The sequence below is a fragment of the Microbacterium sp. MDV22-iso44 genome, from assembly GCF_058629135.1.
The window spans coordinates 671,603-713,985 of record NZ_JBZVWS010000002.1 but is presented as its reverse complement, the minus strand read 5'-3'; the positions used below and the strand labels follow the sequence as shown (position 1 = coordinate 713,985).

Genomic DNA, 42,383 nt, shown 5'->3' with positions numbered 1-42,383 from the left:
CGGCCCGGCCTGCGGCGGGGTCGGGTGCGGCGGACCGGCGGGCGGCTGTCCGGCGGGGTCGCCGGGCGGCGCGACCGGCGGAACCGGCGGCACGGCCGGCGGACCGCCCTGCGGACCGCCCTGCGGGGGAGGAGTCGGGTCGGCGTCCTCGGGACGATCAGGTTCGGGGGACATCGGCGGCCATCCTTCCGATCGGCGGGGTTTCACTCAGGCGCAACCGCCCGCGCGCGGCCATCCAGGCGAGGCGGGCGAGCAGCAGGGGGATCGTCACGGCGAGGAACAGCTGCGGCCGGGTGAGCCCCATCCAGGCGACGTCGTTGCCGCGGACGAACTCGACCGCGAAGCGGAACACGGCGTACGCCGCGATGTACAGCGTCAGGGTCTCGCCCGGCGCGATGGGCCGGTGTCGCAGCCAGAACCAGAGCACCGCGAACGCGGCCGCATGGAAGAGGATCTCGTAGACGAAGCTCGGGTGCAGGGGCACACCCGCGGGCGCCCCGACCCGCGCGGCCGCGGCCGGGTCGAGGACGATGCCCCACCCGCCGCCGGTCGGGGTTCCGGGTTGCTCGGTCAGGAGGCATCCGATCCGCCCGATCGCCATGGCGAGTGCGACGGCGGGGGCGAAGAGATCGCCGGAACGATCCGGGTACCGCGCGATCCGCTTCGCGACGTGGACGCCGAGCCACGCGCCCACGAGCGCCGACAGCATCGACGCGTTGCCGTAGGCGAGCTGATCGATGAGCGACAGGTTCTTCGACGGATCCAGGTGCTGGGCCCAGGTGCCGAGCCGCGAGAGCACGGCCGCGCCCATGAGCGCTCCAAGCACGAGATAGGCGATCCGCGGGTCGGTGACGCCGCGGCGACGCTTCTCGACGAGGAAGACGACTCCCGCGGCGAGCAGCCCGAGACCCACGAACACGGCGTGCGTGTCGATCGGCGGCAGCCAGGGCGCGAGGTCGCTCAGCAGGGGGAACACAGGTCAGCCCAGCAGCCGCATCCAGAGCAGGATCCACAGCGGAATCGCCGCCAGGGCGAGCACCTCGAGCACGCACAGGTAGACCAGGACGAGGCGGGTGTCGCCGAGTCTGCAGCGCGACTGGAGCAGCCCCGCCCGACGTGCGCGAGCGTACCCCGCGATCGCGACACCGGCGAAGACGGCGACCGCGAGCGGACCGGCGACGGCGGCGATGGCGGCGATCGTCGCGAAGACGCACAGCCGGAGCGGGTCGAACGGGGCGACCGGATCGGCGACGCTCTCGTCGCGCTGATTGAGGTGACCGAATCCCGCGGCGCTCACGACGCGCTCACCGGGATCTGGCGTCGACCACCCGTCGCGGTCGACAGGCGGGTGCGGCCGAGCGGCGCCCACGCCTGCACGGCGCAGAACGGGGCGCACTGGTGCGCGTCCGTCGTCTCGTTCACCGTCGCGACGTGCACGCAGCACTGGGTGAGGCGCTCCTCGATCATCGTGTTGATGTCCATGAACGGCTTCACCGTCACGCGCAGGACCCGCTCGCCCATCATCTTGCGCAGCCGGGCATGCTGGCCCGGAAGTTTCGACGCGGCGAGGGTCGCGAGCGTCCCGATGCCGAGGTCGCAGTTCTGACAGATGTCGCGCCAGATCGAGCTCATCGACGGATGCGACAACGACGACTGCTCGCTCAGCAGGTCGAGCAGAGACCCCTTGACGACCTCGCGGATCGCCTTGTTCACGTTGCTGTCGGCGATGCGGTTGGCGAGGATGTCGGGTTGCAAGTCGAGGAAGTCCTTCAGTCGCTCGTGCCCGATGAGGCCGACGAGCGACTTCCACTCGCCGGCGTCGTCCTTCAGCAGATAGCCGACCGAGCAGCAGTGCGGGTGGCTGCACGGCAGGGCGGTCAGGTCGCGCCACGTGACCTCGCCGTCCGTCTGCGGGCCGAGCCGGTTCAGCACACCGGTGTGGGTGAGGCGGTCGTTCGGGTCGATGCCCGACGAGCGTCCCGAGCCGAACACGGGCTGGATCGTCACGCCGCCGACGAAGGGCGTCGCCATCGCGCGGCGGATGACCGCGCCGATCTCGCCGTCGTTGACCCCGAGGGTCGCCGTCATCGTCAGCGTGGTGAACACGCCGGCATCCGACAACCGCTCGATCGCGCGTTCCTTGAACCGGCGGATGTCGGCGCCGCGGTGGAAGGCGGATGCCTGTGCCGACTCGCCGTCGTACTGCAGGTAGACCTCGACCCGCTCGCGGTGCTTCTTGAGCACCTCGACGAAGGCGTCGTCCTGCGCGATGCGGAGGCCGTTGGAGTTGAGGAGGATGCGCACGATCGGACGGGCGACGAGGTGCTCGAGCAGCTGCTCGAGCCAGGGGTAGAGCGTCGGTTCGCCGCCCGAGAGCATCAGCACGTCGATGCGGTCGTTCTCCTTCGCGAGGCGCGCGTCGACCGAGGCGAGCACCTCGGCGAGCGGGGCGATCGCAGAGGCGGCAGGGCTCGACTCCGCGAAGCAGGTCGGGCACTTCAGATTGCAGTGGTCGAGCAGGTCCTCGAGCAGGATGCAGGTGTGCTGCGTCTGCATCTGCGGCAGCCCGTCCTCGTAGGCCGAGGGCACGGGCTTGAAGTTGCCCATCGTGTCGGGTCCGTGCACCTTCGTCGGCGCGGTCCACTGCTCGAGGTAGGTGAGGATCTCGGCGGACTCGTCGTACAGCGTGCGCACGAGCCCGTGGTCGGGGCATCCGCGTTCGAGCCAGATCGTGCCGTCGCGGTCGGCGAGCCACCCCGACAATCGTCGCACCTCGCTGAGCGGCCGGTCGGGGTCCTCCTCGTGGCACGTCGGGCAGAACGCGTTCACGTAGCGGTGGATGCGATAGTCGCGCAGGGGCATCCCCGCTCCGGCATGGCTCATGCCCACACCCTAGCCCCGGGGTCGGCGGGGTCCAGGGGTGGCCGCGTCCACCGATGCGACGGATGCCGGGCGACACCCGGCATCCGCGTCGCCGTCACCGGCGTGTCGCACAGGATCCGTTGCATCCGCGGACGCCGGCGGCAGCGGGCGCGTGCTGCAGGATGGGGCCATGCTCATCGTCATGGCAGGGCTCCCGGCAACGGGGAAGAGCGCCCTCGCGGCGCGGGTGGCCGTCGAGCTGCGGTGTACCGTCCTGCCTGTCGATCCCATCGAGGCCGCGCTGTGGCGCGCGGGCGTCGACCGGGATCAGCCTACCGGGCTCGCGGCGTACGTCGTCGCCGAGGACCTCGCGCGCGAGCAGCTCCGCATCGGCGGTGACGTCATCCTCGACGCGGTCAACGACGCCGGACTCGCTCGCCGGCAGTGGCGCTCACTCGCGGACGAGCAACGGGTCGAGGTCGCGTTCGTCGAGGTGGTCTGCGCGGACCCGGAGGAGCACCGACGCCGCCTGGAGAACAGACGGCGCGAGCTGAAGGGGTTCCCGGAACCCACCTGGGAGGAGGTCCGGGCGCGCACGCCGGGCTTCGACGGATGGGACGACGAACGGATCACCGTCGACTCGATGCGGAGCCTCGACGAGAACGTGACCCGGACGGTCGATTACCTCCGCGGGTGCAGGGGCCGCTGAGCCCGTCAGCGGATGCAACGGGATGCCGGGCGACACCCGGCATCCGCGTCGCCGTCACCGGCGTGTCGCGCACGATCCGTTGCATCCGCGAACAGGGCCGCACGTGCGAACGGGCCGGGTGCGCCCTCAGCAGCACCCGGCCCGTCCGGGTCGATCAGGAGCGCGTGTCTCCGAAGACGTCCTTCTCCATGGCGTCGTAGCCCTCGCGCTGCGGGTCTCCGTGCAGGCCGCCCGAGAGCGCGTACTCCTCCTCTGGCGAGAGGATGAGGCGCTTGCGGCCGTAGACGGCGAAGCCGATGAAGATCACGACGTAGACGATGATGATCGCGACGATCGCCAGGAGGAACGCCTCGTTGAACAGCAGCCCGATGAACACGATCGCGGCGATGATGCCCGCTGAATAAGCGCCGAACAACCCCCACGGGCTCTTGTAGGGCCGCGCGGCGTTCGGGAACTTCTTCCGCAGGATGATGAACGACACCATCTGCAGGAAGTACGCGACCACGGCGCCCCACACCGCGATGTTCAGCACGATCGCGCCGGCCGGGCTCGCGTCGCCGCCCGCGGCCTGCAGGATCACGAGGGCGATGAAGCCGAGCACGGCACCGAACGTGAGCGCGACCCACGGGGTCTGACGCTTGCCGGTCAGTGACAGCCAGCGCGGGTAGTACCCGGCCCGCGAGAGGGAGTACATGTTGCGTCCGTAGGCGAACATGATGCCCATCAGCGAGGCGAACAGGCCGATGAGGGCCAACAATGACAGGATCGCGGCGGCCTGATCGGGCAGGAACGCCTGGAACCCTTCGAGCAGGGGCTCCGTAGACGGCGCCGTGGCCTCGGCGCCGAGGACGCCTGTGTTGAGGAACAGGACGATGAGGCCCGTCACGATCAGCGTGCCACGGGCCCAGAGGCCGGCGCGGGGGATGTCGCGGGCGGGGTTGTGCGACTCTTCGGCAGCCAGCGGGAGCTCCTCGATACCGAGGAAGAACCACATCGCGAACGGCAGCGCGAGCAGCACCGCACCGATGCCGTGCGGCAGGAACTCCGAGGAACCGAATGCCGCAGGATCGGGGGTGATGTTCCAGAGCGAGTTCCAGTCGAACGTGTTCGACGCGAGGGCCATCACGCCGAAGACGACGATGATGCCGATCGAGATGACCGAGACGACGATTGCGAAGCCGAACGAGACGGCCGCGCCGGCGGCATTGAGGCCGATGAACAGCGCGTACAGGATGACCCACCACAGCCACGGCGGCAGGCTCACCCCCGTGAGCAGATTCAGCGCCTTGTCGGCGTAGGAGCCGGAGAAGTACACGACCACCGCGGTCGTCGCGACGTACTCGATCGTCTCCGCGAGACCGGTCGCGAGCCCTCCCCACGGCCCCATCGCGGAACGCGAGAACGAGTAGGCGCCGCCGGTGTGCGGCATCGCGGCGGCCATCTCGCCGATCGAGAAGGTGAGTCCGTAATACATGAGCACGAGCACGGCGAAGGCGATCAGCATGCCGCCGAAACCGGCGAAGCCGATGCCGAAGTTCCACCCCGAGAAGTCCCCCGAGATGACGGCGGCGACGGCGAGGCCCCAGAGCCCCCAGACTCCAGCGGAGCGCTTCAGGGTGCGTTTCTCGAAGTAGCCCTCTTCGGCTCGGGCGTAGCGCACGCCGCCGGTCGCGGGGGGAGTGGTGCTCGGATTCGTCATGAGACCTCCTGGCTGCGGGTCGGCGCGAGGCGCGCCGTCGGGTCGGCGCGCTGGCTCACGCCTTGCGGAAGAGTGTGGCGTCTATTGGTATGCCATGTCTACCTTTGGGATGTAGCGTTCTCGTTACAGCCCCACGACGATCCCGCACAGTGCACGACGGAAGGACCACGGATGCCCGGAAACCTGACGGTGGACGAACTCGCCGATGCGATCGCTGCCGACGAGATCGACACGGTGATCGTCGCCTTCCCCGACGCGCAGGGACGCCTCGTCGGCAAGCGCGTCGCGGGCCGCTTCTGGCTCGACGAGGTCGCCGGGCACGGCGCCGAGGTCTGCGACTACCTCCTCTCGGTCGACGTCGACGTCAACACGATCGACGGCTACGAGATGTCGGGCTGGGACAAGGGCTACGGCGACCTCGTGCTCCGCCCCGACATGGCGACGCTCCGCCGCATCCCCTGGCAGCCGGCGACCGCGCTCGTCATGGCGGATCTGGACTACGTGCGCGGCGGTGCGGTCATCCAGTCGCCCCGCGGCATCCTGAACGCGCAGCGTCAGCGGCTCGCCGACCGCGGTCTCGTCGCCTACTCGGGTACGGAACTCGAGTTCATCGTCTTCGACGACTCGTTCCGGGATGCCTGGGCCAAGCGTTACGTCGGACTTCAGGCATCCACCGACTACAACGTCGACTACAACCTGCTCGCCACGACCCGTCTCGAGCCGCTGCTGCGCGACATCCGCCGTGGCATGGAGGGTGCCGGTCTCTACTGCGAGGGCGTGAAGGGCGAGTGCCACGACGGGCAGCAGGAGATCGCGTTCCGCTTCGCCGAGGTGCTCGAGACCGCCGACCAGCACACGATCTACAAGAACGGGGCGAAGGAGATCGCCGACGCCCACGGCAAATCGCTGACCTTCATGGCGAAGTTCGATCAGCGCGAGGGCAACAGCTGCCACATCCACCTGTCGGTCCGCGGCGAGGACGGCGAAGCGGTCATGGCGGGCGACGGCGAGCACGGGTTCAGCCCGCTCATGGAGCACTGGATCGCCGGCATCCTCGCGACGCTGAAGGAGTTCACGCTGCTCTACGCGCCGACGATCAACTCGTACAAGCGCTTCGCGAAGGGCTCCTTCGCCCCCACGGGCATCGCGTGGGGCGTCGACAACCGCACGTGCGCGCTCCGGGTCGTCGGGAAGGGGCCGTCGCTGCGAGTCGAGAACCGCGTGCCGGGCGGCGACGTCAACCCCTACCTCGCCATCTCGGCGATCATCGCGGGCGGTCTGCACGGCATCGAGCACGAGCTCGAGCTGCCCGCACCGCTCACCGGCAACGCCTACGACTCCGACGTCGATCACCTGCCGACGACGCTGCGGGAGGCGGCGGACCTGTTCGAGGCCTCCGAGATCGCCCGCGCCGCGTTCGGCGACGAGGTCGTGGCCCACTACCTGCACCAGGCGCGAGTCGAGGTCCTCGCCTACGACGCCGCCGTGACCGACTGGGAGCGCATCCGTGGCTTCGAACGTCTCTGATCCCGCGGGCGGTCGCCTCCCCGTCATCGGACTCACCACCTACCTCGAGCGCGCGGTGCAGGGGGTGTGGGACGTCCGTGCGAGCTTCCTGCCGCAGCAGTACTTCGACGCCGTGACCGCCTCGGGCGGCGTCGCCGTGCTGCTTCCGCCGCAGCCGTCGGCCCAGGCCGCGGCGGCGGTCGTGCTCGACGGACTCGACGGACTCATCCTGACCGGCGGACTCGACGTGCAGCCCGAGCTGTACGGTGCGCCCCGGCATCCGCTCACCGACCCTGCCCGCGCGGACCGCGACGAGTGGGAGCTCGCCCTGCTCGCCGGCGCGCGGGAGCGCGGCATCCCGGTCTTCGGCATCTGCCGCGGACTGCAACTCATCAACGTCGCCTACGGCGGCACGCTGCATCAGCACCTTCCCGAAGCCGTCGGGACCGAGCGCTACAAGATCGGCGGCGGGGTCTTCGCCGAGAACACCGTCGAGGTGGATGCCGACACGAAGCTCGCGGGCCTCATCGGCGCCGGTCCCTACGGCGTCCACAGCTACCACCACCAGGGCGTCGACCGCCTCGCCGAGGGGCTCGTCGTCACCGCCCGTACCGACGACGGGCTCGTGCAGGCGTTCGAGACACCGGGCGACGACTACCTCGTCGCGGTGCAGTGGCACCCCGAGGAGAACTCCGCCGATCGGCGCCTCTTCCTCGGCCTGGTCGCCGCCGCCGACGCCTACGCCGCCTCGCACCGGGGAGTCTCCGCATGAGCGCCTTCACCGTCCTCAACCCCGCGACCGGCGCCGCCGTCCGCGACGTCGCGCTCGCCTCGGTGGAGGAGACGGATGCCGCGGTCGCCCGCGCCGTCCGCGCGCAGCGCGCGTGGGCCGAGCTGGCCCCCGTCGCCCGCGCCGATGCGCTCCGGAACTTCGCGCGCGTGGTCGAGGACCACGTCGAGGAACTCGCCCAGCTCGAGGTGCTCGAGGCGGGGCATCCGATCTCGTCCGCCCGGTGGGAGGCCTCGCACGTCGCGCAGGTGCTCAACTACTACGCCGGTGCGCCGGAACGCCTGATCGGAAGCCAGATCCCCGTCGCCGGCGGGCTCGACGTGACCTACCACGAGCCGTACGGGGTCGTCGGGATCATCGTGCCGTGGAACTTCCCCATGACGATCGCGGCGTGGGGATTCGCCCCCGCGCTCGCGGCCGGGAACGCCGTCGTGCTGAAGCCCGCCGAGATGACCCCGCTGACCGCGATGCGTCTCGGCGACCTGGCACTCGAGGCGGGGCTGCCGGACGGCGTCTTCACCGTCATCCCCGGTGCCGGCCCTGTCGTCGGCGAGCGGCTCGTGACGCATCCCGACGTCCGCAAAGTCGTGTTCACCGGGTCGACCCGCGTCGGCACCGAGGTCGCCGCGGGCTGCGCGCGCCAGCTCAAGCCCGTGACGCTCGAGCTCGGCGGCAAGAGCGCTAACATCGTGTTCGCCGACGCCGACCTCGAGGCGGCCGCCGCGGCCGTCCCCGGCTCGGTCTTCGACAACGCCGGGCAGGACTGCTGCGCCCGCAGCCGCCTGCTCGTCGAGCGCTCGGTGTTCGACCGGTTCCTCGAGCTCGTCGAGCCCGGCGTCGCCGCATGGCGCGTCGGCGACCCGAACGACGAGTCGACCGAGATGGGCCCGCTCATCTCCGCCGCACAGCGCGATCGCGTCGCCGGGTACGTCGACGGTGCCGACGTCGCCTTCCGCGGCGCCGCCCCCGAGGGTGACGGGTTCTGGTTCGCTCCGACCGTCGTGCTCGCCGACCGCGGCGATCGCATCGCGACCGAGGAGGTCTTCGGACCCGTCGTCGCGGTGCTGCCGTTCGACGACGAGGCCGACGCGATCGCCCTCGCGAACGACACCGTCTACGGGCTCGCCGGATCGGTCTGGACACGCGACCTTGGCCGCGGCATCCGCGTGTCCCGCGGCGTGCAGAGCGGCGTGCTGTCCGTGAACTCGCACTCGTCGGTCCGCTACACGACCCCCTTCGGCGGCATGAAGGCCTCGGGCCTCGGCCGCGAGCTCGGACCCGACGCGGCCGAGCACTTCACCCAGACCAAGAACGTCTTCTACGCCACCTCCTGACCCGGAAGGACTTCCCCGAATGGACCTCACCCAGCGCCTGCGCGACCGCGTCGCCATCATCACCGGCGGTGCCAGCGGCATCGGCCTCGCGACCGCCCGCCGGTTCGCCGCCGAGGGGGCCCGCGTCGTCATCGCCGACCTCGACCCCGTGACCGGCCAGAAGGCCGCCGACGAGGTGGACGGCGTCTTCCGCCAGGTGAACGTCGCAGACCAGGCATCCGTCGACGCGCTCTTCGACGGGGTCGCCGCCGACCTCGGCTCGGTCGACATCGCCTTCAACAACGCCGGCATCTCTCCCGCCGATGACGACTCGATCGAGACCACCGAGCTGCCCGCGTGGGACAAGGTGCAGGACGTCAACCTCAAGAGCGTCTACCTCTGCTCGCGCGCCGCGCTGCGCCATATGGTGCCGGCGGGCAAGGGCTCCATCATCAACACGGCATCGTTCGTCGCACTGCTGGGCTCGGCCACCTCGCAGATCTCGTACACCGCCTCCAAGGGCGGCGTCCTCGCGATGACCCGCGAGCTCGGCGTGCAGTTCGCCCGGCAGGGCATCCGCGTCAACGCGCTCTGCCCCGGACCGGTGAACACGCCGCTGCTGCAGGAGCTGTTCGCGAAGGACCCCGAGCGTGCGCAGCGACGGCTCGTGCACGTGCCGATGGGCCGCTTCGCCGAGCCCGAAGAACTCGCCGCCGCCGTCGCCTTTCTCGCCTCGGACGACGCCTCGTTCATCACCGCGAACGCGTTCGTCGTCGACGGCGGCATCACCAACGCCTACGTGACGCCGCTGTGATCCCGGCCGCGTCGTCGCCGGATCTCGGCAGCACCGTCTACCGACCGGTGCGCGGCGGCAACGCGCTCGAGGACACCGTCGCACGGCTCGTGCAGACCGTGCGGCTCGGCGTGGTCGCGCCGGGGGAGTCCCTCCCCTCGGAGCGCGAGCTCGCCGAGCGCTACGGCGTGAGCCGTGACACCGTGCGGCAGGCGATCGGCGAGCTCGCCGACGCCGGTTACGTGGTGCGGCGGCGGGGGCGATACGGCGGCACGTTCGTGGCCGATCCCCTCCCCGTGCCCGCGGGCCCGGTCGACGCGGCCGAACTCGAAGACATCCTGGGCCTGCGCCGCGTGCTCGAGGCGGGCGCCGCCCGGGCCGCTGCATCGCAGGAGTTGACGGATGCCGCCCGCTCCGCGCTCGAGCAGCATCACCGCGCGACCGTCGGAGCCGCAGAGGGGGAGTACCGCCGGCTCGACTCGCTGCTGCACCTGGCCATCGCGGAGGCCAGCGGCATCCCGTCGCTGCTGCCGCTGGTCGTCGAGAACCGGGCGCGCATCAACGCCTGGCTCGACACGTTCCCGCTGCTGCCGCGCAACATCGAGCATTCCGACGCGCAGCACGAGCGGATCGTCGCGGCGATCCTGGCGGGGCGGGCGGACGCGGCCGAGGCCGCCGTGCTCGAGCACCTCGCCGGGTCGGAGGCGCTGCTGCGAGGGTTCTTGGGCTGAGGTCGCGGCCCGCACGGTGACGGATGTCCGGCCGCTGGGGGCGATGTGGCGTTCGGGGCCGCGTCTTGTCACATCTGTACCGGCCGCCGTGCATCCGTCACGCTCCGACTGGTGCCGCCGGGGCGAATCTGGTGTGCTGAGCGGTGATGATGCGGCCCGGGATGATGCAGCGGCGTGCCGCCGAGGCGGCCGGATGGGGTGCGGCGCTGGCTCTCGCGCTCATCGCCGTGGCCGTCGTCGCCTCGACGAGTTCGTGGCTGCTGTACCGCGATGGGGATTCGGTCGTCGTCGCGCTCATGGCGGATTCACTGCGCCGCGGGGATCCGCAGGACTGGGCGCTGTCGCCGGTGCTCTTCCTGCCCGAGACCACGGTCTACGCGGCGCTGTCGTTCCTGGGGCTCGGCACGACGGGGACGCTCACGCTCAACGCCGTGGTCAACCTCCTCGCCGTGTACGGCGGGATCCGCCTGGTCGCCGGGCGCTCCCGGCCGGGCTCGCGGCCCGTGACGGGGAGCATTCTCGCGTTCGCGGCGTTCGTCGCGCTGGTCCTCCTCGAAGGGCCCGACGGGATGCCGGGGTTCCACCTCGCGCTGCTGACGGCGACGACGACCTACTACTCCGCGACGGTCGTCGGCACTCTTGTCACCGTGGGTCTGTTCCGGCGGCTGCTGGACGGCGCGCCGGCCGTTCGTGTCGTGCCCGTCATGGTGGGCGTCGTCGCGATCTCGACCCTCACGAATCCCCTCTTCGTCGTGTGGTGCGTCGGACCGGTCGCGGTGACCGTCGGCATCCTGCTTGTCGGGCGCAGGATCGTCCCGCGTCTCGCCTTCGTGACGCTGCTCGCGGTCGCGGGCGCGGCGGCGGTCGGGTACCTGCTGCGGGGGTTCTTCGCCGCGAACATCGTCGCCGCCGGCGGTAACTACCTGCGCCCCGACCAGGCGGGTGACGCGCTCGCCCGTCTCGCCGGTGTGCTCGGCGACACGGTGGTCTCCGTGAACGGACTCCTCTGGCTCGCCGTGGTGCTCGCCCTGTTCGCGGCGAGCGTCGTCGTCGCGGTGCGGTCGTGGCGTCGGCGTGACGGCGTCGTCGCGGCCGTCTGCGTCCTCGCGGTCGTCGCGCCGCTCGCGGCGACCGCCCTCGTCGTCGTGGCCGGCACCGACGCCGATCGCTATCTGCAGCCGTGGGTGTTCCTGCCGGTGGTGGTGCTCGCGGTGGCGCCACCCGTCCGGTCGGTCCCTCGCGCCCTGAGCGCGAGTCTTGCCGGCGCGCTCGCCGTCGCCGCCATCGCCGCGGTTCCCGTGACCGTCGCCGCCGCGAGCCGCCCGGACGCCGATCTCGCGTGCGTCACCCGCTGGGTCGAGGCATCCGGCCGCACCGGTGCGGGGCAGTTCTGGACCGTGCGCGCGCCGAAACTCGCCCTCACCGACCCGTCGCGCCTGGTGCAGGTCGACAACACGATGCGCCCCTACGACTGGCTCGTCAACCGCGCCGAACGTCGCGGACCGGTGACGTTCCTGATCCAGGATCCCGCGACCGTCCCCTTCGCCGGTGTCTCGACGTTCGACGCGACGCCCGTCCGCTGTGGTCGCTACACGATCCTCGACTTCGGCTCGCGCGTGCTGCCGCTGGGCGACCCCCGCAACTGAGCCCGGCGTCGGCGGTGCCCGGTGCATCGACGAACGCGCGGCGCGCTAGCCGAGCGGTGCGACGTCGACCTGCACGCGCAGGGTCGAGGTCTTCGCCTCGGTGAAGATGATGCCCGTCACCGGTGAGACGTCGCCGTAGTCGCGGCCCCACGCGACGGTGACGTACCGATCGTTCGCCCACTGATTGTTCGTCGGGTCGATCGCGAGCCACTGGTCGGTGCCGGGCAGCCACACCGCGAGCCACGCGTGCGAGGCATCCGCCCCGAAGACGCGCTCCCTGCCGGGCGGCGGCTGCGTCGCGAGGTACCCCGAGACGTATCGCGCCGCGATGCCGTGACCGCGCAGGCAGGCGAGGGCGACGTGAGCGAAGTCCTGGCAGACGCCCGCCCGCTTCGTCATCGCATCGCCCACGGTGCTCGTCACGGTCGTCGCGGTCTTGTCGTAGTCGAAGTCGCGGAAGATCCGCTGCATCAGGTCGGTCGCGGCTTCACCGATCGGCCTCCCCGGTGTCAGCGACTCGGCCCCGTAGGCGAGGGCTGCCTCGTGGTGCGCGACCCGGGCGGACTCGAGCGCATACTCGGTGGCCTCGACGGCGCCGTCGAGTTCGGGATGCCGCAGCGGCCGCGCGAGCTCCCATGACTGCGCGAGCGCCTCGGCGTCGTACTCGGGCACCGCGACCGTCACCTCGCTCGACGCCTCGATTGTCAGCGCCTCGTGCGGATCGGTCACGTGGAAGTACGTCGACGAGTTGCCGAACCAGTCGGTGCGGGGTGAGATGTCGCCCGGGAGGGGGTCGACCGTCACCTCGGAACCGGCGATCCGCTGCCACGGCAGGTCGCGCGGGCGCAGGTGGAACTGGCCGATGCTGTCCTGCACGGCGTCGCTGTAGGTGTACGCCGTGCGATGCCGCACGCGGTACCGGGTCATGCGCGCGCACCCATCAGCTCGACGAGCGACAGCTCGGTCATCGACACCGCCGGCGGGCCGGCCTCGAAGTGCAGGTCGCCGATCGCGTCCGAGAGCTGCTCCAGCTGAGCGCGGACGCCCTCGAGCCCGTCGACGAGCCGCTCGCGGCGTCCCCCGACGACCGCCGTCATCTCGAGCACCTCGATCTCGGCGAGCTCGGTCTCGAGCTGGTCGAGCAGACGCTCCGCACGCGACGAGCCGGTCGAGGCGGGCATGGCCGCCAGGTGGCCGCGCAGGGTCTGCAGCGAGAACGCGAGCGAACGAGGGTTGCCGCGGTCGAGCAGCAGCAGCTCGGCGACATCGGCCGCTCGCATCGCACCGCGGTAGCGGCGGCGGTGCGTCACGACGCTCTCGGCCGTCAGCAGCAGCGATTCGAGCACTTCGCGGTCGGTTCGCGGACTGCGACTGGCCGACAACGCCGACGACAGCAGGGTCGTCAGTTGCAGGCCGCGCTCCAGGTAGCGACCGGCCTCCATCATGTGCCAGCCGGGGTCGCGGATCATGTTGGCCGTCACGCCGTAGAGAGACAGCATCGAGGCGAGCATCCGTCCCGCGGATTCCGCCGTCCGGTGCGGATGCGGCGCGGTCCGGAGCGCGCGCACCGCACGTTCGATGTTCGAGAAGACGCGCCACGTGTCGCCCGAGAGCTGATCGCGCACCCCCTCCATGGCGTCGCGGAGGCGCGCGATCGAGTGCGCCGCCGATCCGGGACGCGCGGCATCCAGCAACAGCGACCGGAACTCCGCCTCTGGTTCGCTCGCCCGCGTGCCGGCGAGGGTGTGTATCGCTGCGAGCAGCACCCGCACGCTCTCGCCCGCCTGGCCAGCCCGGTGGGCGCCGGGCTGGTCGAGCGCCGCCTGAGTCGAGATCACGAGACGCAGGAGGTCCTCGGCGCGCTCGGCGTAGCGGCCCGTCCAGAACAGGTCCGACAGTGCGCGCGGCGCGAGGGTCGGGTCGCTTCTGGTCGTCGGCAGGGATGCCACGTCGACGATCCCCTGGTCGGCTTCCGCCTCGTCCGACTTCAACACCCACACGTCCTTCGTGACGGGGGCCGACTCGGGTGCGGTCCGCACCGTCGCCAGGCCGCCCACGAGCGGACGGTACGTCGACCCGAAGCGGATCGCGAAACCCCGCAGGGTGACGGGCAGAGCGGATGCCGCGCCCCGGGCATCCCACACCGGGACCTGCGACAGGGCCAGCTGCTCGACCGCGGCGAACCGGTGCGGCTCGCGCACCAGGCGGGCGCGCAGCTCGGGATCGGCCGCGTCGAGGCGGCCACGGGGGTCGTCGATGTGGCGCAGTTCGAGCGTCGGGTCGCCGGCGATCAGGCGCGGGAGGGCGTCGGCACGGGCGTCGGGGTCGCCGAGCCACCAGGCGGGGACGGACGGCAGACGCAGCTGCTCGCCGAGGAGCCGTTCGCAGACGGCGGGCAGGTAGGGGAGGAGCGCGGGGTTCTCGAGCACCCCGGCGCCGAGTCCGTTGACGACGCGCACGTGCCCGCGGCGCACCGCCTCGGCGAGGCCCGCGACGCCGAGCCGCGATCCCGAGCGGAGTTCGAGCGGATCGCACCACTCGGCATCCACCCGTCGGAGGATGACGTCGACGCGCTCGCGCGGGGCGCGCTGCGGCCAGCCGGCGGGCTTCATCCACACTGCGCCGTCACGGACGACGAGGTCGCTGCCCTGTACGAGAGGGAAGCCGAGCGCGTTGGCGAGGAAGGCCTGATCGAACGCGGTCTCGGACAGCGGGCCGGGGGAGAGGACGACGATCCGGGGACTGCTCGCCCCCTCGGGGGCCGCAGCGATGAGCGCGGCACGGAGGGCGGCGAAGTAAGGGTCCATGCGGTGCAGGGTGCCCTCGTCGAGCAGGTCGGGCAGCACCTGCGAGATGACGCGCCGGTTCTCGGCGGCGTACCCGAGGCCCGACGGCGCCTGCACGCGGTCGGCGAGCACGTGCCAGTCGCCGGCGGCGTCGCGACCGAGGTCGGTCGCCGAGAGCAGCAGGTCGGGCGGCGGGTTCTCGTCGCCGGCGCGCGCCATCGCGCGGAGGAACCCGGCGTGACCGAGGATGACCGCGGCCGGCACGATCCGCTCGTGCAGCACGACCTGCGGTCCGTAGAGGTCGGCGAGGAGGGCGTTCAGCAGCTCGGCGCGCTGCGCGAGGCCGACGTCGAGGCGTGCCCAGCCCGCGGCATCCAGGACGAAGGGCATCGGGTCGAGTTGCCACGGTCGCAGGTCGTCTCCCGCACGTGCGTACGAGACGCCGTCGTCGGCGAGGAACCGCGAGATCTCTCCGTCGACGCGTTCGAGCTCTTCGCGGGTGAGGCCCAGGGCGAGCGAGGCGAGCCCCTGCCAGGCGGGACGCAGTGCGCCGTCGCCGTCGACGACCTCGTCGTAGCGTGGCGCTGTCGACGCGAGCGACAGCGTCGGTTGCGACACGGCCGCGGCATAGTCACGGAGCACACTCACGGGGTCACCTTCCTGGGTCAAGCGTAGGGGCACGCGACCGGTCGATCCGCGCGTGCGACCGGTCGCACGCGAATACAGTGGGACGCATGACGGGACCGGACTCCACCTTCGCCGTCCGCCCCGCGCGGACATCCGACGTCCCCCGCATCCAAGAGCTCCTCGAGCCGTGGGTTCAGCGGCGCATCCTGCTCGGCAAGGAGCGCGTCACCCTCTACGAGACCGTCCAGGAGTTCGTCGTCGCCGAGGCAGGCGACCGTCTCGTGGGATGCGGCGCCCTCCACGTGATGTGGGAGGACCTCGGCGAGATCCGCACGCTCATCGTGGCCGACGACTGGCTGCACCGCGGGGTCGGCGGGGCCGTCGTCGACCTGCTCGAGGAGAACGCGCGGGCGCTCGGTCTCAGCCGGCTGTTCTGCCTCACCTTCGAGGTGCCCTTCTTCTCACGCCGCGGGTTCGCGGAGATCGGCGAACAGGTCGTCGACCCCGATGTCTATTCGCAGCTGCTCCGCAGCGCCGACGAGGGCGTCGCCGAGTTCCTCGACCTCGCGCACGTGAAGCCCAACACCCTGGGCAACACCCGCATGCTCAAGCAGTTGTAGGCGCGCCGGACGGTCCACCGCCGAGGCCGCGCTTACCCTGGGACGCGTGAGCAGCCAGACCCCTCGTCGTCGGCCGTCGCCGGCCGTGTACCGACGACGTCGGCTCGCCGTGCTGCTGCTCGCCGTGCTCATCGTCGGCGGCATCGTCGCGCTCGTCGTGGGTCAGCCCTGGCGGGCGATGACGGATGCCGCATCGCGGCCCTCCGGCGCAGGGGCGGCATCCGCCGGCCCGACCGCGTCGTCCGACGCGCCGCTGCCGACGGCGACGGGTATCACCCCCGTGCCGTCGGGCACGCCGAGCCCGCGCGTCACCTCGTCGGCGGACGGCGACACCGGTGCGCCCGGTGACGACGACGGCGGGAGTGCGAGTGACGTGCCCGCCTGCACGACCGGCGATGTGACGGTCACCGCCACCACCGACAAGACGTCCTACGGCACGGGTGAGCTGCCGAAGCTCTCGATCACGCTCGTCAACGACACGGACCAGCCCTGTCTCATCAACGTGGGGACGGCCGCTCAGACGTTCGAGATCACCAGCGGCACCGATACCTGGTGGCGATCGACGGACTGCCAGACCGAGCCGAGTGATCAGATCGTGCAGCTCGACGCGGGCAAGACCGTGAAGAGCTCGGCTCCCATCGTCTGGGACCGCACACGATCGGCCGTCGACACCTGCGACGGCGACCGGCAGAAGGCCCTGCCCGGCTGGTACAACCTGGCCGTGACGATCGGGGGGATCGGCTCCGCCGAGCCGGCCTCGTTCACCCTCCGCTGAGCAGGGGATCCGGCACAGCTTTTTCTGAGAAATTTCTCATGAGACATGGGCTGTCCCGCGGCGCTCGAGTGTGCGTACCCTGGGGTTCAGCTCACGGCGGCTCTCCTCCACTGGTCCCCAGCAGCGGAGTCCCGCTACCCCCCCCAGGCGGGACGTCGGATCCCCCGGGTCGCCGGCGAGCGATGGGCCCTCTCGACTTCTCCAGTCCCCAATGGGGAGTTCGAGAGGGCCCCCTTCTTTTTATGCTCGCCGGTGTCCACGATGCGCGGATCGGCGACGCGCGGCATCCCGCTTAGGCTGAGGGGATGGCCGGGAAGAAGCGCGAGAAGAAGCCGCTCGAGTTCCGCAACACCGCACTCGCGGACGCGCTCCAGACGCAGGACATGGCTGCCCTCGCGTTCGCCCTTCGACACGGACCGACGGTCGTGCCGCTGCTGCGCCCCGGCGCCCGCGACGACCCCCGTGATTCGGGTGAGGTCTGGACGTACCGCGATCCGGCCACCGGCGACGTCGCGCTCCTCCTGTTCAGCGATGCCGCGAACAAGCCCGCATCGCTGCCGCCCGGTGTCGGGCTGCAGTCTCCGGCGTGGCTGCGGGCGTTCCTCGGCACATACGGTGACGAGATCACGACCGTGTTCTTCGACATCGCCGGTCCGCACGCGATGCAGGCGTCGCCGGCCGACCTGATCGCGGCGCTCGACGCCTGATCCGCCTCGGAAGCCCGACCTGGCTCAGAAGCCCGACCCGCCTCAGAAGTCGGGCCGGTCGTCCCGCGTCGGTGCGTGGTGCCGTGCTCGCTGATTGAGGGCGTCCCGGAGCGTGCCGGCGCTCGCGTCGATGACCGCTTTGTACCCCAGTCGTGCCGCCTCGGACCGTCGCTGGTCGTGCTGGGTGACGCGGCGGATCTCGCCCGACAGGCTCAGTTCGCCGATCGCCGCGAGCTTCGCGGGGTTCGGCCGCTCGGCTGCGGCGCTCGCGATGGCGAGGGCGATGGCCAGGTCCGCGGCCGGTTCGGTGAGACGCACCCCGCCGACCGTGGAGACGTAGACGTCCTGGTCCGACAGCTTGATGCCGGCGCGCTTCTCGAGCACGGCGAGCACCATCGCGACACGGGCGCCGTCGACACCGCTCACGATCCGGCGCGGGTTCGGAGCCGACGTGTGGAGAGTCAGGGCCTGCACCTCGACGGGCAGCGCACGACGACCCTCGAGGGCCACGGTCACGCACGTGCCGGGCTCGCTGGGACGCGTGCTGAGGAAGAGTGCGCTGGGATCGGGGACCTCGGCGATGCCGTCGCCGGCCATGTCGAAGCAGCCGACCTCGTCGGTGGCGCCGAAACGGTTCTTGAGCGCCCGCACGAAGCGCAGCGACGTCTGCCGGTCGCCTTCGAAGTGGCAGACGACGTCGACGAGGTGTTCGAGGATGCGCGGCCCCGCGACCTGACCGTCCTTCGTGACGTGTCCGACGATCACGACCGGCAGGTCGCGCTCTTTCGCGACGCGGATGAGGGTGGATGCCACCTCCCGCACCTGACTCGGCTGCCCTGCCGCCCCGTCGATGAGCCCTGACGAGACGGTCTGCACCGAGTCGACGATCAGCAGGTCTGGTCGCACGTCGTCGATGTGCCCGAGCGTCGTGGCCAGGTCGGTCTCGCTGGCGAGGTAGAGCTCGTCGTGCAGCGCGCCGGTGCGTTCGGCGCGCAGGCGCACCTGGCCGAGGGACTCCTCGGCGCTGACGTAGAGGACGCGCCGCCCGGCGCGCGCGCTCTGCGCGGCGACCTCGAGCAGGAGGGTCGATTTGCCGACCCCCGGCTCGCCGGAGAGCAGGATCGCCGCGCCGGGGACGATGCCGCCGCCCAGGACGCGGTCGAACTCCCCGACGCCGCTCGAGCGGCGCGGCGTCTCACGCGTGTCGATCTCGGTGATGCGACGCGCGCTCCGCCTCGGGGCGATCGGAGTGACGGATGCCGTGATCCCCGTCTGCGTGGCGGCTTCGACGACGGTGCCCCACTGCTGGCACTCGCCACAGCGGCCGACCCATTTCGCGGTCGTCCAGCCGCACTCGGTGCAGCGGAAGGCCGCGGTCGGTGCGGGTCGTCGTGAAGCCATGTCCTCAGGCTAATCGCGGCATCCGACATCGCCGGCGGGCACCTCAGCGCAGCGAGGCGGCGACCGCCTTCAGAGCGTCGGCGGAGCGGTGGAAGAGCGCCAGCTCGTCGTCCGAGAACGAGGTCTCGAGGATCGGGCGGGCTCCCGCGCTGCTGACGACGGAGGGAACCGAGAGTGCGACACCGTCGACGCCCTGGAAGTCGCTCAGGACGGTCGACACGGGCATGACGGCGTGCTGGTCGCCGAGGATCGCCTCGACGATGCGTGCGCTCGACAGGCCGATCGCGTAGTTCGTCGCTCCCTTGCCGCGGATGACCGTGTAGGCGGCGTCCCGCACATCGACGGCGATGCGGTCGAGCTCCTCGACTGTGAAGGGCGGCTGGCCGTTCAGTGGCTGCCAGTCCAGGATCGGGACGGTGCCGATCGTCGCGCGCGACCAGTGCGGGAACTCGGTGTCGCCGTGCTCGCCGACGATGTACGCGTGGACGCTCGAGGTCGACACCCCTGCGCGCTGCGCGAGCTTCCACCGCAGGCGCGACGTGTCGAGCACGGTGCCCGACGCGAAGATCCGCTCGGGCGGCAGCGCCGTGACCTCCTGGCCGATGACGGTGAGCACGTCGCACGGGTTCGTGACGATGACGTACACGGCGTTCGGGGCGACCTCGAGCAGCTCGGGCAGCATCCGCTTCAGGATGCCGGCGTTCACCCCGGCGAGCTCGGTGCGGGTCTGCCCGGGGTTCTGCTTCGCCCCGGCGGTGATGACGACGACGTGGGAACCCGCGGCGACCGAGACGTCGGACCCGCCGGAGATGTCGCTCGACCCGGTGAACTGCGCGCCGTGGGCGAGGTCGAGGACCTCCGCCTCGACCTTCTCGGCGGCGATGTCGTAAAGGGCGACGTGTCGGGCCGATCCGCGGATGAGCGCGGCGTAGGCGACGCTCGATCCGACGGCGCCCGCGCCGACGACGGTCAGTTTCGAGTTCTCGATGACGCTCATACCGTCAGTGTGGCAGTCGACGGATGCCGGCGGCCCGGATCCAGCCGTGCAAATCAGATGGCCTGCGCGTCCGCCGCCGCGGGCCGGCGGATCCCGAGGAACGAGACGAGCGCGCCCGCCACCATGAGGATCGCGGTGATCACCGCGGCGCGGTGGAAGCCGTCGAGATCCAGCGATCCGCCGATGATGACGGCGAGCAGCGCGATGACGACGAGTCCGGCGATGCGTGAGACGGCGTTGTTCGTTGCCGAGGCGATGCCGGAGCGCTCGCCGCCGATCGCGCCCAGGATCGTCGAGGTCAGCGGCGACACCGTGACGCCGAGCCCCAGGCCGAAGACGATCAGGCCGGGCAGGACCTGCGTCCAGTAATCGAAGTCCTTCTGCACGGCGAGGAGCATCAGCGCACCCACCGCCATCACGAGAGGGCCGACGGTCATGAACAGGCGCGGACCGAACCGGTTCACCCATCCGCCCACGACCGAGCTGAGCGCGATCAGGGCGAGCGTCGTCGGCAGGCTCGACAGTCCGGCGAGCGTTGCACTGAGCCCCGCGCCCTGCTGCAGGTAGACCCCGACGACGAAGCCGTTGAGCGAGAGGGCCGCGTAGATGAAGAAGGTCGCCAGGTTGCCGGTCCAGAAGTTCCGGACGCGGAAGATCCCGAGCGGCAGGATGGGCGAGCGCACGGTGCGCTGACGCAGCAGGAACGCCGCGAACAGCAGGATGCCGGCGGTCAGCGGCATCCAGATCGCCGGATGCCCCCACCCCAGGTTCGGCTGTTCGATGAGCGCGAAGACGATGCCGCCGAGGCCGAGTGTGCAGAGGGCCGCGCTGACGAGGTCGATGTGCGCGTCGTCGCGCCGTCGGTCGACGTCGCCGAGGCGCGTCAGCAGGACGAAGGTCACGGCGATCGGGAGGATGTTGACGAGGAAGGCGAAGCGCCACGACAGCAGGTCGACGAACAGGCCGCCGATGAGGGGTCCCGCGAGGTTCGCGCCCGTTGTCCACGCCGTCCACTGGCCGATCGCCCGCGCCTGCGCCTGGCCGTTCAACAGCGACGTGATGAGGGCGAGCGAACTCGGTACGAGGAACGCACCCGCCGCGCCCTGCAGCGCGCGGGCGATGATGAGGACGACCGGGTCGGGAGCGAGGCCCACACCGATCGACGCGATCCCGAAGCCGATGAGGCCGATGCGGAGGACGAGCACGCGACCGAACGCGTCGCTCACCGACCCCGCGAAGAGGATGAGCGAGCTCAGGGTGAGGAGGTAGGCATCCACCGCCCACTGCTGCGTGGACAAGCCGCCGCCCAGCTCGTCCCGGATGGCGGGGAGAGCGACGTTCACAACCGTGCCGTCGAGGAACGCGACAGCCGACGCGAGCGCTGCGATTGCGACGATCAGCCCGAACCGGGGGGATGTCGTCGGAGCGCTCACAGGCTCACGTTACGCCCGGGGAGGAGGTCAGCGGGGGCTCGAGCCGACGGGAACGGTCGTCATTCGGTCGGGGAAGCGGCAGGTCGCGTCGGGTCGAGGCCATCGAGAGGAGTGGAGGGGAGGGCGATCCATCCTTCCCGGCGGGCGCGGTCGTGCGCGGCGGGCGGGACGGGGTGCGTTGCGCCCAGCGCGTGTGCGCGGGCGATGAGTGCGGCGACGACGGCGTCGAACGCGTCGTCGGAGGATTCCATCAGTGCGCGCTGGCGGGGGGTGACGGCGAGCCACGGCGCTGCGGCGAGGAGGTTGGCCGTCGCCGTCTGGCGGGCCGCGGCATCCGTCTTGTATCCGGACACCGCGACACCCCAGATGCGGAGGGATGCCGCGGGGTAGACCTCGACGAGTCGTCCCGTCGCGCCGGACCGGTCGACGACGTCACCGGCGTCGGCAAATGCGGCGAGCAGGTCGGCGCACCGCATCGCGGTGAGTCCCAGGCGATCGGTCGAGACGCTGAGGGGGAGGCGCCCCGTGATCCGGTGGGTGGCTCGGTCGGTCTCGCGGTAGGCGAGCAGGCGACGTCCCTCGATGCCGCGGAGGTCCGGGGCGGGTGCCTCGCCCCGCGCGTTCGCCGCGATGTAGGCGACGAAGTCGTCGGGCCAGCCGAACGCGCAGTCGACGCCGACGTGCGTCGACCCGGCGGCGAACCCGACGATGTCGTCATCCGTGTTGTCGAGGCGGAGCGTCGTGAGTTCGGCGCCCCCATCGCGCCAGTCGATGACGGCGACCGCCGTCCGCGCCGGCTGCGCCGCGAGGTCGACTCCGGTGGTGATCACACCGCGACGCTACCCGTCCGCCGGTGCGTCGAGACGTCGCAGATGGTCGCCGTTCCGGGCGGAGAACGACCATCCGCGACGCTTCGGCGATGCAGGATGAGGCTCGGTTCGCGGCATCCGCTCTCGTGTCGTAAGCTGGACGACGGTGACGTGTCCGAGCGGCCGAAGGTGCAACTCTCGAAAAGTTGTGTAGGGTAACCCCCTACCGTGGGTTCAAATCCCACCGTCACCGCCATGAAAACCCCTGCTGATGCGGGGGTTTTCTGTTTCTCTCGGCGGACGTCAGCCTTCCAGCAGCGACACGCTCTGGACGGTGGCGATCCGATCGACCAGGTCGCCTGCCGCGCGATCGATCGCGGCGGCCGACCAGGAGATGACGAGCGCCGCGACGAGAAGGGCACCCGCAGTGGCGGCCCAATCGACGCCGCGGCGGATCGTCAGGACGACGAAGGCGAGCGCGCTGAGGATCGCGACGGTCTGGCCCGCGACCTGGGCGAAGGCCATGCGCACGGCGGACTCCTCCGTCAGTGGGCCCCAGCTGTTGAAGACGAGCATCAGCGCGAGCGGGACGACCACCACGCCGGCGACGAGCACGGTCCACCGGGTCGGTCGGTAGCGACGGCGTGCGACGGGACGGGCCTCGGACGCGGTGACGGCGGTCATAGCCCCGACCCTAGCGGCGTGCTCCCGGCCGGGACCAGGGCGAGCCGACGCGAACGGCATCCATCCGCGCACGGTCAGCGCATATCGCGTCGGGTCGAGACCCGGCACGCCGCCCTAGAGTGAGTCGGATGCCACGACGGGGGAGGCGACGATGCTCGCGACGGTGACCTATGCGCCGACGGACGGTCAGGATGCGACCGCGCTCGGCTTCCTGGTGCACAAGCACCCCGCCAAGGTGCAGACCTTCTCGGCCCCGGTCGGCGACATCCACGTCTTCTATCCCGAGGCGACCCCCGAGCGCACCACGGTAGCGGTCATGCTCGAGGTCGATCCGATCGCGCTCGTGCGAAACAAGCGGTTCCGGGGGGATGCCGGGGCTCTCGGCCATTACGTCAACGACCGCCCGTACGTCGCCTCGAGCATGCTCGCCGTTGCGCTCGGGACGGTGTTCCGCACCGCGATGACCGGTCGCAGCGACTCGTACCCCGAGCTGGCGGCATCCGCTCTGCCGCTGCGGATCGAGATCCCCGTGGTCTCCGCCCGCGGCGACGACGACCTCGTGCGTCGGCTGTTCGAGCCGTGCGGATGGTCCGTCGAACAGACCCGCATCGCGCTCGACGGCGACCACCCCGAGTGGGGCGACTCGCGGTACAGCTCGGTCGTCCTGACCGGCGAGGTCCGACTGGCCGAGGCGCTTCGCCAGCTCTACGTCCTGCTGCCCGTCCTCGACGACGCGAAGCACTACTGGGTCGGCGACGACGAGATCGGCAAGCTCGAGCGCGCCGGCGAGGGATGGCTCGCAGGCCATCCTGAGCGCGACCTCATCACGCGGCGCTACCTCGTGCACCAGCGCGCGCTGCTCGCCGATCCCGCCGAGGGCGAGGACCGCCCGACACCGCTCCGCCAGCACCGCGCCGACGCTGTCCTCGCCGCGCTCGCGGACGTCGGCGCGCACCGCGTCGTCGACATGGGCTGCGGCCCCGGAGCGCTCCTCGCCCGCCTCGCGAAGGACCGCTCCTTCACCAAGATCGTCGGCGTCGACGTCTCTGCCCGCTCACTCGACCAGGCCGCACGGATGCTGCGGCTCGCCGAGGCATCCGATGCCGAGCGAGAGCGCATCGAGCTGCTCCACGGCTCGGTCGTCTACCGCGACGAGCGGCTGCGCGGTTTCGACGCGATGGTGCTCATGGAGGTCGTCGAACACGTCGACCCGTCGCGGCTCGGCGCGCTCGAGGACGCCGTCTTCGCCTCGGCCGCACCCGACGCGGTCGTCGTCACGACGCCCAACGCGGACTACAACGTCCTCTACCCAGACCTGCCCGCGGGCGCGTTCCGTCACGACGACCACCGCTTCGAGTGGACGCGCGACGAGTTCCGCGACTGGACCGAGGGGGTCGCCGCCCGTCACGGCTACACCGTTTCGTACCGTCCCGTCGGTGAGGCGGATGCCGACCACGGCGCCCCCACGCAGCTCGCCCTGTTCCGGAAGGAGGTCGCGGCATGACGGTCCTCGACATCCCCGCCCTGTCGCTCGTCGTCCTTGTCGGGGCATCCGGATCGGGCAAGTCGACGTTCGCGCGGGAGCACTTCGGCGCTTACGAGACGCTCTCGAGCGACGCCTTCCGCGGACTGGTCGGCAACGACGAGTCCGACCAGTCGGTGACCGCCGCCGCCTTCGACGCGCTGCAGTACGTCGCCGGCAAGCGTCTCGACGCGGGCCTGCTCACCGTCGTCGATGCGACGAGCGTGCAGCCCGAGGCGAGGCGCAAGCTCGTCGAACTCGCGAAGGCGCACGACGTGCTGCCGGTCGCGATCGTCTTCGACGTGCCCGAGGCGGTCTCGGTCGAACGCAACGCGGCACGCACCGATCGCCACATCCCCGCGGGCGTCGTGAAGCGGCAGAACGACCAGCTGCGCCGTGGGCTCCGCCACCTCGGGCGCGAGGGCTTCCGCAAGGTGCACGTGCTCCGCACCCCCGCTGAGGTCGCGGACGCCACCATCGAACGCACGCGCCTTCTCACCGACCGCACGGACGAGCGCGGCCCGTTCGACGTCATCGGCGACGTGCACGGATGCCGCAGCGAGCTCGAGACGCTGCTCGGGCGCCTCGGCTACGAGCTCGTGCGCGACGAGCAGGGCCGGGCGGTCGACGCGCGGCATCCCGAGCGGCGTCGCGTCGTCTTCGTCGGCGACCTCGTCGACCGCGGGCCCGACGTCGTCGGCGTGCTGCGCCTCGCGATGGGGATGGTCGCCTCGGGGAGCGCGCTCGCCGTGCCGGGAAACCACGAAGCCAAGCTCGTGCGCGCGCTCCGCGGCGCGAAGGTCACCGTCTCGCACGGTCTCGAGGAGACGCTCGCGCAGCTGGCCGGCGAGAGCGCGGAGTTCCGTGAGCAGGTGGAGGCGTTCTGCTACGGCCTCGTGTCGCACCTGATCCTCGACGAGGGGCGGCTCGTCGTCGCGCACGCCGGCCTCAAGGAGCAGTACCACGGGCGCGCGTCCGGGCGGGTGCGCGCGTTCGCCCTGTACGGCGAGACGACCGGCGAGACCGACGAGTACGGGCTGCCCGTGCGCCACCCCTGGGCGCAGGATTACCGCGGTAAGGCCGTCGTCCTCTACGGGCACACGCCGGTGCCGACGGTGGAGTGGGTCAACAACACCGCGTGCCTCGACACCGGGTGCGTCTTCGGCGGGGCGCTCTCGGCGATGCGCTACCCCGAGCGCGAGGTCGTCTCGGTGCCGGCCGAGCAGGTCTGGTACGAGCCGATCCGTCCGCTCGCGCCCGCCGCCCCCGTGCGCGCCCCCGGTGTGCTCGACCTCGCCGACGTGCAGGGCAGGCTCATCGTCCAGACGAGCCTGCATGGCCGCGTCGGCATCCAGGAGGAGCAGTCCGCCGGAGGTCTCGAGACGATCAGCCGGTGGGCGACCGATCCGCGCTGGCTCATCCACCTGCCGCCGACGATGTCGCCGCCGAACACGTCGGCACGCGACGGCTACCTCGAGCACCCCGACGAGGCCTTCGCGACGTACCGGGCGAACGGCGTCACCGATCTCATCGCCGAGGAGAAGCACATGGGCTCGCGCGCCCTCGTGCTCGTTGCGCGCGATCCCGCGCGGTTCTCGGCGCCCGAGGGATGGCGCGGCGCGATCCACACCCGGACCGGTCGCCCGTTCTTCTCGCCCGACATCGAGGCCGACATGCTCGCGCGTCTCGGCGCGGCGATCGAGCGCGCCGGCCTCTGGGACGAGCTGGGCTCGTCGTGGATCCTCCTCGACGCCGAGATCCTGCCTTGGTCGCTCAAGGCCGGCGACCTCATCCGCGACCTCTACGCCTCGGTGGCCGCGGCGGCGGAGACCGCGACGGATGCCGCCGGTGCCGTGCTGGCCCGGGCCGCGGCATCCGGGATCGATGTCAGCGCCCTCGCCTCGCGGAACCGGGCACGCGGCGAGGGTGCGCGCGGATTCCGTGCGGCCTACCGCCGGTACGTCGGTGACGAGTCCACCGCGCGCGTCGCGCCGTTCCAGGTGCTGGCCGCAGGGGATGCCACGTTCGAGACACGCGACCACGGGTGGCACCTCGGGGTGGCCGACCGGCTCGTCGAAGCCGCGCCCGACCTCGTGGCGTCGACGCGGCGACGACGGATCGATCTCGGGGACGAGGCATCCGTCACCGCGGCGGTCGCGTGGTGGGAGGAGCTGACCGGCGCGGGCGGGGAGGGCATGGTCGTGAAGCCGTTCGCCAACCTCACGCGCACCGAGAAGGGTCTCGTGCAGCCGGGCATCAAGGTGCGCGGCCGTGAATACCTGCGGATCATCTACGGGCCCGACTACACCGACCCCGCGAATCTCTCGCGCCTGCGCGACCGCAACGTCGGGCACAAGCGCTCGCTCGCCGCCCGCGAGTACGCGCTGGGGATCGAGTCGCTCCACCGCTTCACCGCCGGAGAGCCGCTCTGGCGCGTGCACGAGGCGGTGTTCGGCGTCCTCGCCCTGGAGTCCGACCCGATCGACCCCCGCTTGTAACCCCCCCCATAACGGCGTCGAGACGTCTCAGATGGTCGCCTTTCGGTGAGGAGAACGACCATCTGCGACGTCTCGACGCAGGCACACGGGTGTCAGGGCATCACGAGGACGGCCTTGACGGCCTTACCGGACTGCGTGTCGGCGATCGCCTGCTCGATGTCGGCGAACGCGTACTTGGTGATGAGCTCGTCGAACGGGAAGCGGCCCGCGGCGTGGAGGGCGAGCATCTCGGGGATGAAGGTCTGCGGAACGGCGTCGCCCTCGATGGCGCCGATGTAGCTCTTGCCCGCACCCGAGATCGAGCCGAGCGGGATCGTGACACCCGGCTTCGGAACGCCGACGAGGGCGATCTTCGCGCCGAAGGCGGTCGCGGCGGCGAGCATCTCGACGACGGCCGGTACCGCGGTCGTGTCGACGGCGTAGTCCGCGCCGATGCCGCCGGTGATCTCGTGGATGCGGGCGACCGCGTCCTCGTCCTCGCTGTTGACCGTGTGGGTCGCGCCGAGCTTCTCTGCGAAGGCGAGACGCTCGGGCAGGATGTCGACCGCGATGATCGTCGTCGCGCCGGCGACCTTCGCGCCCATGATGGCCGAGAGGCCCACGGCACCCGTCCCGCTGACGACGATCGAGGCGCCGGCGGGGACGTCGAGCGAGTTCAGGACTGTGCCCGCACCGGTCTGGACGCCGCAGCCGAGGGGGCCGGCGATCTCGACGTCGGCGTCCTCGGGCAGCTTGACGGCGTTGCGAGCCTCGACGATGAGGTGGCTCGCGAAGGACGACTGTCCGAAGAACGAGCCGTGGACGGCCGAGCCGTCGGCTGCGGTGATCGTCGACGACCCGTCCTCGCGCGCACCGGCGAAGTTGAGGGCCATGAAGTTGCGGCAGTAGGCCTCCTGGCCGCTCACGCACTTGGCGCAGTGGCCGCACGAGGCGAAGGAGACGGCCACCTTGTCGCCGACGGCGTAACCGGTGACGGCGTCGCCGACCTGCTCGACGATCCCGGCGCCCTCGTGGCCGAGGACGTAGGGGAAGGGAGCGGGGATGTCGCCGTGCTGGACCGCGAGGTCGGTGTGGCAGAGGCCGGTCGCGGCGACCTTGACGAGCATCTCGCTCGGGCGGATGTCGTCGAGGGTGACGTCCTCGAAGGTGAACGGAGCGTCCTGGTCGTGGAGGACGGCGGCGTGGGCGGTCGTGGTCATGGGTGATGGTCCTTTCGATACGCGCCCGTGCGGCGATGTGGCCGTAGGGATGTCTCCAGCCTATGCACGTGAATCCATCCCGGGGCCGCGGGTTGACGCGCATCCGATGGCGTGGCAATGCGGCATCCCATAACGCTTAGAGAATCTGGGCACCACCCCTTCCTGCCGGGCGTGCGGAGTTCGTAGCGTGGACTCCATGGCGCGTGACGACGATCGACCCGAAGATCTCTACACCGGACCCATCGACCTCGCTGCGCTCGCCGCAGCCGAGGACGGGGACCTCGAGATGCCCGAGATCAGCTACGACGAGCAGCGCTACCCGGCACGTCCGCGGCGTCTGCGCCCGCGCGACAATCTGCGCGGCAGCAGCGTGCGCCGCATCCGCACCGACCCGCGCACCGCGAACGGCACGAACCCGTCGTACGTCGAGTGGCTGGTGCGGCAGTCGATGTTGAAGGATGCCGACGTCCTGGCCCGTCAGCTGTCGGGCCAGCCGACGATGTGGCGGAACGCGTACGCGCGTCCCGATGCCCGTCGCGCCATCGCGACCAGCGACGTGTGGTTCACCGCGTACCCGATCTCGCTCATCACGCGGCCGGGGCAGTCCTTCCTCTCGGCCCTCGGCGACGAGGAGCTGTGGTCGGTGTTCGAGCGCATCGGCATCACCGCCGTCCACACCGGCCCCGTCAAGCGGGCCGGCGGCATCGAAGGGTGGGGCGAGACCCCCAGCGTCGACGGTCACTTCGACCGCATCAGCACCGCGATCGATGCGACCTTCGGCACGGAGGACGAGTTCCGCGCCCTGTGCGACGTCGCCGATTCACACGGCGGCAGCATCATCGACGACATCGTGCCCGGCCACACCGGCAAGGGAGCGGACTTCCGCCTCGCCGAGATGGGCTTCAAGGACTACCCCGGGATCTACCACATGGTGGCGATCCCGCCCGAGGACTGGCACCTGCTGCCCGACGTCCCCGAGGGCTACGACAGTGTCAACCTCGACCCGGCGACCGAGCACACCCTCGCTGAGCACGGCTACATCATCGGCGCCCTGCAGCGCGTCATCTTCTACACGCCGGGCGTGAAGGAGACGAACTGGAGCGCGACGGCGCCGTCGATCGGCCCCGACGGCGTGACCCGCCGCTGGGTGTACCTGCACTACTTCAAGCAGGGCCAGCCCTCGATCAACTGGCTCGACCCGACGTTCGCGGGCATGCGCCTCGTCATCGGCGACGCGCTGCACTCGCTCGGCGAGCTCGGCACGAGCGCGCTGCGCCTCGACGCGAACGGCTTCCTCGGGGTGGAGAAGAGCGCCGAGGGCCTGCCGGCGTGGTCGGAGGGGCATCCGCTCTCGCACGCGGCCAACCACATCATCGCCGGGATGGTGCGCAAGGTCGGCGGGTTCACGTTCCAGGAGCTGAACCTCACGATGGAGGACATCCGCGACACCGGTGCCGTCGGCGCCGACCTGTCGTACGACTTCATCGGGCGCCCCGGCTACCACCACGCCCTCGCCACTGGACAGACCGAGTTCCTGCGTCTCGCGCTCACGTCGTCGCTCGCGCTCGGGGTCGCGCCGGTACAGCTCGTGCACGGTCTGCAGAACCACGACGAGCTCACCTACGAGCTCGTCCACTGGGCGACCCGGCACGCCGACGAGGAGTACGGCTTCCGCGGTGACACCATCACGGGTGCTGAGCTCGCCGAGGTCGTCCGCGCGGAGCTGACCGAGAAGCTGGTGGATGCCGGTGACTACAACCGCGTCTTCACGCAGAACGGCATCGCCTGCACGACGACCTCGCTCATCGCGGCGACCCGCGGCATCCCGACCCTCGACGACATCACCGACGCCGAGATCCCGACGATCCGCGACGCGCACCTGCTGCTGTGCGCCTACAACGCCTGGCAGCCGGGGGTGTTCGCCCTCTCGGGGTGGGACCTCGTCGGCATGCTGACGCTCCCCGGCGACGAGGTGGCCGACCTCATCCGCGTCGGCGACACGCGCTGGATCGAGCGCGGCGCGCACGACCTGCTCGACGTCGATCCCGCCGCCACGCGTTCGATCTCGGGCATGCCGCGCGGCCGCGCCCTGTACGGCCCGCTCCCCGCCCAGCTCGACGACCCCGAGTCGTTCGCCTCGAGGCTGTCGGCGATCCTCGACCTCCGCCGCGAGTACGGGATCGCGACGGCGTCGGCGGTCGACATCCCCGAGGTCGCCCATGCCGGCATGCTCGTGCTCGTCCACCGCCTCGACGAGGGGATGCCGGAGGTCGACGCGCCGCTCCAGGTCACCGTCCTGAACTTCTCGGCCGAGCCGATCGAGGGCACGGTGCGCTCCGAGCACCTCACTCCGCAGAGCGACGTCCTCGACGCCGCTCAGGGCGAGGTCGTCGGCCGCGTCGACGACCTGCAGAGCTTCTCGGTGTCGCTGCCGGCCTACGGTGCGCGATTCCTCGTCCTGCAGCCGCAGGCCGAGGAGGACTGATCGGGGCGAACGCAAGCCCCCGCGCGATGTCGGGTGCCGCGCGTACGGTCCTGGCATGACCGATCAGAGCAACGTCCCCGAGAACGATTCCGCACCCGACACCGATGCGCCCGAGATGCTGGGCGGCCCGAGCGGCGACACGGCGGTGAAGGACCCGGAGCAGTGGGTCACCGGCGATGAGCCGATGACGGGCGCGCAGCGCAGCTACCTCGACACCCTCGCGCGCGAGGCCGGCGAGGAGATCCCCGCGAACATCACGAAGGCCGAGGCGTCCGAGCACATCGACCGCCTGCAGCAGGCGACGGGTCGGGGCGCCTCGAACTGACCGCGCAGACGCCGCGCTCGCCGGTCAGGCGAGGGCGGCGTCGATGCCGGCGAGCGGCACCGGCAGCCAGTCCGGACGGTTCCGCGCCTCGTAGATCGACTCGTAGACCGCCTTGTCGAGGACGAGGGCTCGCAGCAGGGCAGGATCCAGGTCGATCGCACCGGGAGCCGTCGCGTAGGCGTCGAAGAAAGCCGCCCGGCATGCCGCCGCCCAGGCCGCGGCATCCGGTCCCGCTCCCACGGCGCCCGCGTAGTCGAACGAGCGCAGCATGCCGGCCACGTCGCGCGGCGGCAGGTCGGGGATCGCGCGCTCGGCCATCGGCCGGAGCGGCTCGCCCTCGAAGTCGACGATGCGCCAGCCGCCGTTCGGCACGGCGAGCACCTGACCGAGGTGCAGGTCGCCATGGATCCGCTGCAGCCGCGGCCACGGGCGCTCGAGGGCCTCCGCGTACACGGCGTCGATCGCGGCGAGCCGGTCAGCGACGGCGGGGACCTCCGCCGAGGCGATCGCCAGTCGGCGGCGCCACGCGCGCCCCACGGCCTCGGCCTGGTCGGGTGTGGCATCGGCTGATTCGAGGGCGTCGCCGAGGGCCCCGTGCACGCCCGCGACCGCGACCCCGAGGTCGCGCGCCGCGTCGGTGAAGTCGCGTCCTTCGCGGGCGGCATCGAGCGCGATCGCCCAGCCGTCGCGGACACCGGGCAGGAACTCCTGCGCGAACCCGAGCGTGCCCTGCGCGGTGCCGGACTTGCGGCCGACGTCGGGCCACTCGGCATCCGCACTGCCGTAGAACGTCGGCACGTACGGGGACCCCGCGTCGCTGAGGACGCGCTGGACGGTCACGTCGGGGTTCTCGCCGTGGTGAAGCGTCCGGAAGAGCTTGAGGATGATCGTCGGCGATCCGTCGACGTCGTAGACGATCGAGGTGTTCGACTGCTCGCCGGTCAGCACGCGCGACCCGGTGACACGGCTCGTGTCGACGCCCATCTCGGCCAGGAGGCCGACCGTGAACCCGGGATGCCGCGTCGCATCGACCAGGGGACGTCCGTCCTCGGTCGTGGTGACGACCTCTTCGGCCTGGGCGTCGGTCGCGTCGGCGAGGGGGACGTTGTAGAGCGTCGGCAGGGCGCCGGCGTCGTCCATGAGCAGGTAACGCGTGGCACCACCGGGCGCCGGTTCCGCGTCGAGGATGCGGAACCGCGGGTCGTGACTCTTGCCCGCGTACCAGCGCTGTCGCGCCACCCAGGCGCCGAGGTCGTCGTCGAATCGCACACGATCACTGTGACGTGCCGGTACTCGATCGCGGAAGGGGTGGACGGGGATTCGTGCGGACGGTAGGGCGTGCGAATCAGTTCGCGGGCAGGCGCACGGTGAACGCGGTGCGGCCGGGCTCGCTCCGAACATCGATCGCACCGTCGTGGGCGACCACGATCGCCTGCGCGATCGAGAGCCCGAGGCCGGTGCTCCCGGCATCCCGGTTGCGTGACACATCACCGCGGGCGAAACGCTCGAAGAGCCGGTCGCGGATCTCGGGGACGATGCCGGGGCCGTCGTCGACGACCTCGACGACGGCGACGTCGCCCTCTCGCCGGAGCGTGAGGGTGACGGTGGTCGCCGTGGGTGTGTGGGTGCGCGCATTCCGCATCAGGTTGGCGACCACCTGTCGCAGGCGGTTCTCGTCGCCGAGCACGTCGACCGCGTCGTCCTCCTGCAGGTCGAGCAGCCACGTGCGCGAGGGGTCGGACGCATGCGCGTCGCTCACGGCGTCGATCGCGAGCATCGTCAGGTCGACGGGCTCACGCCGCAGCTGCTGGCCCGCGTCGAGGCGCGCGAGGAGCAGCAGGTCCTCGACGAGGTCGGCCATGCGCGTGGACTCCGACGCGATCCGGTCGAAGGCGCGCTCCTGCGTGGGCGTCATCGGGGCGTTCTCACCGAGGGAGAGCTGCGCGTACCCGCGGATGGACGCGAGGGGCGTGCGGAGCTCGTGGCTCGCGTCGGCGATGAAGCGCCGCAGCTGGTCCTCGCTGTGCTGTCGGGATGACAACGCCGACTCGATGTGCGCGAGGAGGACGTTGAGCGAATGTCCGACGCGGCCGACCTCGGTCGTGGGATCGGTGTCGGAGGCGTCCACCCGCTCGGGGATCTCCACCTCCCCGGTGGAGAGGGGGCGCGCGGCGACGCGGTCGGCGACGACGGCGACGCGCTCGAGCGGGCGGAGCGACCGCCGCACGAAGAACGACAGCCCCAGCAGGACGAGGGCGAGGGCGGTGCCGGCGACGCTCACGAGGATGACGGTGAGGGCCGAGGTCGTGGCCGTCACCTCTTCGACGGACATCCCGGCGACGACCTTCTGACCGTTCTGCTCGCGTGCGGCGAGGCGGAACTCGCCGAGCCCGCCGCCGACGTCCACGGTGACGGGCGTCCGCGCCGACAGATCCGCCTGCGTCACCGCGGCGAGCTGCCCGGCGTCGAGGGACCGTTCCTCTCCGTCGTCGCCGGTGTAGCTCGAGACGACCGTGCCGTCGCCGTCGAACAGGACGAACAGCGAACCGACCCGCGGCGCAGGACCGTCGCCCCGGTCGCCGCCCGTCGGATTGGGCGCGGTCTGCATGCCGCTGCCGAGACGGGCCATCTGCAACGACTCGACGACCTGCGCATCGAGGCGCTCGTACACGAAGGTGCGGAGGGCCAGCGACGTCGCGAGGCCCGTCACGAGCAGGGCGATCGCGACGAGGGCGCCGAGGCCGACGACGAGCGTCCGGCGCAGCGTCCAACGGCGGGCGGTCATTCTGCGGACTTGATCGTGTAGCCGACGCCGCGCACCGTGTGGATGAGGGGTTCGCCGAGACTGTCGATCTTCTTGCGGAGGTACGAGATGTAGATCTCGACGACGCTCGATGTCCCGCCGAAGTCGTAGCTCCACACCTGGTCGAGGATCTGCGAGCGGGTCAGCACGCGGCGCTGGTTCTGCATGAGGTAGCGCAGCAGGTCGAACTCCTTCGCGGTCAGCTTGATCGGGCTGCCGCCCCGCACGACCTCGTACGTCTCCTCATCCAGCGTGAGATCGCCCACGCGCAGTCGCGTCTCGGCCGCTGCGGCCGCCGCGACGTGTCGACGGGCCATCCCGCGCAGCCGTACGACGACCTCCTCGAGGTTGAACGGCTTGGTGAGGTAGTCGTCACCGCCGGCGCTGATGCCGGCGATGCGATCCTCGACGGCGTCCTTCGCGGTCAGGAACAGCACGGGAACGTCGTTGCCTGCACCCCGGAGGCGCCGGAGGACCTCCATACCGTCGATCCCCGGCATCATGATGTCGAGCACGACGAGGTCGGGGGCGAACTCCCGCACCAGGTTCAAGGCTTCCTGCCCGTTTGCCGCTGTGCGTGCGTCCCACCCCTCGTTCTGCAGCGCCATCCGCAGCAGATCGCTCAGGTTCGCTTCGTCGTCGACGACGAGCACGCGGACGGGGGAACCGTCTACGCGGGTGAGGGGCGCGGGACGGGAAGGGTTCATGGTGTCAGCTTTCCTGGTTCGGAGAGGGAATGCGACCGTGCGGCGTCCACGGGGACGCCGCACGGTCGAGGGCGTCAGGAGTTCTCGCCGCCGTCGGACGGGGCGCCGCTCCGGTCGCCGGGCTGACCCATCTCACCGGGTCCGCCCATGCCGCCGCCGCCCATGCCCCCGGCGATGGCTTCGCCGGCGGTCACCTCGACCGACTCTCCCGCCACCGTCACGGTGTAGGTGCCGGCGGCGGCGACCTCGGAGGACGAGAACACGACCGTCTCGAACTGCTTCGCGGCCGTCGCCGAGGCGATGACGGTGCCGTCGGCATCTGTGATCTCGATCTCATCTCCCGCAGACCCGCTGATCGTCGCGGCGATCCACGCCTGCGCCGCGTCGGCGTCGGGCGTCTCGGCCATGCCGGCACTGCCCACGGCGAGCAGGGTGCCCCCGCTGACAGAGAAGCCGCCGTTGCTGTCGAGCGCGCCGTTGCCCTGCATGGTCGGACCCCAGACGACGATGTCGCCCCCGGTCACGGTGACCGATCCGTTCGAGTCGATGCCGTCACCACCGGCATCCACCGTCAGGGTGCCGCCCGAGATCGTGATCGTCTCGCCCGAGTCGGACATACCGCCGCCGCCCCCGCCGCCGGCCGTCGAGCCCGAGCCCGCGTCGCCGCTGCCGTTGAGGCCGTCGTCGGATGACGTCACCGCGGTCTCGCCGCCACGGATGAGGATGTCGGTGGCCTCGAGTCCTTCGGTGGACTCGGCGATCGTGAGGCTGCCGGCGGCGATGTCCAGGGTGTTCTCGGCGTGCGCGCCGTCGTCCCCCGCGGCGACGGTCACGGTGCCGCCGGTGATGCCGATCGACCCGTCGGAGTGCAGCCCGTCATCGGTCGCGGTGACGTCGACGGTCCCGCCGCCGATCGCGACCACGACGCCGGCACTGATCCCCTTGGAGCCGGCATCCGCCGCACCCTGCGCCCGGAGCGTGACCGTCCCGCCGGTGACGACCGCATCGGTCGCCGCCGAGATCCCGTCGTCGCCGCTGGTCGCGGAGACCGTGCCGTCCGAGATCCAGACGTACCCGCGGGTGGCGTCCTCGTCGTCGTCGCTCTTGAGTGCGTCGCCGCCGGCCGTGAGATCGAGCGTGCCCCCCGAGATCACGAGCGCGTCCTTTCCGCGGAGCGCGTCGTCGGCGGCATCCACCGTGATCGTGCCCGACGTGATCGCGAGGTCGTCCGTGCTCGCGATGCCGTCGTTGCCGTTCCCCGTCACGTCGAGCGATCCCGAGCCGGTGAGGGTGAGGTCCGCGTCGGCGTAGATCGCGGCGTTGGCTGCAGCGGCGTCGTCGTACGACGAGGCATCCGACACCGTGTTCTGTGTCCCCTCGGCGAGGAAGATGACGACGTCGTCGGCAGTCGTGACGGAGATGGCCGACCCCGCGGTGTTCGCGATGTCGACACCGTCGAGGATGAGCACGACCTGCGCGTCGTCGGGGGCGGCGACGACGACCGACCCGTCGAGGTCTCCGCTCAGGCGGTACACGCCGGCTGCGCCGATCGTGACCGTGCTGCCCGAGACCTCGACGCCGTCGCCGGAGGCCTCGGCGGTCGAGCCCGAGAGAGTGACCTCGACCGCGTCGTCGGCCGTCCAGTCGTCGTCGTCGACGACGGTCGCCTCGTCGTCCGCGGCGAGCACAGCGGTCGCCTCGAGATCGGAGTCGACCGTCACCTGGGCGGCCGTCGAGGTCGCGTCGCCGCTCGACGACGAGGTGTCGCTCCCCGTCGTCGTCAGACCGGTGACGGCGCACCCGGTCAGCAACAGGCCGGCGAGAGCGAGCGGAATGGTGGGAAGGATCAGGCGGCGGCGCATGGCAGCTCCTCGGTGTGGAAGGTGATGGTGGGGGATGAGGCGGCGAAAGGGCCGCGGAGGAGTCGACCCCAGCGGTTGCGGGGGAGGTCGGGGCTGAGCGCGGCGAGCCCCGTGGCGTACTTGCTGACGGAGACCGGACGGTGTCCGGCGCGCCACAGCAGGCGATCGACCGCGGATGCCGACGAGGGCGACTTCGTCTCGAGGATCGCGAGGCCGGGGAGCGTGAATCCGCTTCCGTCGGGGCGATCCCACCGGAGATCGGTGTCGATCGTGGCGCGGGACGACCCGTCGGGGGCGAGGAGCGTCGCACGGGCGTACCGCGTGGTCAGGGTGGCGCCGAGCTCGTCCACGCGACGGGTGTCGACGCCGATCGCCTCGAATGCCGCGGCGACGTCGTCCTGTGCGTCGGGAGTCAGGACCGCTCGGTGGGCGATGTCGTACTCCGACCGCTCCTTGACGGTTGTTCCCCGCGCGCCGCGTGTCTTGATCTCGAGGAACGCGGCGTCCGTGTCGATGTAGGTGCGGGTCCGCAGCTTGAACCGCCGGCGCCGGGGACGGGCCGCCATGCGGAAGCTCAGCAGATCGGGGGTGTCGAAGTAGACCGACTCGTAGGCGAAGCGGCGCGCTCCGCCGATCTCGAGGATCCGGGTGCGATCGTCGACGCGGGCGAGGAGGTCCTCCAGGGCCGGCTGCGGGATCACGTACTTGCGGTCCACCCGGGCGAGCAGGGCCGCCTCGGCGACCATCTCGTCGAGCTCGACCGCCCCGAAACGGGTGAGCGCGTCGGCCGCCGCGGTCATCGTGCGACTCCCGCGGTGAGGCGGATGTCGGCGGTCGCCCGGAAGCGGACGTCGACGAGCGTGGTGTCGTTCACGAAGTCGAGTTCCTGCACGGTCAGCGAGGTGACCTCGCCGCCGACGCGCTCCGCGATCATCGTCCGGAGGGTGGTCTCATCGGACTCGGCGCGGTCGAGGCGGACGATCTGGTGCCGGCTGCGCGAGAGGATGCGCGGGTGGTCGGCTGCCCACAGGACCGCGAGGATCAGGGCGATGAGCGCCGTGACGGGACGGATGTCGGTGGTCGGCAGCCCCGCCATGAGACCCATCGCGAGCGCGGCGAAGTAGTACGCCACTTCGCGCTGCGAGATCTCGGACGACCGCAGTCGGATGATCGACAGCACGCCGAACAGTCCGAGGCCGAGGCCGAGCGCGACTTCCGCCGTCCCCAGCACGCTCGCGACGGCCATGACGCCGACGTTGACGCCCAGGAACGCGACCACGAGGTCGCGGCGCCGGTGGCGTCGGTAGTAGAGCCCGAGGCTGAGGACGAGGGCGGCGGCGATGTCGATCGCGATGAGCAGGATCGAGGGGATGGTCATGGGTTCCTCCGAGGACGTGTGGTGACGATCTCCATCCGAGTCGCCGCACCTTCACCGTTCATAAGAGGCGCATTCACCGCCGATTCGAGCGGTGCGGGCGCCGGAGTGCGGGAGAAGACGACGCGGCGCTGGATCAGGTAGCCGAGGGCGAACAGGGCGGCCTCGGTCGCGACCTTGGCGGGCACGAGTCCGAGCCCGAGCGCGGTGAGGCCGCTCATCCACGCGACGTTCGTGGCGAGGAGCACGGCTGCGAGCGCGGCATAACGACCGGCTTGTCGCAGCAGCGGTCCCCGCGCCTCGCCTCGGAACACCACCCGCCGGTTGACGGCGAAGTTCACGCTCGCGCTCACGACGCGGGCCGCGATGATCGAGGGCACGAGTGCGCCGGTCACGGCGTGGAAGACCAGCAGGAGGACGGCGTCGAGGGCGAACGAGGCCAACGACGATGCGGCGAACAGCACCAGCGGCATCCCGACCCGCAGGGTGTCGATGATCGGGCGGAAGTGACTCGACGCGTTGCCGGCGAGATAGACGGTCTCGATGGGGACCTCGAGGGTCCGCCAGCCGTCCCGACGACAGCGCAGGAGGATGTTCTGCTCGTACTCGAAACGGTCTCCCCGCTGCGCGCGCAGCCACGGGAGCATGACGGCGGGGATGCCGCGCAGCCCCGTCTGCGTGTCGGAGAGGCTCCAGCCGGCCGACGCCCGGAACGCGGCGCGCGCGGCCCGATTGCCGATCCGGCTGCGGAGGGGGTTGCCGGGGCGATCGACCTCGCGGCATCCGAGGACCATCGCGGGCTCGCCGCCGGCTTCGGCAGCGACGGTCGCCTGACCGACGCGGACGATGTCGCGCGCGGTGTGCTGGCCGTCCGCGTCGGCGGTGACGACCGCGTCGCCGGGGAAGGCCTGCGCGGCATGGCCCAGGCCCGTGCGCAGGGCCGCTCCCTTGCCGCGGTTGCGGACGTGGCCGAGCACGGTCGCGCCGAGGGACGCCGCCTCGGCGAAGACGGCGTCGTACGCCGGCCCGCTGCCGTCATCGACGAGGATGACCGGGGTGCCGGGTGCGGCGGACGCGAGATCGCGGAGGAGGTCGAGCAGGGCATCGCCGGGCTCGTATGCGGGGATGAGGACGACCACCGGCTCACTCCCCGATGTAGAGGATGTCGCTGGTGCCGCGTTCGCCGCCGTTGGAGGGCTGGTTCACGACGTCGCCGTCGAAGTACATCGTCGACGAGCCGCCCCCGTCGAGGTTGTATGCGGTCTCGGCGCCCAGTCCGGTCATGATGTCGGCGAGCTCGGTCAGGGTGGCGCCGCGGCTGTATCCGTCGGCGCGGCCGTCGACGACGACGAAGACGAGGTGGTTGTCGTCGATGACGCCGACGGCGGTGCGCGGCTGTTCGCCCTGGATGGAGTGGTTGCCGACGTTGGTGTCGACCTCGACGTCCTCGATGCCGTCCACGGTCGCGCCGTCCTCGACGATCGCAGGACCGAAACTGAGGGTGTTCCAGACGCCGTCGGCCAGGAGCTCGTCGGCGCTCGTCGTGGTCTCGTCGTACACCCGGACGGTGCCGTCGGCGTAGAAGGCGAGCCCGGTCCGGGCGGGGGAGTCGCGGTAGACGACGCCGTTGCGGATGACGATCCCCGTGTCGCGGAACCCGTAGTAGTCGCCGTTGATCGCGAACACGGCGTCGTTGTCCTCGGCGATGCCGCTCGTGGTCTCGGTGATGTTCTCGCCGAACTGGTCCTTCGCGAAGGCGGACCGCAGGCGGGTGGCATCCGCGAGGACGACGTCGGCGACGTAGTACGTCAGGGTGTCATCGCCCGAGCCGGTCACGACCTGCGAGACGGTGACGCTCGTCTCGCCGTCGGAGTAGGTGTCGCCGTCGACGGTCCCGGCGGTGGACGCTGACCCGGTGGTCGGGGTCGCGGTCGAGTTCTCGGCCTCGTAGGCCGAGACGTCTGAGATCTCGACGTGTTCGATGAGGAAGCGGTCTGCGGCCCACGCCGTCGCGCCGCCGACGGCGAGCGCGAGGGCGAGGCCGCCGGAGAGGAGGGCGGTGCGGACTCGGCGGGGTCTGGTGATGTGCGGCATCCCTCAGGGATACGGATGCGGCATCGGGCGGACGTTGACCGATCCTGAGAACGGCATTAACGGTGGCGGCGCCGGCCGACTGCCATGATCGAGCCGTGGGGGAGACGATGGTCGCGGAGCGACTCGAGCCGGTGCCGGAGAAGAAGCGACGGGAACCGCGTCGTCGGGCCCTGCTGATCGCCGCGATCGCGGTCGGGGCGATCGCCGTGGTGGTCGCCGGGTGGCAGATCGCCGCATGGACGGCGCTCGGCGCGGTGCGGATCGTCTACGACGCCCGTCCGGTCGCCTGCGAGGGTGCCGAGGTGACGCTCGACCCGCCGGGGGCGTCGGACGAGTTCCTGAGCGACGGCGGTTTCGCGGGGGACGAGACGTTCTACTCGCCCGTCGTGGGGGTCGAGCCGGGGATGACTTGCGGGGTCCGGTTCTTCGTCGTCAACGACGGCTGGAGCGAGGTCGATGCCCGGGCCGTCGCGCTCCCGGGGATGCAGAAGGACTTCGTCTCCCTCATCCGGCCGACGATGGTGAATCCGAACGGCCAGATGAGGCTCGCCGACATCGACGACGCGGCGGTCTTCGCGATCGAGGGCATGCCCGTGCCCGCCGGGGATCAGCAGTCCTTCACGGTCATCCTCGAGGCGAACGCTGAGGATGCCGCCGGCTACGAACAGTGCTCCGGTTTCATGCCGAGGCCGCCCCGGGTGGCCGTCTCGGCGCTCGGCGTGGAGCGCACCGTCGCATCGCCCGAGGATTCCGGCATCTGGTACTCCGACGGCGCGCGCAGCGACTGCGACTGAGGCCGCCGCGAGAGACGTTCGCGTAGCGTGGAGCGGTGACCGTCGGCATCCAGCTGTCCCCGCTCGCCGAGATCCCGGCGACCACCCTCTACCGCATCCTCTGGTTGCGGGTGAGCGTGTTCGTCGTCGAGCAGCAGGCCGCCTACCCCGAGCTCGACGGCCGCGACATCGAACCCGGCGCGATGATCGCCTGGGCCGAGGAGAACGGCGAGGTCCTCGGAACGCTGCGCCTGCTCGACGAGGCGCGCCGGTGGCGGATCGGCCGCGTCGTCACGAGCGCAGCTGCCCGCGGACGCGGCGTCGGTGCCGACCTCATGCGGCGAGCGATCGACCATGCCCTCGCGCAGGATGCGTCCCGCCCCTTCGTCCTCGACGCGCAGGAGCACCTGGCCGAGTGGTACGGCCGGTTCGGTTTCGTGGTGAGCGGCCCGTCGTTTGTGGAGGACCGGATCCCCCACGTGCCGATGACGCGCACCCCATAGGCAGGGCCGTCGGCCGGGCGTAGTCTCGCGCCGTGCGCCCCCTTCGCTTCTCGACGAACGTGACCCTGGACGGTTGCATCGACCACCGCGCCGGGAATCCCGACGCCCAGACCCACGCGCACGCCGCGCAGCAGATCGCGCGGGCGGTGTCGTCGACGCTGCCGTCCGTCGACTGGAACGCCGAGCTCCTGGCGGGCGACCTGCGCACCGAGGTCGAGCGTCTCAAAGCGATACCCGGGAAGGGGCTGTACACGGCGGGTGCGACGCTCGCGACGACCCTCGCCGGGTGGGGTCTCATCGACGAATACACCTTCGTCGTCCACCCTCGGATCGCCGGTCACGGTCCGCGCCTCTTCGAGGGCGTGGCGGAGCCCCTCGACCTGGAGCTGGTCGATCGTCTCGCCTTCGATTCGGGCGTAGTGGCGGAGACCTACGTGCCGCGCCACTGACCCAGTCTGAGCCCCATCACCTGTCGACCGTCGCCCTAGGGGCCGAGGCTCCGGCATCCGTGCGGCGCCAGCCTGCGGCATCCCTCACCACCGCCCCGCCCCGCTCGAACGCCTCGAGCCAGCCGGTCATCGGCCACTCGCCCCACCGGCGGTGGAACAGGGCGCCGTTGCGGAGGATGTCGTCGACGTGCTGCCACGGCGGCGAGGTCGTCGGGTGGTACTGGTGGTACGCGTGCGCGCCGCCCGTCCAGACGAGCGGGATGCCGCGCGATCGCATCCGGAACGCGAAGTCGGTGTCCTCGCCGCCGTACCCCTCGTAGTCCTCGTCGAACCCGCCGATGCGCTCCCATGTGCGGGGCGTCAGCGCGAACGACAGCGACCAGAACAGCGCGTACTCCTCGGGTCCCGCCGCGCGTTCCGCGTCGTCCGCGGGCATCGGCCGTGCCGCATGGGGAGAGGTGAGGGCGACGAGGTCGGCGGGGTCGGATGCCGCGACCCCCTCGGCGAGGTAGGTCACCGGTCCGCACAGCACAGCGCCCGCGTGGCGCGCGGCGGTATCCCGGTATCGGCGCAGCAGGTCGGGACCGGGGATGCAGTCCGCGTCGAGGAAGACGAGCAGGTCGGCGTCGCCGGCGGCGAGCGCCCCCGCGTTCCGGCCCGCGGCCAGCCGCAGTCCGTCCGGGCCGGGCGGCATGCGGACGATCACGTCGGCGTCCAGCTCGGGCGGTGCGTCGTCGCCGATCCAGACGACGACACGGCGGGCGCCGGGCGCCCCTTCGAGCGCCCGCAGCTGTGCGCGCAGGTGGTCGACGCGTCCCGCGGAGCACAGGCTCACCACCGCGACGCTCATCGCCGGCCTCGCACCGTGTCGCTGATCGCGGCTGCGGCGCGCTGGGGTGC

General features: G+C 71.2%; 39 protein-coding genes and 1 tRNA gene (1 of these 40 cut by a window edge). 18 read left to right on the top strand and 22 right to left on the bottom strand.

Annotated elements, in window-relative coordinates; all coding sequences use genetic code 11:
• Positions 1-157 precede the first annotated feature (157 nt).
• Genes AC4NN1_RS10190 through AC4NN1_RS10180 form a run of 3 tightly spaced genes read right to left on the bottom strand, consistent with a single transcriptional unit; the run spans position 158 to position 2,883 of the window.
• Entirely contained in the window at positions 158-976 is an 819-nt protein-coding gene (locus tag AC4NN1_RS10190) for a prolipoprotein diacylglyceryl transferase (protein ID WP_491955206.1), read from the bottom strand.
• Between the two features lie 3 nt (positions 977-979).
• Entirely contained in the window at positions 980-1,297 is a 318-nt protein-coding gene (locus AC4NN1_RS10185) for a hypothetical protein (RefSeq protein WP_491955205.1), read from the bottom strand.
• On the bottom strand, positions 1,294-2,883 hold the full coding sequence (locus AC4NN1_RS10180) for a radical SAM protein (RefSeq protein WP_491955204.1): 1,590 nt from the start codon (positions 2,881-2,883) through the stop codon (positions 1,294-1,296). The genes AC4NN1_RS10185 and AC4NN1_RS10180 overlap by 4 nt, the downstream gene beginning before the upstream one ends.
• A gap of 169 nt (positions 2,884-3,052) precedes the next feature.
• Here AC4NN1_RS10180 and AC4NN1_RS10175 point away from each other — a divergent pair, with 169 nt between their 5' ends.
• Complete coding sequence (locus tag AC4NN1_RS10175) at positions 3,053-3,571, top strand: P-loop nucleotide/nucleoside kinase family protein (protein ID WP_491955203.1); 519 nt, start codon at positions 3,053-3,055, stop codon at positions 3,569-3,571.
• Between the two features lie 154 nt (positions 3,572-3,725).
• Here the strand turns inward: AC4NN1_RS10175 and AC4NN1_RS10170 are convergent, their stop codons facing one another.
• The gene (locus tag AC4NN1_RS10170) at positions 3,726-5,270 is read right to left on the bottom strand and encodes an amino acid permease (RefSeq protein ID WP_336125721.1); all 1,545 of its coding nucleotides are present in this window, start codon (positions 5,268-5,270) and stop codon (positions 3,726-3,728) included.
• A 171-nt stretch (positions 5,271-5,441) separates the two neighbouring features.
• Here AC4NN1_RS10170 and AC4NN1_RS10165 point away from each other — a divergent pair, with 171 nt between their 5' ends.
• The 6 genes from AC4NN1_RS10165 (at position 5,442) to AC4NN1_RS10140 (ending at position 12,049) form a co-directional block, all read left to right on the top strand.
• Entirely contained in the window at positions 5,442-6,797 is a 1,356-nt protein-coding gene (locus AC4NN1_RS10165; RefSeq protein WP_491955202.1) for a glutamine synthetase family protein, read from the top strand.
• Positions 6,778-7,548, top strand: a complete 771-nt coding sequence (locus AC4NN1_RS10160) for a gamma-glutamyl-gamma-aminobutyrate hydrolase family protein (protein WP_491955201.1) — start codon at positions 6,778-6,780, stop codon at positions 7,546-7,548. Before AC4NN1_RS10165 ends, AC4NN1_RS10160 begins: the two co-directional genes overlap by 20 nt.
• Positions 7,545-8,900 carry an aldehyde dehydrogenase family protein gene (locus AC4NN1_RS10155; RefSeq protein WP_491955200.1) on the top strand — a complete coding sequence of 452 codons (1,356 nt, stop codon included), beginning with the start codon at positions 7,545-7,547 and terminating at the stop codon, positions 8,898-8,900. Before AC4NN1_RS10160 ends, AC4NN1_RS10155 begins: the two co-directional genes overlap by 4 nt.
• A gap of 19 nt (positions 8,901-8,919) precedes the next feature.
• A complete protein-coding gene (locus AC4NN1_RS10150; RefSeq protein ID WP_491955199.1) occupies positions 8,920-9,693 on the top strand; it encodes a 3-oxoacyl-ACP reductase in 774 nt (257 codons plus the stop codon).
• On the top strand, positions 9,690-10,403 hold the full coding sequence (locus tag AC4NN1_RS10145; protein ID WP_491955198.1) for a FadR/GntR family transcriptional regulator: 714 nt from the start codon (positions 9,690-9,692) through the stop codon (positions 10,401-10,403). Before AC4NN1_RS10150 ends, AC4NN1_RS10145 begins: the two co-directional genes overlap by 4 nt.
• 161 nt (positions 10,404-10,564) lie before the next feature.
• Complete coding sequence (locus AC4NN1_RS10140; protein WP_491955197.1) at positions 10,565-12,049, top strand: hypothetical protein; 1,485 nt, start codon at positions 10,565-10,567, stop codon at positions 12,047-12,049.
• 45 nt (positions 12,050-12,094) lie between these two features.
• On the opposite strand, the gene AC4NN1_RS10135 is transcribed toward AC4NN1_RS10140, so the two are convergent.
• Both AC4NN1_RS10135 and AC4NN1_RS10130 read right to left on the bottom strand, forming a co-directional pair.
• A complete protein-coding gene (locus AC4NN1_RS10135) occupies positions 12,095-12,976 on the bottom strand; it encodes a transglutaminase family protein (protein WP_491955196.1) in 882 nt (293 codons plus the stop codon).
• Positions 12,973-15,483 (bottom strand): circularly permuted type 2 ATP-grasp protein, encoded by a 2,511-nt coding sequence (locus AC4NN1_RS10130; protein ID WP_491955195.1) that lies wholly within the window; start codon positions 15,481-15,483, stop codon positions 12,973-12,975. The genes AC4NN1_RS10135 and AC4NN1_RS10130 overlap by 4 nt, the downstream gene beginning before the upstream one ends.
• A gap of 86 nt (positions 15,484-15,569) precedes the next feature.
• Between AC4NN1_RS10130 and AC4NN1_RS10125 the strand changes: the two genes are divergently transcribed.
• The 3 genes from AC4NN1_RS10125 to AC4NN1_RS10115 all read left to right on the top strand — a co-directional run bounded on the left by AC4NN1_RS10125 (position 15,570) and on the right by AC4NN1_RS10115 (position 17,564).
• On the top strand, positions 15,570-16,082 hold the full coding sequence (locus tag AC4NN1_RS10125; RefSeq protein ID WP_363456379.1) for an amino-acid N-acetyltransferase: 513 nt from the start codon (positions 15,570-15,572) through the stop codon (positions 16,080-16,082).
• A gap of 46 nt (positions 16,083-16,128) precedes the next feature.
• Positions 16,129-16,857: a hypothetical protein gene (locus tag AC4NN1_RS10120; protein WP_491955194.1), complete on the top strand. Its 729-nt coding sequence runs from the start codon at positions 16,129-16,131 to the stop codon at positions 16,855-16,857.
• Between the two features lie 305 nt (positions 16,858-17,162).
• Complete coding sequence (locus tag AC4NN1_RS10115) at positions 17,163-17,564, top strand: hypothetical protein (RefSeq protein ID WP_018185715.1); 402 nt, start codon at positions 17,163-17,165, stop codon at positions 17,562-17,564.
• A 42-nt stretch (positions 17,565-17,606) separates the two neighbouring features.
• Here AC4NN1_RS10115 and radA read toward each other — a convergent pair whose 3' ends face one another.
• Genes radA through AC4NN1_RS10095 form a run of 4 tightly spaced genes read right to left on the bottom strand, consistent with a single transcriptional unit; the run spans position 17,607 to position 22,225 of the window.
• Positions 17,607-18,965 (bottom strand): DNA repair protein RadA, encoded by a 1,359-nt coding sequence (gene radA, locus AC4NN1_RS10110; protein WP_491955193.1) that lies wholly within the window; start codon positions 18,963-18,965, stop codon positions 17,607-17,609.
• Positions 18,966-19,008: 43 nt separating this feature from the next.
• Positions 19,009-19,962, bottom strand: coding sequence for an L-lactate dehydrogenase (locus AC4NN1_RS10105; protein ID WP_491955192.1), 954 nt, complete (start codon positions 19,960-19,962; stop codon positions 19,009-19,011).
• Positions 19,963-20,015: 53 nt separating this feature from the next.
• Positions 20,016-21,395, bottom strand: a complete 1,380-nt coding sequence (locus AC4NN1_RS10100; protein ID WP_491955191.1) for an MFS transporter — start codon at positions 21,393-21,395, stop codon at positions 20,016-20,018.
• A gap of 59 nt (positions 21,396-21,454) precedes the next feature.
• Positions 21,455-22,225 carry a DUF429 domain-containing protein gene (locus AC4NN1_RS10095; RefSeq protein ID WP_491955190.1) on the bottom strand — a complete coding sequence of 257 codons (771 nt, stop codon included), beginning with the start codon at positions 22,223-22,225 and terminating at the stop codon, positions 21,455-21,457.
• A 144-nt stretch (positions 22,226-22,369) separates the two neighbouring features.
• Here AC4NN1_RS10095 and AC4NN1_RS10090 point away from each other — a divergent pair.
• Positions 22,370-22,460 (top strand) — tRNA-Ser (locus tag AC4NN1_RS10090).
• Positions 22,461-22,507: 47 nt separating this feature from the next.
• On the opposite strand, the gene AC4NN1_RS10085 is transcribed toward AC4NN1_RS10090, so the two are convergent.
• Positions 22,508-22,888: a hypothetical protein gene (locus tag AC4NN1_RS10085; protein WP_020097820.1), complete on the bottom strand. Its 381-nt coding sequence runs from the start codon at positions 22,886-22,888 to the stop codon at positions 22,508-22,510.
• A gap of 151 nt (positions 22,889-23,039) precedes the next feature.
• Between AC4NN1_RS10085 and AC4NN1_RS10080 the strand changes: the two genes are divergently transcribed.
• Positions 23,040-24,392 (top strand): 3' terminal RNA ribose 2'-O-methyltransferase Hen1, encoded by a 1,353-nt coding sequence (locus AC4NN1_RS10080; protein ID WP_020097821.1) that lies wholly within the window; start codon positions 23,040-23,042, stop codon positions 24,390-24,392.
• Complete coding sequence (locus AC4NN1_RS10075; RefSeq protein ID WP_491955189.1) at positions 24,389-26,908, top strand: polynucleotide kinase-phosphatase; 2,520 nt, start codon at positions 24,389-24,391, stop codon at positions 26,906-26,908. Before AC4NN1_RS10080 ends, AC4NN1_RS10075 begins: the two co-directional genes overlap by 4 nt.
• 92 nt (positions 26,909-27,000) lie before the next feature.
• Here the strand turns inward: AC4NN1_RS10075 and AC4NN1_RS10070 are convergent, their stop codons facing one another.
• Entirely contained in the window at positions 27,001-28,107 is a 1,107-nt protein-coding gene (locus AC4NN1_RS10070; protein WP_491955188.1) for an NAD(P)-dependent alcohol dehydrogenase, read from the bottom strand.
• A 196-nt stretch (positions 28,108-28,303) separates the two neighbouring features.
• Between AC4NN1_RS10070 and treS the strand changes: the two genes are divergently transcribed.
• On the top strand, positions 28,304-30,592 hold the full coding sequence (treS, locus tag AC4NN1_RS10065; RefSeq protein ID WP_116228460.1) for a maltose alpha-D-glucosyltransferase: 2,289 nt from the start codon (positions 28,304-28,306) through the stop codon (positions 30,590-30,592).
• A gap of 55 nt (positions 30,593-30,647) precedes the next feature.
• Entirely contained in the window at positions 30,648-30,917 is a 270-nt protein-coding gene (locus AC4NN1_RS10060) for a DUF3072 domain-containing protein (RefSeq protein ID WP_018185705.1), read from the top strand.
• 24 nt (positions 30,918-30,941) lie between these two features.
• Here AC4NN1_RS10060 and AC4NN1_RS10055 read toward each other — a convergent pair whose 3' ends face one another.
• The 8 genes from AC4NN1_RS10055 to AC4NN1_RS10020 form a co-directional block, all read right to left on the bottom strand.
• Positions 30,942-32,186 carry a phosphotransferase gene (locus AC4NN1_RS10055; RefSeq protein WP_491955187.1) on the bottom strand — a complete coding sequence of 415 codons (1,245 nt, stop codon included), beginning with the start codon at positions 32,184-32,186 and terminating at the stop codon, positions 30,942-30,944.
• A gap of 76 nt (positions 32,187-32,262) precedes the next feature.
• A complete protein-coding gene (locus AC4NN1_RS10050; RefSeq protein WP_491955186.1) occupies positions 32,263-33,702 on the bottom strand; it encodes a sensor histidine kinase in 1,440 nt (479 codons plus the stop codon).
• A complete protein-coding gene (locus AC4NN1_RS10045) occupies positions 33,699-34,427 on the bottom strand; it encodes a response regulator transcription factor (protein ID WP_116227995.1) in 729 nt (242 codons plus the stop codon). Before AC4NN1_RS10045 ends, AC4NN1_RS10050 begins: the two co-directional genes overlap by 4 nt.
• A gap of 74 nt (positions 34,428-34,501) precedes the next feature.
• On the bottom strand, positions 34,502-36,289 hold the full coding sequence (locus AC4NN1_RS10040; protein ID WP_491955185.1) for a carbohydrate-binding domain-containing protein: 1,788 nt from the start codon (positions 36,287-36,289) through the stop codon (positions 34,502-34,504).
• Positions 36,274-37,089, bottom strand: a complete 816-nt coding sequence (locus AC4NN1_RS10035; protein ID WP_491955184.1) for a polyphosphate polymerase domain-containing protein — start codon at positions 37,087-37,089, stop codon at positions 36,274-36,276. Before AC4NN1_RS10035 ends, AC4NN1_RS10040 begins: the two co-directional genes overlap by 16 nt.
• Entirely contained in the window at positions 37,086-37,667 is a 582-nt protein-coding gene (locus tag AC4NN1_RS10030) for a DUF4956 domain-containing protein (RefSeq protein WP_491955183.1), read from the bottom strand. The genes AC4NN1_RS10035 and AC4NN1_RS10030 overlap by 4 nt, the downstream gene beginning before the upstream one ends.
• Positions 37,664-38,803 (bottom strand): GtrA family protein, encoded by a 1,140-nt coding sequence (locus AC4NN1_RS10025; protein WP_491955182.1) that lies wholly within the window; start codon positions 38,801-38,803, stop codon positions 37,664-37,666. Before AC4NN1_RS10025 ends, AC4NN1_RS10030 begins: the two co-directional genes overlap by 4 nt.
• A 4-nt stretch (positions 38,804-38,807) precedes the next feature.
• The gene (locus AC4NN1_RS10020) at positions 38,808-39,758 is read right to left on the bottom strand and encodes a phosphodiester glycosidase family protein (RefSeq protein WP_020097829.1); all 951 of its coding nucleotides are present in this window, start codon (positions 39,756-39,758) and stop codon (positions 38,808-38,810) included.
• Positions 39,759-39,853: 95 nt separating this feature from the next.
• On the opposite strand from AC4NN1_RS10020, the gene AC4NN1_RS10015 reads away from it, so the two are divergent.
• The 3 genes from AC4NN1_RS10015 to AC4NN1_RS10005 are packed head-to-tail and all read left to right on the top strand — an operon-like array spanning position 39,854 to position 41,483.
• On the top strand, positions 39,854-40,552 hold the full coding sequence (locus tag AC4NN1_RS10015; RefSeq protein WP_491955181.1) for a hypothetical protein: 699 nt from the start codon (positions 39,854-39,856) through the stop codon (positions 40,550-40,552).
• Positions 40,553-40,587: 35 nt separating this feature from the next.
• Positions 40,588-41,034, top strand: coding sequence for a GNAT family N-acetyltransferase (locus tag AC4NN1_RS10010; RefSeq protein ID WP_491955180.1), 447 nt, complete (start codon positions 40,588-40,590; stop codon positions 41,032-41,034).
• 32 nt (positions 41,035-41,066) lie between these two features.
• Positions 41,067-41,483, top strand: coding sequence for a dihydrofolate reductase family protein (locus tag AC4NN1_RS10005; RefSeq protein ID WP_491955179.1), 417 nt, complete (start codon positions 41,067-41,069; stop codon positions 41,481-41,483).
• 16 nt (positions 41,484-41,499) lie between these two features.
• On the opposite strand, the gene AC4NN1_RS10000 is transcribed toward AC4NN1_RS10005, so the two are convergent.
• Both AC4NN1_RS10000 and AC4NN1_RS09995 read right to left on the bottom strand, forming a co-directional pair.
• Entirely contained in the window at positions 41,500-42,333 is an 834-nt protein-coding gene (locus tag AC4NN1_RS10000; RefSeq protein WP_491955178.1) for a glycosyltransferase family 2 protein, read from the bottom strand.
• A protein-coding gene (locus tag AC4NN1_RS09995; protein ID WP_491955177.1) for a glycosyltransferase crosses the window boundary here: on the bottom strand, positions 42,330-42,383 show its end. The gene runs 936 nt beyond the window's last position; only the last 54 of its 990 coding nucleotides appear in the window; the start codon falls outside the window, past its right edge — the gene reads right to left on this strand; it ends in the stop codon at positions 42,330-42,332. The genes AC4NN1_RS10000 and AC4NN1_RS09995 overlap by 4 nt, the downstream gene beginning before the upstream one ends.

Bases quoted from the DNA above. Each gene is read 5' to 3' on its own strand.
- AC4NN1_RS10180 (WP_491955204.1), bottom strand. From the start codon at position 2,883: ATGAGCCATGCCGGAGCGGGGATGCCCCTGCGCGACTATCGCATCCAC.
- AC4NN1_RS10175 (WP_491955203.1), top strand. From the start codon at position 3,053: ATGCTCATCGTCATGGCAGGGCTCCCGGCAACGGGGAAGAGCGCCCTC.
- AC4NN1_RS10170 (WP_336125721.1), bottom strand. From the start codon at position 5,270: ATGACGAATCCGAGCACCACTCCCCCCGCGACCGGCGGCGTGCGCTAC.
- AC4NN1_RS10165 (WP_491955202.1), top strand. From the start codon at position 5,442: ATGCCCGGAAACCTGACGGTGGACGAACTCGCCGATGCGATCGCTGCC.
- AC4NN1_RS10155 (WP_491955200.1), top strand. From the start codon at position 7,545: ATGAGCGCCTTCACCGTCCTCAACCCCGCGACCGGCGCCGCCGTCCGC.
- AC4NN1_RS10150 (WP_491955199.1), top strand. From the start codon at position 8,920: ATGGACCTCACCCAGCGCCTGCGCGACCGCGTCGCCATCATCACCGGC.
- AC4NN1_RS10140 (WP_491955197.1), top strand. From the start codon at position 10,565: ATGATGCAGCGGCGTGCCGCCGAGGCGGCCGGATGGGGTGCGGCGCTG.
- AC4NN1_RS10135 (WP_491955196.1), bottom strand. From the start codon at position 12,976: ATGACCCGGTACCGCGTGCGGCATCGCACGGCGTACACCTACAGCGAC.
- AC4NN1_RS10125 (WP_363456379.1), top strand. From the start codon at position 15,570: ATGACGGGACCGGACTCCACCTTCGCCGTCCGCCCCGCGCGGACATCC.
- AC4NN1_RS10115 (WP_018185715.1), top strand. From the start codon at position 17,163: ATGGCCGGGAAGAAGCGCGAGAAGAAGCCGCTCGAGTTCCGCAACACC.
- radA (WP_491955193.1), bottom strand. From the start codon at position 18,965: ATGGCTTCACGACGACCCGCACCGACCGCGGCCTTCCGCTGCACCGAG.
- AC4NN1_RS10105 (WP_491955192.1), bottom strand. From the start codon at position 19,962: ATGAGCGTCATCGAGAACTCGAAACTGACCGTCGTCGGCGCGGGCGCC.
- AC4NN1_RS10085 (WP_020097820.1), bottom strand. From the start codon at position 22,888: ATGACCGCCGTCACCGCGTCCGAGGCCCGTCCCGTCGCACGCCGTCGC.
- AC4NN1_RS10080 (WP_020097821.1), top strand. From the start codon at position 23,040: ATGCTCGCGACGGTGACCTATGCGCCGACGGACGGTCAGGATGCGACC.
- AC4NN1_RS10075 (WP_491955189.1), top strand. From the start codon at position 24,389: ATGACGGTCCTCGACATCCCCGCCCTGTCGCTCGTCGTCCTTGTCGGG.
- AC4NN1_RS10070 (WP_491955188.1), bottom strand. From the start codon at position 28,107: ATGACCACGACCGCCCACGCCGCCGTCCTCCACGACCAGGACGCTCCG.
- treS (WP_116228460.1), top strand. From the start codon at position 28,304: ATGGCGCGTGACGACGATCGACCCGAAGATCTCTACACCGGACCCATC.
- AC4NN1_RS10060 (WP_018185705.1), top strand. From the start codon at position 30,648: ATGACCGATCAGAGCAACGTCCCCGAGAACGATTCCGCACCCGACACC.
- AC4NN1_RS10050 (WP_491955186.1), bottom strand. From the start codon at position 33,702: ATGACCGCCCGCCGTTGGACGCTGCGCCGGACGCTCGTCGTCGGCCTC.
- AC4NN1_RS10045 (WP_116227995.1), bottom strand. From the start codon at position 34,427: ATGAACCCTTCCCGTCCCGCGCCCCTCACCCGCGTAGACGGTTCCCCC.
- AC4NN1_RS10040 (WP_491955185.1), bottom strand. From the start codon at position 36,289: ATGCGCCGCCGCCTGATCCTTCCCACCATTCCGCTCGCTCTCGCCGGC.
- AC4NN1_RS10035 (WP_491955184.1), bottom strand. From the start codon at position 37,089: ATGACCGCGGCGGCCGACGCGCTCACCCGTTTCGGGGCGGTCGAGCTC.
- AC4NN1_RS10030 (WP_491955183.1), bottom strand. From the start codon at position 37,667: ATGACCATCCCCTCGATCCTGCTCATCGCGATCGACATCGCCGCCGCC.
- AC4NN1_RS10020 (WP_020097829.1), bottom strand. From the start codon at position 39,758: ATGCCGCACATCACCAGACCCCGCCGAGTCCGCACCGCCCTCCTCTCC.
- AC4NN1_RS10000 (WP_491955178.1), bottom strand. From the start codon at position 42,333: ATGAGCGTCGCGGTGGTGAGCCTGTGCTCCGCGGGACGCGTCGACCAC.